The sequence below is a fragment of the Fibrobacter sp. UWB3 genome, assembly GCF_002210405.1.
GTDB lineage: Bacteria > Fibrobacterota > Fibrobacteria > Fibrobacterales > Fibrobacteraceae > Fibrobacter.
Window position 1 is genome coordinate 115,344 of record NZ_MWQJ01000002.1, and the last position, 57,671, is coordinate 173,014.

Genomic DNA, 57,671 nt, shown 5'->3' on the forward strand with positions numbered 1-57,671 from the left:
TGTCGCGGCTCGCACCAATCTTCTCAGAAATCGCCATGATTTCATCGACCGTATTGGCGGTCCAATAATCGTTCGTATGGAAACCGAGACGCTTGAGCTGCTTCAAGTTCTCTTCGTGAGTCTTGTTGTTGCTCTGCGGAATGTGGTATGCAAAAAAGCGCATCGGGCGCGTCTTGCATTCGGCAACGCTCTTGAGCTTGAGCGAGCCCGAAACCGTATTGCGGCAGTTCTGGAAAGTCTTCTTGTTTTCCAAGATGAACTGCTCGTTCAAGCGTTCAAAAGCCTCGCGTTCCATGTAGACTTCACCACGGACTTCGAACGTCCCCTGCGGAATCTCGCTCGGGTCAATCTTCAATTTCTTCGCGTCAAAATATTCAGGAATATCTGTAATCGTGAGCGCATTCAATGTCACGTCATCGCCCTGAGCGCCGTCGCCACGCGTCGCCGCCTGCTTCAGACGACCATTCTCGTAAACCACCGAAAGGCTAACCCCGTCGATCTTCCTCTCGCAAATCCACGTCGCTTTCTTGTCATTCCCGGCGCCTGTCCTCGCTTGACGGGGATGACCGGGAATCTCCCTTTCATCCTGAGCGCTGCCTTTCTCGTCATCCTGAGCGCGAATGCGCGAAGGATCCAGTGAAGTCTCGAGACTCGCGATTCCTTCTTCCGCAGCCTTCACAAACTCGCGCATTTCTTCTTCGCTGTACACGTTTGCGATGCTGAGCATCGGCACCGCATGTGCCACCTTCGCAAAATCATTCGTGAGGTCGCTACCGACCTTCTGCGTGAGCGAACCCTTCCCGCGTAGTTCCGGATACTTCGCTTCGAGAGCTTCCATCTCCTTGAGCCCAAAGTCAAAATCCTGGTCGCTCATGGGGGAGACCCCGTCCTTGTAATAAAGACGGCTAGCTTCTTCCAGTTGTTTCTTTAACTCAAAATAGCGGGTACGGTCGATTTCTTTCTGCTCACTCATGGAATGCAATATAGAAAGAGTTTGTGGTGGTCGCACCGAAGGCGCTACACAAACATCTTCACGCCAATGGCAATCAAGATAATCCCGGCGATAAATTCCGGAATCTTGGTCTGGAAACGCTTTGCCGTATGGCGTCCAATCTCAAAACCGATGACGCCCATAGCAAAGCTTGCAAAAGCAATGGCCGAGGTTGCTAAATACATGTTCACATTTACGAATGCAAAAGAAATTCCGACCGCAAAGGCATCGATGCTTGTCGCAATCGACAATAGCAGAATATTGGTTATGGATAAGTTCTTTGCTGCGATTTGCTCACCTTCTTCTTCGCCGGCGTCTCCTCGAACTGCACCCCAAATCATGCGGATTCCCAAAATGCTAAGAATCGCACAGGCAATCGGAGTGCCCACCGCATTGAACCAACGCTCGGCAAAACTGCCCAAGAAATACCCGAGAAGCGTCATGCCTCCCTGAAAAACGCCAAAACTTAGGGCTTGTAAAAATGCCCTGCTGTAACGGATGCTTGACTTGGCTAGTCCCGTAGAAACGGAAACCGCAAAACAGTCCATGGCTTCTACAATGGCGATGACAATGATTTCGATGAGAGTCATTTGTTAAAATGATTGAAATGTTATTTACTGAATTTGTAGCGACCTAAAAGATCAAAATATGTGGCCTTCGGCGAAATCTTTGGTGCTGGGCGCTGCTTGCGAATAGCGGTGGTGTATTCTTCCGGGACAATCATAAAGTATTCTTTGTAGTTGGGGCTCGTAACTTGCACCATATTGTACATTATGGAATAGCCTTTATCGTTTTTTGTGAATTCTAGCTGTGCTCGAATTTCTCCCTCGTCGTCATATTCGGTGCATTTGGAGTCATCTTGCGGGTCTATGACTGTGATGGATTTATATGTGTTTGTCTCGCCCGATTTGTATGTCGATGTGGTTTGGACAACGAGGGTGTCGTTGCTGAAGAATGTTTTTTCTACGGATACTTTGCCTGTACTTGGTTTAATGAAAGTTCTTTCTGCATAATTATCAAGAATCTTTATGATTTCTTGATTTGTCTCTGTTTGTGTAATTATTAGAGTGTCGTTGACCGTTTCTCTTGATATTTTTGCTGATGCACCGTTGTGTAAAAGAGTTAAAGTTCCTTTTTCCCAGTTAAAGGCATAAATGTATCCTGGTGTAGTCGCTTTTTGATGATACTTGAAAATTGTGTCGATGACTCCGTTCTTATAGATGTATTTTTCATCGATTTCGTAAGTCAATTCATTTTGATGTGTGGAATCCAGATAGGGCCTGTTGTTTGAGGCGAAGTAATTGTAAGCATTAATCTCGAACCAAGCCTTGGTGCAAGAATTTGCTGATGCATGAATGGCCAAAAAAGCTAGACAGAGTAGGATTTTTTTCATTTGATTCTCCTGATGTAAAAAATAAAAAAATATATTGTATGTGGAGAGACGCGAACGTTGAACAACAAAGTCGTTACTATAGTTTTTATTGGGTTGTGCTTGTTGCTCCTGCTTTCGGTAGGGGGCTCGTTTTGGGATGGTTCTATCGACCTTCTTTTGCACAATGGCGGTAACTGGAAATTCCCTAAGGCTTTGTTCATATTCTGGATCGGCATGTCGCAGGCTGGGGTCTTGCTCTCGGCTTTTTTGCTTGTCATGAAGGTGAAAATTCACCGGCGCACATCGCTTTTGTTAGAACTTGGTTCTCTTTGCAGCCTGGCCGTTGCGGTCGTTCTACCGCTGCTTTATTCTCGTTCAATCCAAATGAATAGTGATATTCATAGTGACGTTTACAGCATTGGCATTGTCGGCTTTATTTCGCTTTTGTTCTTTGTGACGCATCTTGTGGCTGCCGATTCTGCTGAAGACATGACGCTCTGCAAGGAACTGGCTAAAATCCGCCGCCCGCTGGCATGGATTATCCTCCCGACGGTGTTTTGGGTCGTCTCGGAATTTGCGTTGGATTTCGCTTGTCACGAAAATTCTGTTTGGCAGGGAGCGTTCTTCCCGCTGTACGTGGTTGCAATTGTCTTTTATATGGGGCTAGCAAGTTCAATTGCTCTCCTTTCGTTTGAAAACTATTACAACCGGTTAATTGAACGGTTCCTCCTGCTGTGCAGCTGGTTCATGTCGCTGCTTTTCCTTTGGCTTCTCCTTGTCAAAGGCGAGGGGAGCGTTTTGGCTTTTGTATTTGCCTGCGCTGTTCCGCAGTTGCTGTTCATTGCTGCGGTGCGCGAAAGCTTGTGGGGACGTGTGCTGGTGGTGGCTAGCATCTTTTTTGGCGTGATGCTCAAGTGCGACTTTGTTGTAAATCTCGACGATTTTCATTTCTTCTTGAATGCCACATTTGCAAATGTCAGTCTTATGTTTGCGTGCGGAACTTTGTTCGTGGCTCTTTTCTTTGGGGTGCGTCTATTCCTTTCAAGATTCTTTGAAAATGACGAAATCCTGATCGGCGAAGAGAGCGATAGCTCGGATGGCGAAGTTCCTGAAGCTGTTGAACGTAATTATTACTCGCCATTTTCGGCTCCGGAATTCAAGGTGGTGCGCTTGCCTGTGCTGTGTGGCGTACTCGCGGCTGTCGCTTATGGCTATTTCACTGCAGACTGGGTCAATCTTGCGGGGCCGTTTGGCGCGTACGTAAGTTGCCTCTTGGTCTGCTTGCAACCTTTTGTGCATCTAGGGTTTTCCAGAAAGCGTAGGGGAGGCGGTAAATGAGCGTCTTTGCAAATGCCGTGGCTTGCCTCTTGTGCCTGATCTTTGTGGCGTTTCTCTGGAAAATGAAGGGAATGCTCCGCATTACGCTTGTCATGTTTTTGATTGTCATGACGAGTTGCCTTTACACGGCTTTTGCGGGGAACCTGGCCATACCGACTTTGGAAAATTATCCTTTCCGCATGGTGGCTCTGACGTTCTGTGTATTTACGACGGGACTTCGCGAAAACCGCAGGCGCTTTATGGTGCTTGCTCAGACGTTCTGGCTCTGGGTAGAACTTGTCGGGAATGTTTCGCTTTACCAAGTGGGCGAAGAAGCGCCGTGGATCCGCTTGGCCGCTATTGCCGAGATAGCTCTTGGGTGTAGCTTTATGGCTCGAATTTCAAAGGAAATCGAGTTCGGGCTCATCGTTTTATGGATGGCTGTCTGGATGTTCTTTTAGTGAGTGTCTTCTAGAGGTTGATTCTGATAAGCGGCTTTGTTTGAAAGCCTCTTTTCAAAGTCTTCTCTAGTCAGGGGCTTATCGAAAATGAATCCCTGGATGATGGAGCATTTGGCGTTCTGCAAAAAGTCCAATTGCTTGGTATTTTCGACGCCTTCGGCAACGACTTCAAGATTGAGTTCGTTGATCATGTTGACCATGTTCTTGATGACAACTTCGTCGTGGTGCGTTTCGTCGCCGATATGGTCAAGGAGCGACTTGTCAAGCTTGATGACATTGACGTTCAAGTCCTTGATGGCGGCAAATGTGGAGTAGCCTGTACCAAAGTCGTCAATAGAAACAGAAATGCCGTGCTGGCGCAGCCCGTTCACGAACTTCTGCATGGCAACTTTGTCTTCAAAGTTCGATGTTTCGGTAAGCTCAATTTCAATGAACTTGCTGTCTATCCTGAACTCCTTCATGATGTTGAGGATATCTTCCGTCAGGTGCGGGTTGCTCAAATGGTGTCTAGAGAAATTGGACGAAACGCGGACCGGTTCAATGCCTGCATTTAACCAGGAACGGATGTCTTCGCAAACCTTGCGGAAAACGTAGAAGTCGAGCTTGCAGATCGAAGTTTCTTTTTCGAGAATGGGCAAAAATTCGCCAGGAGGAATAATCTCGCCATTGCGGTTCCAGCGCACAAGAGCTTCACAGCCGCAAAGCTTTTGGTCTTTGACGGATACTTTGGGCTGGTAATAGACAATGAACTCTTTGCGGTTCAGCGCTTCGCGGAAAAGCGAAGAAATCTCTTTTTCGTGGTAGGCATCCTCGAGCATCTTTTGGGTGAAGTAAACGACATCGTTTCCGGGGTGGCGTCTAGCTTCGTTCAGCGCGACAGAACTGCAGTGCATGATTTCGTTCATGGAGTCCTGGGGCTGGATATCGTAAACACCGATGCGGCTCTGGATGGTCAGCGGAATGGACGGCCCTTGTGGAACGGGAACATTTACGTTCATTGAAGACAATGCCTTGACGAACATGTCCCTGTTTTCTTTTTTCACAAGTACAAAGAAGTTGTCGCCACCGAGTCTTGCGATCATTTCGTCATCGCGGCACATCGCCATGACTACATGTGTAAAGGTGGTAATGCCCATGTCGCCCACAGCAGGGGACTTGGACTGGTTGATGTACTTGTAGTTTTTAAGGTTGATGAATAGACCGGCGAAATTGTGTAGCTTGTTCTTAGCCTTGAGTTCGATACTGTGGTGGACGAGCTTAGCTGTATTCGGGGTACCCGTCATCGTATCAGTTTGGCTTGCATAGTGGACGGCGCTCATGAGGCGTGAACGGCCAAGAATGATGAACATGTCATCGCAAATGAGCTTTACGGCCTGGAGTTCGGGATTTGTAAACTTACGGCCCTTCTTGGCTCGTATTTCGATAGTGGCCATGCCGTTTTCACCCGTTCTGTAGGTCTGGATGAGGGGCATGGATTCGTACCCGCTTTGGTCTTCGTAAATAATTCTTTCTTCGTTTAAACCGTTTCGTGCAATGATGGAGCTTGGGGCAATGAGTTTAAGTTTGATAAAGCCTATGTTTAAAATATTACATATAGGAGGAATGGCCGCGCTGATTCGTTTGCTCATCGCTGCCATATCAGGAATATTATCTAAAATCGCATCCCTAAAATCTTTATAAACACTACTGAAAATGACGTAGTCCATTTTCGCCCCTTAAAGTCCACACATTATACACCAATTAAGTGTTCTAAATGTAAATAAAAATTTTTAGAAAGGTTAAAAAATATTTAATATATCACAATATTTTTATTCCATTTTAGAACTACACTTGCCTTGCTCCCAGCCTAGTGAATCGGTGGGAAGAATATGTAGGCGATGATGATGGCGGCGATGACTCCGACTGCATCTGCAATGAGGGCGCAGGTGACGGCGTGGCGTGTCTTTTTAACGCCAACGGAACCGAAATACACGGCGATGATGTAGAATGTCGTGTCGGCTGCTCCCTGGAACATGCAACTGAGGCGACCTGCAAAACTGTCCGGGCCAAGGTTCTTCATGGCGTCGATCATCATGCCGCGAGCACCGCTACCGCTAAGGGGCTTCATGAGGGCGGTGGGGAGGGCGGGGACAACGTCGTTACCGACACCGATAAGACCGAGCAATGCCGAGATGCCGTTCATCACGAGGTCCATTGCACCGCTTGCGCGGAACACGGCGACACCCACGAGAATCGCGACAAGATTCGGGATGATCATCACGGCGGTGTTGAACCCTTCCTTGGCGCCTTCGACGAATGCTTCGTATGCCTGGACTTTCTTGTAGCAGGCGAGGCCGAGAAATGCAACGATGACTCCGAATAGCACAAGACCGCTAATGAAAAGGCTCGTAGTGCCGAGAGCTTCGGCGGTGAGATGGCTAAAGTAGAACATCACGGCGATAACGCAGGCGCTAATGCCGCCAAGCCACATCACGGTTACTGGGTCTTTGAGCTTGATTTTCTGGAAAAAGCTGAGTGCGAAAATGCCTGCGATAGTGCTGAAGAATGTCGAGAGCAGGAGCGGGAGGAACACGTCACTCGGGTTTGCGGCGCCGAGCTGTGCACGGTAAGTCATTATGCTGACAGGAATTAGCGTAAGTCCGCTCGCGTTCAAGACGAGGAACATGATTTGCGAATCGCTCGCGACGGTCTTGTCGTCGTTCGGGTTTAAGTCCTGTAGCTGTTTCATGGCCTTGAGGCCCATCGGGGTTGCCGCATTGTCGAGACCGAGCATGTTCGCGCTGATGTTCATGAGCATGGTGCCCACGACCGGATGGCCCTTTGGAATTTCAGGGAAGAGTCTCGAGAAGAGCGGCTGTACAATTTTCGCCAAAATCTGGACGGCGCCTGCTTTTTCCCCAATTTTAAGGATGCCGAGCCACAAGCTCAAAATGCCCGTGAGGCCAAGAGCGATTTCGAATGCCGTTTTGGACATGTCGAAAGCGCCGAGAATAGCCTTGTTAAAAATGCCGGTATCGCCGAAAGCAAGCCACTGGACGATGCATGCGATAAATGCACCGAAGAAAAACACGAGCCAAATTACATTTAAAACCATGGCTCAAATGTAAGAAAAAAATAGCAGGTTGATTGTCATGCCCGCCTCCGAGCGGGCATCCCCTTTGTCACCCCGGACTAGTTCTCTTTGACCACTTAGAGCTTTAGCTCTTACGTGGTCATGATCCGCGTATGGGGACGGGGTCGCCATCTTGTATAGCTATATGCTCACTGCCTTAATTTCCTTGCCATCTTCCAGCGTGTGGATGCTGAACTTGGCGTGGGCTGGCTCGCCATCTTTGGCGGGCGTACTTTCGTACAGCCCGAATGTCGGCGGGTTCCCGCCTTTCGGGAGGCTCGTCGAGCCGGGATTCACGAGAAGCACATTGCGGAAGTTCTTTTCGAGCTTCCAGATGTGCGTGTGGCCGTACAGATACACATCAATTTGCGGCTTTTGCGGAGCATCGGCTTGAGACTGCGCCGTGGATTGCGCCGCTCCCGTAGATTCGATGGCGTTTAGCGCATCTCTCGGGAAACATTCCGGCATAAAGATGTGCCCATGGCTCATGAACAAGTGGAAACCGCAATCTTCAACGACCTTGTATTCGTTTTCGATAGGGAAGTCGAGCATCATCAAATCGACATCGGCATCGCAGTTGCCGCGAACGGCGACAATTCTGTCTTTGTACGGCGCAAGCGCTTCGACGACTTGCATGGGACCATGCCCTGCCGGGAGCGGGTTTCGCGGACCGTGATAGAGCGTATCGCCCAACAAGAAAATCTTGTCGCAGTTGAACTTTTCAAAGAACGAGAGTGCCTGCCTTGCTGCCAAGGCTGAACCATGAATATCGGAAAGAATTAATGCGCGCATTGTTATTCCTATTTCACCGTAATCATCGGGCTCGTTTCGCTCAAGAGGTAGTTCCATTCTTCGCGAATCTTGTCGTATTCGCTTGGATCGGCGTAGAGAGCAAACGTGGTCCACTTGATGCCGCTAGAAGTCTTGGACTTCGGCTGCTTTTCGAAGCTCACGTAATCCGGGGCGCGGTTAAGCGGCTTTGCTTCGGTGAGCGATACCGAGTGCCCACTAGCCGTCTTGATGTTGAGCTTGAAGCTGAACTGCGTTTCGTGCGGCATGCGGATGGGGTGGTGGCGCTTTGCAACCTTCGGGAGCTTGAAGAGGCTACGTTCCCAGACGTTCGGGAAACGTCCCTTGAGTTCGGAACCGCCCTGACCAAAGTAACCCTTGGAAAGATACGTGTTCACGATGATGAGTGGCTTGTTGAACTGGTCGAGATTCTGGATGCGGATGTTGCCGATGCTCACGTCCGGCACGCCTGCGGCGAGGAACTGTTCCAAGAGCTTTTCCTGATCCTTGACGTCGCGGCCAAAGAACTTGTTACGGATGGCACTGGCGAACTTGCCCTGAAGCTGCACGGAATCGCGGAATTCGCATTCGCCGTTAGCGCCGATGAACAAGTCGTGCTGAATAGCAATCTGGTGTTCCTGATTGTCTTCGAGAATCGGCGTTGTCACCACGTGGCTCTGGTCGCCGTCAATTACGAGGGCAACTTTGCCTTCCATGTCGAGCGGAACCGGGCGATCGTTGCCCGTCTTGTCGGTCGCATCAACCCAGCGTTCGCTAATCTTCCCTTGCTTCGGGATGTAGAGGATCATGTGGTTGAACTGCTGGATGGTCGGCAAGTGCGAGAAACCTTCTTCTGTGAGGTGGATGGCCGTGAGGTAGCTCTTCACGCCAATCGCTTCGAGCATGTCCTTGAGCAAAAGTGCCATGTCCTTGCAGTCGCCGCGGTGTTCCTTGAGAGTCACTTCTGCGGTCTGCGGAATCAGGCTGTGGCCGCCGAATCGCACATCGCGGTAGCGGATGTCTTGACGGACAAAGTTGATAATGGCCTTGACGGCTTCATCGCCAATCTTGTTGCCGCGTACTTCAAAAGCTTGTTCGCGAACCTTAACGGCCTTCTTGAACTGGTGGCTGATGAGGTTCTGGTAATCGTCACCAACGTCGCGCCATTCCTGCTTACCTGTGAGCATGAGGCCTGCGCCGAAGTCGCGGTACACCGGCATATAAAGTTCCTTGCGGACAATGACCGGGTTTTCAATCTTCCATTCAATGCCGCCCTTGATGGCGGTCTTTTCGAGCGGACCGTATTCTTCGGTGACGAAGCGAGTCGTGTCAGCGTAAATGCGGAACACGGATTCTCCGACCGGCACATCGCGGCTGCTTTCGTAGTTCGTGTACGGAATCATGCCCTTGTTTTCAAGATTCGTGCGGCTGAACTGCATGTAGATAAAGTCACCTGGAGCAAGTTCCGAAAGCGGGAAGTGGGCGGTCTGGCTTTCGTTACCACCGCCAATTTCAGTCGCGTATGTAATATAGGCTCCGTTGAGTGTTGCCTTCTGCTTGAGTTTCCAGTTGCTGTCGTAAACTTCGAGCGCGTTCAAGAAAATGCGGTCGTAGCCCGGCAAGAAGTCGAACGTGAATTCGCGATAAATGGCGGCACCGCGCTGGTCCAGAACTTCGAGGAGCATTTCTTCGCTACGGACCCAGTTGGCGTTCTTTTCTGCCTTGAGAGATTCCTTCTGGTAATGGATTACGGCAGGGAAGTCACCTTCCGTGGCTGTCTTCTTGGCTTGCGGGCGGAGGAGAGTCTTCAAGTCTGCGACACGTTCTTCAACGGGCGTAATTGGCTTTTGGAGCGTGCGGTTGTCTGCCTTGCCGAGGTAAGCCTTCGTGGCGGAGAGGAAACTCTTGGCATCTTCGTTATCCGGCTTGAGGGCGAGGGCCTTGGTAAGTGCCTTTTCGGCATCGCGGTAATTGCGGCTGTAGAACAAAATCTTGCCGTGCATCGTCCATACTTTATAATCATTCTTGGCCTTGGCGAGCGTTTCGTCGCTGATAGCGCGGGCTTCTTCGTAGCGTCCGAGGAACATGAGGGCATCCATGAGCGTTTCGCCAAGTTCCTTGCTCATGCCAAAGCGACCGCGAATGCCGTACAAGATATCGACGGCTTCGGCGTACTGGTCAAGTCCCATGTATGTCTTTGCGAGGTAAACGCCAAGGCGGGAACTCGGCTGCGTATCGAAAAGTCTCTGCACCACAATGAGGGACTGGTGGCGCTGTCCCAAGCCCCAGAGGGCATCGCTCAAGTTGATGACGTATTCCGGATTGTTTGGGGTGTAGCGGAGGGCCGCTTCGGCGCATTCGCGGGCGTGACCGTAGTCGAACAAAGCTTCGTACATTTCGCCGAGAATGGAGAGCAATTTGCCGTTCTTGCGAACAAGATCCATCTGGCTTGTGAAATAGCTGATGCCTGGACCGTAAAGTTCCTTCATCTGGTACACAAAACCACAGTTAATTAAATATAGTGGTTCTTCCGGGTCCATCTTGTTGGCGCGTTCAAAGTAGCTGAGGGCGACAAACGGCTGGTCTTCGAGCAAACGGAGGATGCCGACCTGGCTCATGACAGCTGCGTTGAACTTGTTCTGCTTCTTTTGGGCTTCTGCATCGCTTGCCATTTTGGGCTTTTCGCCGACCTTGAGGCCGCTAATCGCGTTCTTCATGACGGATGCGTATTTCTTCTTGTTGATGCCCTGCGTCCAGGTGGCGATCAAGATGCCGCGTCCATTGTCGTAGAAATATCTACCTGTATAATAGAAGTCAAATTTATTGACGACGTGGGTGAGCGTGAATTCCTGGGCGTAGCGGTCGCCGACCTTGACTCGCTGGACTTCAAAGCTAGCCTCGTTCATGGAAAGTCCAAGACGGCTTAAGAGCACCTTGAACATATCTTGTTGCCCGACTTCGTCGCCCGGGACAATTGCTCCGTACACAAAAAGCGAAATGTCTTCTTTCTTGTTGCTGAGCACCAAGTCCGGGTCTTCGTTCTGGCGGGCGACACCCGTCCAGTTGTGCCAAAGCGTATCGCTTGTGCTCCAGGAATAGCCGAGGTCTGCGCTGGCGTGCTGCATGATGCGTTCGGCAGAAAGTTCCGAGACTTCTTCTTTCACGACGTCTTTCAGCTTGAACGTTGCAAAGAAGTCTTTCCATTCTTGCTTGAGGGCGCCTGCGGGGAGCTGCGTGTCCGTTGCGGCAAGCGTGAGCGTGAAGGTGCGGTTTCCGGCGCCAATCACGAGACCGACGGCTTCGTAGGGCGTGTCGTAGCGTTTGCCGGCCACATCAAAGAATGCACCGGTGGTGCCAAAAGCTTCTTCCGGGTAAGTTTCGGCGAGTGTTGCCTTCTTGCCGCTCGATTCGAACGACTGCATTTCGATTTGAGCGCGGTCCATGAGGCGGAGCGGTTCACCTTCGGGGAGGGTGACTTCCACGAGGACGGCGCGGCGTCCAGTCTTCGGATTATAAAATTCGTAGGGGGCGTTGTCTTCGCCACCGATGATTGTCCATCCGTTGTCTGGCGCGGTAAACGTATAACCGCTCGTTTCGATGGTGCCGCCGGTGGCCCTGGGCGTAACCGTTTCTTCGGAAGAGTAATCGATGTCGGAGGATTCCTCGTTGTACGAATTATCTTCTGCGGAACCCGAAACTTCCGTTGCGGGGGAGGTGTTTACATCGGGGGTGTTACCCGCGCAAGAAATCAGGAAAAAAAGCCCGAATGCCACTGTCAGGCGGGCAAGCAAATTCTCTTTTTTTACAAACGAATAACGCATAATAATCTCGGGATAAATTGTTTAACACCCTAATTTTAGAAAAATAGGATACGCCTAAAGTAGTGTCTTGCGATACAAACAAGAATAATCTGATTATCCTTTCCTAATGTTTACAAAAGCGATGCGTGGATGAAAAAAAATATTTTCAAAGAGTTGCTTAAATTGGGTTCAAAGATTTTTTCTATTTTGAATACAAATGAAAAATGTATTTTGGATTCTCACTTCTCTTGTCTTGTTCGTCGCTTGTGGCGATGATCGTTCGTCTTCACCTAAAATTTCCGAGCTGCCTAGCGAAGTGGCCGATATGGACGAACTTAAAAAGTTCGAATGCGGCGATGACTTCATCGGCGAAAAGGTCTATGTGAAAGACCTCAAAGCGGACTACGAATGCGATGGCGACCATTGGTTTGAAACCATCAATACGGGCAAGTCAAGTAGTTCATCCAAGAAAAACGGCGATGCCGGAACGGAGTCTGGCATGACATCTAGCAGCGCGAAGTCCAGCAGTTCCGCGAAGTCCTCGTCCAGCGTCACATCATCATCGTCATCCTGTAGCGAAGCTGTAAAATTTAGCAGTTCTGCCGATGCTTCCAGCTCATCTGACGCTCAGTCAAGTTTCGGCAAAAATTTGCAAGTGCCTGCTTGCAGATCTAGCGACGAAGACGACAACTGTGAATACGGTTTGCTTACCGACGACCGTGACGGCAAAACATACAAAACCGTAAAAATCGGTGAACAGGAATGGATGGCCGAGAACCTCAAATACGAGGCTGAAGATAGTTTCTGTTACGAAGACAAAAAGGATAGATGCAAATCTGGTGGGGTGCTCTACACTTGGAAATCCGCATCGATTGCCTGCCCCTCCGGTTGGCATCTCCCGACAATGGCTGAGTTCGAAACGCTGATTGCGTCCGTAGACGGCGGGTCCAAAGAATCGAACCGCGCTAGCAAAAATCTCTTGGACGGCGAAACTGACGACTATGGATTTTCGGCTACGGGCAGCGGATTTAGGTGGGTCGATGGAACATACGGCTTATTTAGCGGTTCTGCGTTTTTTTGGACTTCTACGGAAAATGACGAAAATAATTCTTTCTGCCTAAAATTGGACGAGCCAAACAGCATAAATGGTAAGGCGTATCTTTTTATAACCGATAAGGGGATGGGACGTTATGTTCGCTGCCTCAAGGGAAAATCGACCAAGTTGGACGCGGCAACCGAGTCTGCTTATTCTGGTTCTTATGGCTCCCTTACCGACGAGCGTGATGGTCAGACTTACAAAACCGTGAAAATCGGAAGCCAAACCTGGATGGCTGAAAACCTCAATCTGGAAACAAAAAATAGCATTTGCTACGGTGGTTCCTCCGAAAACTGCGAAAAATACGGACGCTTATACGATTGGAGCATCGCAATGGACATCGATGGCATTTGGGGCGAAAACATCAGGTCTTGTATTGATTTAAGTATTGAATTAAGCGACTGCTCACCGATATACCCGGTGCGCGGAGTATGCCCTGAAGGCTGGCATCTACCTTCCTATGCAGAGTTCGAAACTCTTATCGAGGTTACCGGTTCAAGAACAACCGCAGGTCGAAAGCTAAAATCTACAACTGACTGGTTTGGCAATGGTAACGGCACGGATGCATACGGCTTCAGAGCCCTTCCGGCGGGCTACGGCGGATCCTCCGCCGATTCCCTCAACAACCAAGGCTTCAGCGCTAATTTTTGGAGTTCTACATTAAAGAAATATTTTAAATACGCTCATCATTTATACATCACATTTTCCGATGACGATGTTGGGTTGAACACTATCGAAATGAACAGAAAGCTCTCCGTCCGCTGTATAAAGAATGACGAATAGCGGTTTAGCCGGGGCGTTACGGGGCGGCGAGCCCCGTAGTAGGGGTGGTGGAAGACCCATCGAAAGCCTGCTTGCAAAGCGAACAATTCCGCAGCCGAAGGCGAGGACCTGTTCGCGTGCAATGCAGGCTGAGGTGGGACTGCAAACAGGGGAAGGCTTCCCCCTCCAAACCTCATATGGCGGTCTTAGCCCGTTTGGACGGATTCTGCCCCCTAAAACAGCCCCCAAATCTCTTTTTTTTCGATTATTACTACACAAAAACTTTGATTTTTTGTATCTTTCCAGCCAGCAAAGCTCCACCGTGTAGGTGGGTAGCAATTTCAACAATAAAAAAAGGATCCAATAATGGCTCTCAAACTCGGTATTAATGGTTTCGGTCGTATCGGCCGTATGGTGTTCCGCGCTGCTGTGGAAAACTTCGCAAATGACATCCAGGTTGTCGGTATCAACGACCTCCTCGACGCTGACTACCTCGCATACATGCTGAAGTACGACTCCGTCCACGGTGCTTTCAACCACGACATCAAGGTCGAAGGCAACTTCCTCATCGTCGACGGCAACAAGATCCAGATCTTCGCTGAAAAGGATCCGACCAACATCACTTGGGGCGCTCTTGACGTAGACGTCGTTGTTGAATCCACTGGCTTCTTCCTCACCGAAGAACTCGCTTCTGCTCACCTCAAGGCTGGTGCCAAGAAGGTCATCATGTCTGCTCCGTCCAAGGATGCAACTCCGATGTTCGTCTATGGTGTTAACCACAAGACCTACGCTGGTCAGAAGATCATCTCCAACGCTTCCTGCACCACCAACTGCCTCGCTCCGATCTCCAAGGTTCTCGACGAAAAGTTCGGCATCGTCCGTGGCCTCATGACCACCGTTCACGCTGCAACTGCTACTCAGAAGACCGTTGACGGCCCGTCCAAGAAGGACTGGCGCGGTGGCCGTGGCATCCTCGAAAACATCATCCCGTCTTCTACGGGTGCTGCAAAGGCTGTTGGTAAGGTTCTCCCGCAGCTCAATGGCAAGCTCACTGGTATGTCTATGCGCGTTCCGACTTCTGACGTGTCCGTTGTTGACCTCACTGTCGAACTCAAGAAGGCTTGCACTTACGAAGAAATCTGCGCTGCTATGAAGGAAGCTTCTGAAGGCGAACTCAAGGGCATCCTCGGTTACACCGACGAAGCTGTTGTTTCTACCGACTTCCGTAACTGCCCGAAGACCTCCATCTTCGACGCTAAGGCCGGTATCCAGCTTGACCCGACCTTCGTTAAGGTTGTTTCCTGGTACGATAACGAATGGGGCTACAGCAACAAGGTTTGCGAAATGGCCCGCGTGATCGCCAAGTAAGATTTCTGAATAGTGTTAGTGGTGTGGGCGTAACGCTCAAAGCAAATTGATTCCCACACCTCCGCTAGAAACCTTTCAAAGACCCTGCCACTCGGCGGGGTTCTTTTTTTTTGTATGTAATGATGGCTTTTGATGCTGATTTTTGAAATTTGGTGTGTTTTTACGTGAAAAAATGAAAAAAGAATATATTTATCACGTAAATTAGGACTTTTTTGAAATTTCGGGATTTTTCTGCTTATTTTGCAGTCACTTCTTTCAGAAAGTCCGCTTTGAGCTTGGAGAGGAGTGTTGCTGCTTTGCGCTTTTCTTTGCGCTGTTTGCGGTTGCGGAGTAGCGTCAGAATGACGCTTGGATGGTGGAGTGCAAATGGCACGGATGCTTCTGCACCAAATGCTTTAGACAAGACGATTGCTGTTGACTTGAGGTCGCGCACTCCCATAAGACCGCGAGCCTTTTCAGAGCTTGCGTTACTCACAACTGTCTCGGCTTCTTCGTTTGTTGCTTGTGCAACCAAATACGGCACGGAGAACATCTTGCCGCCGGCGTGCATCATGCGGAGCGTAAAGTCTGCAAGCCTTGCGTATTCCGGAAGCGTTGTGTCAAAGCCTCCGGTGCGCTGGATGATGCGCCGAGAAAATACGGCGAGGAACGGGTGCGGGGCCGCCACATAGCGCAGTGGAGCGTTCTCGTCGATTTCTACAAAGCCGGAACCTTTAGCGGCAGGCTTTAATAAATAACCGCCTAAAAATTTTCCTTTGTCTGTACGGATTCTTGGAGCGAAAGCATCGACCATCGGGAAAGAGTCTGTAACCTCGGCAACGTTGTTCAGAAAGTTGCGGTTAATCTTGATGCTTGGGTGCGCAAAAATAACCCATTCCCCTTCAATCTCGTCGAGATGCTTGTTCCAGTTGCTTGTGAAAAACCAGCCGAGTTCTGGATCTGTGAATGGCGGTTGGGGGAGCTTGCCTTGTGCTTCGTCGTAGTTTTCGTCAAAAACAAAAACATCGAACTGCCGCATGGTGTATCTCTTTTTAGAATTCTACGCGAAGACCAATTCTGTGTTCGTAGCCCAAGCTTTCGGGCAGAACGGAGAATGCGTAGTCAAAGGCGAATAAACTAGAATTGTAGCCAAGGCCGAGGCTGAACAGGCGGGCCTCGTTTGTTTCGTCAGGTCTGCTAGACGATGATGCCAATTCCTTGAAGTCTCGGGAGAGATCGAGCCATGTACGTGTAAAACCAGCACGAATGCGGAAGTATTCGCCAAGTGCGTATTCGGCACCGAGGTTCAAATCCGGTTCGGCGTAACGAGGAAAGTCTGCTTCTCCAAACAAGGTCAAGCGCGGTACGCTGCGGGGCTTAAAGAAGCCGCCAAAGGCGAACGTCTGCGATAGCGGATAGTCATCAGAGCCGTTCTTGACGTAACTGCGGAGCATGGCGCCAAAGTCTCTTGCGACAAATGAAAAACCGTAGTTCTTGGTGTCGGACATCCATGTCAAGCCCCAGTCAAAAGCTGCAGCCATGGCGGTCTGGTCGCCTGTATCGCCAGTCAGTTTGTCCGAAACAAATTTAAGGGTCGCACCAAAGCGGATGTGCTTCATCGGGAATGCGACTGTTGCGGTTACAAGCTGGCTAAACGGTTTGTATTCGCTGCCATTTTCTTCGCCGTATTCATCGTAGCCTGTAATTGAGCCGTACGAAATCCAGTTGTATGAAAACTGCAGGATAAACTTTTTGTACTGCGTTGTGTACGAGAGTGTTCCCTGGTTGTCTGCGAATTCACCTGTTTGCCAGTGGGCTTCGGCAACGCGCTTTTTGCCATCGGCAATGAGTACTGCAGCTGGGTTCAACTGTACAATGGACGGGTCCGTGGTCGGAAGTGCTGCTGCCGATTTTTCAAGGGCTGCATTGCGCGGACTGTCAAAAGTCGATAGGAATGAAAAAACTTCTTGCCCTGCATCGTGCTTAGAAAAGTAGCCAAGTTCCGCTGCCGGACATGCGATGGCGAGAGCCGCTATTGCTGATAGTTTTTTCAGTAAATCCATGGTGTAAATTTATAAAAAATCGAGAGAAAGTTTTAAGATTAGGGCGCTGTATATGCGAAATTTTTTATTTATTGAGCATTCCTATACCTTTACAATACAAAAATGTTTTTATATATTTGCTCCTGCTCGGGCTACTAGCTCAGTTGGTAGAGCAACGCCCTTTTAAGGCGTGGGTCGAAGGTTCGAGCCCTTCGTAGCTCAGTAATCGGTTCCGTTTAACGGAGCCGATTTTTTTTATATTGAATAAAAACGTTTTTGAAACATGGAATGTCCTATGGCCTGGATTGAAATTGATGCTTGTAAATATGCAGAACACTTTGCGAACCCCCTTGCTTGCTATTTGCGCTCTGATTTCAATTTGTTGAATGCCTCCAAGGTCGATGCGGTCCGTTTTTTTGCTTTTGACCATGACGGTTTTCGATTGGGGTTTGCCGTGGGTGAACGCGGATCGCTGTGGCTTTCTCCTTATTCGGCGCCTTTTGGAGGCTTTGCCTGTGCCAAGGGCGTGACGATTGATGAAATTGACGAAGCCATTGGGGCCTTGCCTGCATTTGTCTCGTCCGCTCAGAAAAAGTTGCACATCACGTTTGCTCCTGTATTCTATAGCCAGACGTACCTCACGAAATGCGTTTCGGCGATGTTGCGTTTTGGATTCAAGCTCTTGTATGCCGATTTGAATTACGCTTTTGATTTTACGGACTCGAAGCCGTATGAAAAACGTCTTTGGAATATGGCGAAGCGTAATTTGAAGCAGGCCGCCAAGTTGCCTTATGAACTTCGCGAAGAGACAACTCGTGAAGGTGTTGCGACTTGCTATGACGTTATCCGGCAGAATCGTGAGTATAAGGGCTATCCGCTCAAGATGTCGCTTGAAGCGTTTGCGGCGACTGCTGCTGTTGTGACAATCCAGTATTTTGTCCTTTATTTGGAGAGTAAGCCCGTGGCTGCGGCGATCGTCTACCGAGTCTCTCCGCAAATTTGCCAGTTGATCTATTGGGGCGATGCGCCTGGTTTTGAATCTTCGCGACCGATGAACATGCTTGCGCTAAAGATGTTTGAACTGTTCAAGGCGATGGGCGTAGACTATCTCGACATTGGGCCTTCGAGCGAGGATGGAATTCCCAATGCGGGGCTTTGTGCGTTTAAGGAAAGTGTCGGCTGCACGGGTGACCTAAAGTACACGTTTGAATTCGACGGAACCGTTGAAAATCGCTAGGGGGTATTATGGCTAAAGTTCCTTTTCTCGACCTTAAAAGTCTTAATGCTCCGTACATGGATGTCTTGAAAAATGCGGCGTGTTCCGTTGTTGAATCGGGCTGGTATATTCGTGGGCATTTTTGTGAACGCTTTGAACAGGCGTTTGCTGAATATTGCGGTGTGAAGTACGCCGTAGGCGTGGGGAACGGTCTTGATGCCTTGACTCTTATTTTGCGGGCTTCCATGGAATTGGGGCGCCTGCATGAAGGCGATGAAATTTTAGTGCCTTCGAATACGTTTATTGCGACGGTTCTTGCTGTTAGTGCTGTTGGGCTTAAGCCTGTGCTTGTGGAGCCTTCTGTAAATACGTACGATATGGATCCGAAGCAGCTTGAAAAAGCATGCGGTGCACGAACCCGCGCCATTCTTGCTGTGCATTTGTACGGGCGCCTTTGTGATATGGATGATATTTGTGAGTTTGCCAATACGCATGATTTGCTCCTGTTCGAAGACAGCGCCCAGGCTCATGGTGCTCGTATGAGCGATGGTCGCTGTGCGGGCTCGTTTGGTTCGGCGGCTGGTTTCAGTTTTTATCCGACAAAGAATCTGGGGGCGCTTGGCGATGCGGGCATGGTCCTCACGAATGATGCCGATATTGCAAACATGGTGCGCGCTCTCGGAAATTACGGTTCCGAACGTAAGTATGTGAATAAATTCAAGGGCGTGAATTCCCGCTTGGACGAGATGCAGGCATCGTTGTTGCTTGCAAAGCTTCCGCACCTGGACGAATCGAATGAACGCCGCCGTGAAATTGCGGTCCGTTATTGTTCAGAGATCAAGAACTCGAAAGTCATTTTGCCCGAGATTCCTGCAACGCCTTCGGAACATGTTTATCATGTGTTCGTGATCCGCCTCAAGAGCGAAGAATCCCGCAATGAACTCCAGAATTTCTTGAGTGCATGTGGCATCGAGACGCTTATTCATTATCCGATTCCTCCGCATGAACAAGAGGCGTATGCGCACGAGTTTAACGGCGAGTATCCGATTGCCGAAACCTTGGCAAAGACGGTCCTCAGCATTCCCATGAGTCCTGTGATGACCGATGAAGAAGTCTCCGAAGTGATTGGGGCGATTAATGAGTTCTAATTCTGTGAATTTCTGGAAAGCGTTTATGGGTTCGGGAATGGTGACGATCCTGAATGCATTGCGTGTTTTTGTCGTGAACAAGCTTTTGGCCGTGTTCCTTCCGCCAGCGGCTTTTGCATGCGTCGGGCAGTTCATGAATTTCATGACGATAGGGCAGGCGACTTCTTCTCTGGCGCTCCAGAATGGCTGGGTAAGCCTCTCGGCGCAGAATAAAAGCAATTTGGAACAGTTGCGCGGTGTGTGGCGTGGCGGTTTTCGCCTGACAACTTTTGCGAGTATTGCGACATTTGCCATTGCTCTTGTCCTTTGCTTTATGCTCCCGCTTGAAAAATTTTTCCCGGGCATTCATCCGCGTCTTGTGCAGGCGGCTGTTATCTTTGCTTTGCCGGGCGTTTTTGCGACAAATATCATTACGATTACAGCTTCGGTGATGAACGGGCTTGGGCATTACCACCGTTGGGCGCTCATCAACATGGTGTCTTCGCTGTGGCAAATGTTCTGGGTCGCTTTCTTTCTTTATTCAGAACGTTTGAGTGTCCTTTCGATTGTTGCAACGCAGTCCGTTGTTGCTGGCATTTTTGCAGCGCAAATTGCATCCCGAGCTGGGTTTAGCTTAAGTGAAATCCGCAAGTCTGCGCTTGATATCCGTGCTCCGTGGGTTTCTTATGCGTTGATGGGTATTGTCCCGATGGTGCTTTCGCCTGTGGTGTTGACGTTCATGCGAATGACCATTGGCGAGAATTTGGGATGGGATGCGGCTGGCATTTGGCAGGGCATCTGGAAAATTTCGGATTTTTTGACGGCGTTTTTCTCGGCGATTCTTGGCGTGATTATCTTGCCGAAGGTCTCTGCGAAAATGGTTAAATCGGAGTTCTGGAACATGTTCCGCCCGATTCTTTTGAAGTCGATGGCGCTTGCGCTTGTGGCGGTTTTGATTCTCTATTTTGGCCGTTCGCTTTTTGTCGCGCTGATGCTTTCTTCGGCGTACGCAGGCGCTGCCGACTATATGCCTATGCAGTTGCTGGGTGATTTTTTCCGTGTGGGCGGATGGGCTCTTGGGCTTGTGCTGATTGCCCGCCGTGAAACAAAAAAATTCCTGATTCTGGAAATTTGTTCTGAACTAGTCCTAGCGAGTGCCACCGTTGCTTTTGTTAAGCTCTATGAATTTAACGGCCCGATGATGGCGTATGCACTCGAAAACTTTTTGACGCTTGTCGCCTCGTTTATTCTTGTCGGTTGTTTGGATTGGGCTAAAACGGAAGGGTCCAAAAAATGACTCCAAAAGTTTCTGTAATCTTGCCGAGCTATAATCACGAGCCGTATGTCGAATCGGCTGTCCGTTCTGTGATGGAACAGACGGGTATTGATTTTGAGTTAATCGTCATTGATGATGGCAGCAAGGATCGTTCTCCCGAAATTTTAAAACGACTTTCTGAAGAACTCGGGTTTATGTTTATCCATCGCCCGAATAAAGGTGTTGTCGCCACACTGAATGAGGCGCTTTTGCTTGCTCGTGGGTTGTATGTCTGTTCGTTCTCGTCAGATGATATTATGCCGCCGGACAGGCTTAAGAACCAGAGTGATTTCTTGGATGCTCATCCAGAAGCGGTCGCTTGTTTTGGGCAAGTCATGCCATTATTCGAAGATGGCAAATTGGGTGAAATGGATGTGCGCTATTTGCGAAGTGTACCGCAAGTGACTTTCAAGGAATCGTTCCTTGGGCAAAAGGCTTTGCATGGTTGCGCAGAAATGTTTGTGCGCGAGAAGATTTTAGCCATTGGCGGTTACGACAATCGTTATTATTTTGAAGATTATCCGCTTTACCTTAAAATTCTAGACCATTACGGTCCGCAGCCTGTTTCAAAAGATTTTGTATGCTGCTATTACCGCGAACATGGCGATAATTTGCATGTCAATCATGACCGTATTTATGGAGAAATCCTACGTTTGCTTGCCGAAAACTACAGTTCGCATCCGTTGTATAAAAAGGCTGTGCGAGCCTGGAAATCAAATTGGTTCTCGGCTGTTGCTGCGCAGAGTAAATTGAAGGCGCTTCGCTTGATTCCGAGAGTGATTTCGCTTTCCCCACGTTTTTGGTTCAGGCTTCCAAAACTTTTTATTCCGCGAAAATTATTGAAGTACTAGAAATTTTTTGCCGTAGATTCTATGCTTTAATATCTTCTACAATCTCGTACGGCACATGCCCAAGCAGTGCTGCGTATTTCGGGAAATTCGACGGATACGTCTTGTATTTGCGATTGCGGTAGAGCTTTGCTTTCGTAGCTTTTGAAATGAGGAAAAATTCCGTGAATGCTTTCAGGTAATCTGTGGCGTTCTTGGAACTGTTGAAATCGATGTGGATGCTCTTGCCCTTGACCGTCACGACATTCGGCATGTTTTCAACAGCCGCAAGGAACGTCGGACTATCCGCTGTTACAAGTATTTTACTTGTTTCATTGACGAGAGGGGGATGCCCGCTCACCGGCGGGCATGACAATGTTGCATCCGATCTGTCATGCCCCACTTGATGGGGCATCTCCTTCCTTAATACATTAATCGCTGCGCTCATCAGCTTGCGCTTGCCGTTCTCAGGCAATTCCTTGAACGTGAATTCCTTGAAATCCCCAAGCTTGTTCTGGAAGCGGAACGAAATCGCGGTATAGCTTTCACCTAGCAATTCGCTGTAATGCGAAAGCTCTTGTTCTAAAATTGGCGAGGGCTTGAATAGTTCGTTAAAGTATTTTGAAAAATCTTCGCCGACTGTATCCACGCACGAATAGAGATGGAACTGCTTGTGTTTTGAATCAATCTGGCGTTCTAGCGCGGAATCATTGTTGAAATCTTCGCGGTATAGCAGCACGGGCTTGGCAACTTCACAATTGCGGCTAATTTCTTTTTCTCCAATAACCCAATTTACGTTGTTCGGTTGCAATATTTCTTGAAGTTCAAACGGCGATGTGTGATAAATCTTGAAATCGAGATTGTGCTCTTTCGCGAATTTATATGCACTTGTCATTCCGCGCAAGCGATCCGTGAGTCCGCCGTGCATCCATTTGCCGTCGGCCATGAATATGAGCGTCTGGCGGCTGTCGCCATCGTCGCAATTCTCGCTATAATTTTCGTAGCCGTCGCGTAAATGCCTTAACTTGATTCCTCGCTCAATCAAATGGTCGTGAACGCGATCCTCTCCGAGAATGCGCTTTGCCATGCGGATTGCAATTTCTTTAGGTGTTAAAGGAATCACGAAAGACCTTTCTTCAAAAGCTTGAGAAACAAAAAGCGGGGGAGGTACGAAATCAAAATGGCCATGCGGTTGCGCATGCGGATGCTCATGTCAAAGAATGTGCCAAAGCGGTATTTGCGAATTTGCTTGAGCGCTCTTTGACGGCATTCGGCGAATTCTTCGGTGTCCTGCGTGCGCATCAGAATGCTGAAACTCGCGCTCACGAGCATGCTACGGGCGGCCTTGTAAAGCGCCTTCGACTTTGGCTTCATCGCTTCAAAAACGTTTTCGGCAATGTCGAGCAAAAGGACGATCTTTTTACGGTCTATCTGCGTGGCAAGTTCGCTTCCGGCGCGCTTGCGGTATAAGTACAATTTTGATTTTGTAATGGCGACCTTATTGGCGGCTAACAAAATTTCAGGAATGACGGCGAAATCTTCGTAGATCGTTCCGGCTGGGAAAAACTTGTTTTTCCAGAGACTTGATTTGTACAGCTTGTTCCATGCGGAATAGTCAGGAACTCTGTCTTGGTATAGCGCAATTCTTGCGGCTTCTTCTGCGGTGAGCAATTTGGAAACGGCTATGTTTGGCGTGTTTCCGTCGGCGACATAATTCTCGTCGATGTTTTGGCTCTTACAGCATGCAATGTCTGCCTGGTGCAATTGTGCGATGAAAAAGAGCGTCTCAAGATAGTTTGGGGTAACGCAGTCATCGCTATCGATAAACGTGACGTATTCGCCACGCATAATCTTGAGCCCGGTATTGCGGGCTTCGGATGGTCCCTTGTTCGGTTGTCCGATGAGCCTAAAGCGTGTGTCCGAAGAGGCGTAACTGGCAGCGATTCTTGCTCCGCCGTCGGTAGATCCGTCATCGATGATGATCGCTTCAAAATCCGTAAAAGTCTGCGCAACGAGACTGTCGAGGCAATCCTTGATGTATGCCTCGGTGTTGTACATGGGGATGATGACGCTTATGGCTGGCATTATTTGCCTTCGCCCTCTTTTGTGATGCCTTGAATCACTTCGACCCAGCCGGCACGAACAAATGCTCCTGCCTGCACAAGATCGTTTTGCGCCTTCTCGTAAGCCTTGAGAATGTTGTTGTATTCAGATACGTCGCGGACCATCTTTACGTCGTGGTGGAGCTTCTTTTCGAGCATGTCCTGCTTCCACTGGGCGACATCGGCAAGGCACTTGCAAGAGGTGTCAAAGTTGTCTAAATAAGCTGGCACGGTGTCGAGAAACGTCTTTTCGTACGGCTTAGCTTTCTTCTTGGCTTCTTTGACGAGAGCTTTTTGCGAAACCACGTTCTTGCGCAACTCGTCCATGAGCCTTACGATACGGACAAAATCCACCTGCGGCCAAATAAGGCTGAACGGCCACATCTTTTTCCAGTGGAATTTGAAAATGGATTCGTGCGCGGTATTCTTGGCGCGCATCATTTCCTTGAGGTTGTTGTAGATAATCTGGGACGGTAATTTGGAAAAATCTTCGCTCATACGAGAAGAATATAAAAAATAGGCGCGGAAGTGCTCTATTTTTACTTTAAATTTGCTTGTTTTTTTTAAATTAAAGTTTAGATTGTTTCTGAAACGTCTTTTTTTAAAGGAATACTATGGATAAAAAGAAAATGAAGATCCTCGTCGTGGCTGACGTTGTCATCCTCGTCGCTCTCATCATTATCCTGATGACGCTCAAGGGCGGCTATGAGGAACAGGCTAAGCGTACCGCAAATGAACAGGAATCCGCTTATTTGGAAAAGAACACGCAGGTTCTCGTGGAACAGTGGCGTTCTGTGGACCAGTACAGCATGGCTTGGAAGCTTGTTTACACGGTGCTCTCCGGCGCAAAGACCGAAGCTGCTTTCAATTCTAGCCTCGCTGCCATTCAGGCCGATAAGGATGCCCGTTTCAAGCAGATTTCTCACCTTTATTCTAGCGTTGGCATCAATGATGCTGTGCAGAACGGCATTTACGAAAAGGCTGGCCTTGCCGAAGGTTCCATCCTCGTCAAGAACGAAAAGGGCTCTAAGGAAGTCGCTTGCGGTAAGAATTGCGTTGTGAAGTTCAGCTTCGCAAAGGGCAAGCTCAAGAACGTCGACTATAGCGCTCTTGTCCAGTATAACCTTGCAAACAGCCTCATGATTGAAAAGCCGGCTGAATACCATTTCGAATAAGGGAGAACGTCATGAATTTAAAGAATATTTCCATTGCTCTTACCGTTCTCGTCTTTGGCGTTATCGCCATGCTCTTCATGCAGAAGGGCAACTATGTCAACCAGGCTAGAGAACATTACGAAGCTACGACGAACAAGTCCTTCAAGGGCAACACCATGGTTTTTGACCTTGTCAATAGCGCTATTGAAACGAACAAGGGTACTTGGGCAATCGCTTGCGGCGCTCTCCAGACTGTCAAGAATACCCAGGACATGGCTAAGCTCGAGGCTAAGTTCTTCCCGGCCACCAAGGGCTCTATGAGCATCACGAACAAGACTCGCCGCTTTGAAGCGAACTCTGCAAATGTCATCGTTTCGAACTTCGCTAAGGTCGAAGAAAACAAGACGACGGGCGTGAAGAGCCTCGCAGGTCTCGTTTCTGTTGATGTGAGTGTCTTGCTCGGTAAGATCGCTCCGGCTGAACCGGATGAAGGTGCCGACGAAGAAGGCGCCGAAGAATAATGCGATATCATGCCCACCTCTGTGCGGGCATCTTTCATCTTGGCCTCAGTGCCTGTCTTGTCATGCCCGCCTCCGAGCGGGCATTGCCTTTATACAGTCGCCTTGTTTTTATGTTGATTTGTCATGCCCGCCGGAGCCTGTGCTGAGCGCAGTCGAAGTAAGCGGGCATCTCCTGTTTAATAGAGCATTCTCCTATAATATGGAATAATCATTTCTTACTTTTTTGATACGATAGTGCGCTGGACGAGTATATATTTACTTTGAGCAATGATAAAAACTATCCAAAAAAGGAGGGTTCTTCATGTTTAAACCAGTCAATGGAAAATTTGAAATGCCAGTGCTTCCGTACGGGATGGCTGATTTGGCTCCTGCATTAAGCCAGGAGGCGATGCTCTTTCATTTTGGCAAGCACTTGCAGACTTACGTGAACAATTTGAACGCTGCACTTCCTAGGAGCGCTTTTGAAGGCAAATCGCTCGAAGAAATCGTAAAGACAGCCGATGGGGGCGTGTTCAACAACGCTGGGCAGATTTTGAACCATGCGATGTATTTTTTGCAGTTCAAGGCACCGACGATGAATAATGTCCCGACGGGTGAAATTGCAAAGCTGATTGCTCGCGATTTCGGAACTTTCGAAAAATTCCAGGAAGATTTCCAGACGAAGGGCGCTGGGCTCTTTGGCTCAGGCTGGGTTTGGCTTTCGGCTTTGGATACGGGCAAGCTTGTGATTACGCAAGAGGGCAACGCCCAGAATCCGATTACTAAGGGACTCAAACCTTTGCTCACGTTCGATGTGTGGGAACACGCCTACTACATTGACTACCGTAACCGCCGTCCGGATTACTTGAAGTCGCTGTGGAGCCTCGTCAACTGGGATGTTGTGAACGAACGCCTCGGCTAAGATTGTCATCTTGCATTCTTTGTCACCCCGGATTTATTTTCTTTGACCACTTAGAGCTTTGACGCTTTGCGTCAGCATCTTCGGCTCAATCATGACAGTCTGCAAGCAGCCTGTCGCGACACTCGCCTTGAATGCAACTAGCTCTTATGTGGTCATGATCCGCGTATGGGGACGGGGTCGCCTTATAAAAGAATCGCACGGGTCATCCCGTGCGTTTTTGTCGTTCCCGCCCCCGAGCGGGAATCTCCATTTCTAATCTTTATTGTCTCGGCGGCATTTTCGGCAGCACGAGTTTCATGATAATCGGCACGAATACCATAATCAGCACTTGTGCTACGGCAAGGCAGACCACCTGCGAAAAGACGAACATCGCAAGGAACGGCGGCTTGTGGCCCTCGGGCATCATTGTGAAGTACACGAAGCAGACCATGGCTGTCGTGATAAGCGGCGTGTAAATCAAGTTCGAAGCAAGTGATTCCACGAAATGCGCCTTTGGCGTACGCGGTTGCAAATGAAACTTGCGGGCGAGGGCGGCATTCACCTTGGGAATCGGCACGAAAAAGCCAATCGCAAAGCTAATCACAAAACTCAAGGCAAAACATTTTAAGAATCCGATGACGATAGCGATTGTCGGCATCTCGGGCGGGTGTTCCGCCATTAGCTGGCCAGTGAGCGAAAGCCCGAAGCTCATTAAAAGCGCCATGATAAACGCAATTTTCAGCCCCACCTTTCTCATTTGCTTTTGTACTTCTGCCGAATGGATGTTCTGTTCTTCCATTTTAATCTCCATACCCTAAAATTTGTTTTTCTCCGTTCTCCTTAAAGAGAGTACTTATAATATATCATCTTTCTTGCAAAACTGTAAACAAAAACAAACGTAATTTATCAAAATACCAATAAATATTGTAATTTATTATTGTCCGTCATCCCGGAGTGTTTTTATGGACAATGAACTTAAGCTTTTAATTGGCAAAGACGAAAAAATCATTTATGCGGGGAAACCCAACAAAAAGTGCTTTATCTTCGAAAGCATTTTTAATCCGTTGCTCCCGTTTGCATTGATTTGGGGCATTATTGATTTTGGTTTTATTGGCGCTTCGTTCTCGTCCAAAGATGAACACATTGGCTTTTTCTTGGTCCCGTTCATGTTGCTCCATCTGATGCCTGTTTGGATTTACTTGGCTGGCGCACTGTTGTCGTTTAGGCGTTACCAGAATACAAGTTATGTTGTTACGGATAAGGCAATTTATGCCTCGGGAGGCGTGTTTAGCCGCACATACAAGTCGAAACCGTTTGCAGAGCTTTCGCACGTTGATTTGCACCGTGGCATTTTTGACCAGTGGTTTGGCGTGGGGGATGTTATCACGACATCTGCTCAGGCAAATCCTGTAACGCGGAACGGAAGGATGACTTCAACGAATTCTGGAATTTCTATCGATAGCATTTCCAATTACATCGAAGTCTACAACATCGTGAAAAAGCTCCAGCAAGACGTGTATGCCGATGTGATGTACCCGAATGACTTGCGCCCTCGCGAAAATCACGGGTACAATACAAAGTATCGCGGATAGCTAGAGCGTTTTTTCCATGCGGGTGCAATCAAAGACGCCCCAGCGGTGCGGCTGATCTCCGATGAGTTTGTACCCAAGCTTCTCGTAAAAGCCCGTGGCTTCCAAACGGCTGTCGATGACTATCTTTTTGTAACCGCATTCTGCAATCCATTTTTCAGCTTCGCGGACGGCCATGGCGCCAAGCTTTTGACCGCGATATTCCGGCATCACGACTACGCGCCCGATTGTTGCTGTTTCTGCGTCAATCTCGTAGAATCTGCACGTTGCTACAGGATATTCATCGTCAAGTAAAACGATGAACTTCGTGCCGTCGCAATCGTGCTCGTCGAATTCATCACGGAGCGAAATATGGTATGCTCGGTTCATAGCCTGGATGCGTACGCTGTACGCGCCTGCGCGTTGCCATTCTTCTGTTGCGCGGAGAACTTTGATGTCCATTTGGTTGCCTTTTAATCTAGTTTGTCGAAGAATATATCGCCGTTTTGCTGGACAATGGTGATGGTGTGTGTGCCTTTGTTGCCCATATCGTTGTAATGGACGAGGTATTTGCCGTCGCCAAGAGATTCAATCTTTTCGATTTCATGAATGTCTTCGCCATCTTGGGCGCCACTGCGGAATTTCCAAACGGCGTAGCCGCCACCATCGCTGAACTCGTCGTTGTACGCTTTTGAAAGCTCTTGTGCGAGTTCCTTTGTGCAATACTTCGCGATGACAGAATCGCTTGCGAACTCGTCTCCGAAAATGTAATTGGTGTAGAACGTTAGGATTTTTTCGAAAACTTTTGCATCAAGAGCGTTACTGATGCTTGAGGATGACTCCACTGCACTTGAAGAAGATTCTTCTGCTGATGACGACATTGTAGTTGTGGTACTGCTTGACTGTTGCTGTTGTTCTTGCTTGTCGCTACAGGAAAAAGCTGTTGCGGCCATTAATAAAATTAAAGATTTTTTAATGGAGTTCATGTTTTTGCTAAGGTAGAATTGTTATAGGTGTTCCGTCTTTGACGGCGTTGTATATTTCTTCGATTTCGTCGTTCGTGACCGCGATGCAACCCGCGGTCCAGTCTTTCCACTTGTGCCAGAATTTAAAGAGAAACGCTGGAATCTTGTTTGGGTAGCCGTGGATCATGATGTCTCCGCCGGGCTCGTAGTTGCCTTCTTTCGCGGCCTTGATTTGTTCTGCATTCGGGTACGAAATTCTCAGCGATAAATGAAAAATGCTTTTGGGATTGTGTCTCTCGATGGTGTAGTTGCCCTCGGGCGTCTTGTTGTCGCCGGATTTGACTTTTGCTCCGACTGGATTCTTACCCAATGAAATTCTGTATGACTTGACAACGACATCGCCGTTGCGCAAGTGCATTTGGCGCTTCGCCTTTTCTACGAGAATGTTATCGATGGGTGTGGTGAGCATGATTTTGGGTGATTCCTTTTCCGGTGAGCAAGAGAACAAAAGAAATGCTAGCAAAAGTAGAAGTGTGTTTCTTTTGATTTTCATCAGTTTTTTTTGAAATGTTGTATGTTAAACATTTTGTAATATACAAAATGTTTAATAGGTTGTAAGCAGCGAATATGGCAAGCTTTAGGCGAATTTGATTACCAATTTTTTTCCGAGTGCCGCTGCAATTTTGTAGAGAGTTTCTACGGTAGGTGTGCCTTTGGGGGTCTCAAAACGCTGGTACGCTTGCGGTGTGAATCCGGCTGCTTTTGCAACTTCTGCTTTTGTTTTGCCACGGCGGGCTTCAAAAATTTTGTACGCCACTTCAATTCTTGGGGATAGTTGAATGGCGACAAGGTTTTTGTCTGCATCAGGCATCGTCTTTGGATAAACGAACGAATAACCCATATCAAGGTCGCATTCCATTGCTCCATCAAGTGCGTCCTTTGCCTGCTTAATAGCTTCTTCGCGAGTTTCGCCAAATGCGTTTACGTTCGGTAGGTCCGGGAACGAAACCACGTATCCCATGTCTTTATCTTTTTCAATTTTTGCAGCGTAATCCATGATGTCCTCCCGATTAATCAAATTGCTTTAGAATGCGCTTCAAGTATGCTCCCTCGATTTCGTGCTTGTTTCTTTGTATCGGCACTGATTGTCTTCCGGGCTTGGTGTAGATGTAGTGATCGCCAGAAACTCTAGCTTTAACCCATCCATGATCTTCGGCGTATTTGCATATTTCTCTAAATTATCATAATAAAAATACAACCTTTTTGTTGATTTGTCAATATATTTGTTTATCTTTCGTGGCTAAAAAGGTGACAATATTTGCTTTTTTTGAATGTAAATAAAAAGAATGTCGTATTTTGACATTCTGGAAGCTTTTTGAAAAATGCTGGAAGTGTGTACGAAGGAGGAGGGCTTGTTGTTGAATTGAAAATAACTTATATCTTAAAGACTATGAAAAATAAATTTGAAGCTAATATAGCCCAATCCAAAATGCAATCTGAGAAAATGCTGAAAACTATGCAGCAACTCTCTGCGGATGCGGTTTATGCTGGCGCCTTCGAAATGTCTTTGGATGAAATTAACGCTGAAATTGAAGCTGTGAGGAATGGTCTATAATGCTGTCTTTTAAAAAGCATGCGAAAAAGTTCAATCTAGACGAAGAGGAACAAGAAATCCTTGCCGATTTCGAGGCAAATCATGCTGGAAAAACTCAGATTACCGAGGAACGCAGAAAAGAACTTGCATCGTTGGCTAACGGTTTTTACAGGCATGAATCCTAAATCCCCTTACATCCCGCATGCCTTTTTCAGATTGTCTTTATCATCTGGGCAAGATTCCATGATTTTGCAGGCTTCTTCTTTCTTGTTATCGCGGTAAAGCTGGTAGGCGTAAATGCAGGCTGCTTTTTCGTTGCCCGCTTCGATTTCGCTCATGAACAGGTTGTCTGCATTGGCGAGCTTTTCGCTGTTGTTTTCGGCCTTGGCTTGTTCGCGGAGAACGATGGCATATTCGGGGTTCAGAATTTTAGTGTCGCCTCCGTGGTTGAGGGCCTTTTCATAATAATGCTTGGATGTTTCGAAGTTGTTCAGGCGTCCTTCGGCGGCGGCAAAGCCCCAGTAAGACTCGTAGCGGGTAGAGTCTATAAGTCACGCCTGGTTGAAGCGCTTGATGGCGGTCCCGATATCGCCTCGTTTGAAAAAGGACCATCCGACAGCCATCATATGGTCAAAGGATTCTTTTTCCTTGCCTTTTGTCAGGGCTAGAAATTCCTGGTCTGCTTGCAACATTTCTGCACTCTTGGGCTGGTTGCCGTATTCCGGAATTTCGTTGATGCTGCGTTGACGAGGAGCGCTCGCGCAGCCGACAAGTGCGATGATACTCAATACAGAAATGATAGTCGAAAATTTCATATAAAACCTCCTTAAACGAAGGTAGTTTTTTTAACAAACGTAAATGTACAAAATAAAAAAAACGCCCAGGCTTTTAACCTGGACGTTTTTGAAAGGAAGGTGCCCGCTCGGAGGCGGGCATGACATTTTTACAGTCTACTTCCTACCGTCTACTTCCTACTTCAAGAAGTTCATGTACGGGAGCTTCTTGGCGAGTTCCTGCACCTTGTCGGCGTTGGCCATGAGGGCGGAGCGTGCGTGCCAGGAGCCGTCGAGGAACTGACCGCGGGGGCCGTCGGCAAGCGTGAGCTCGATGGTTTCGTCACCCATCTTGAGCGTGCGGCTTTCGGTGCTCGTGACGAGTTCTTCGCTCGGGTGTGCTTCGATCCAGGCGAGGATCTTGTCGGCCACTTCGTGGCTTACCTTGTAGCAGGGCACGCCAATGGCGACGCAGTTACCGAAGAAGATTTCGGAGTAGCTTTCGGCGATGATGGCGCGGATGCCCCAGCGCTTCAGGGCCTGCGGAGCGTGTTCACGGCTGGAACCGCAACCGAAGTTTTGGTTCGAGACGAGGATGGAGCCGTTCTTGTAGGCCGGATCGCGGAACGGGTGGACCTTGCCCTGAGCGGCGAGGCCTGCGATATCGTCGGCAAAGGCGTTTGCGCCGAGGCCTTCGAAAGTCACGCACTTGAGGAAGCGTGCCGGGATGATACGGTCAGTGTCGATGTCGTTACCGCGTACAGGAACGCCGGAACCTTTAACAATGTCGATAGAATTCATTTTTTAAATCTCCTTGCGTTACTTGATGTACTTGCGGACGTCGGTGATCTTGCCTTCGATGGCGGCAGCAGCCACCATGGCGGGGCTCATGAGGATGGTGCGGCCCGTCGGGCTGCCCTGGCGGCCCTTGAAGTTACGGTTGCTGGAGCTTGCGCTGACCTGGCGACCCTTGAGCTTATCCGGGTTCATGGCGAGGCAGAGCGAGCAGCCTGCTTCGCGCCATTCGGCACCGGCTTCCTTAAAGATCTTGTCGAGACCGAGCTGTTCGGCTTCCACCTTGATCTTCATGGAACCCGGAACGACCCACATCTTGACGGTCGGAGCGACCTTGTGGCCCTTGATGATTTCGGCGGCGGCCTGCAAGTCGGAGAGGCGGCCGTTGGTGCAGCTACCCACGAAGGCGATGTCGATCGGGCGGCCAATCATCTTGGAACCTTCTTCCCAGCCCATGTATTCATAAGCTTCGGAGATGACCTTCTTTTCGCTGCCTTCGAATTCGTCGATCTTCGGCATGTTGCCGTTGAGCGGGATGGCCTGAGCCGGAGTGATACCCCAGGTGACCATCGGTTCGAGGTTGTCGCAGTTGATTTCGACTTCGTCGTCAAACTGTGCGTCGGCGTCGGTAGCGACGGACTTCCAGTAAGCAACGGCTTCGTCCCACTTGTCGGCCTTCGGGGCGTACGGACGGCCCTTGAGGTATTCAAAAGTCTTTTCGTCGGGGTTGCAGTAACCGACGCGGGCGCCGCCTTCGATAGCCATGTTGCAGACCGTCATACGGCCTTCCATGCCCATTTCTTCGATGACCGGACCGGCAAATTCGTAAGCGTAGCCAACGCCACCGTTCACTCCGAGCTTAGCGATGTAAGCAAGGGCGACGTCCTTGGCGGTTACACCCGGCTTGAGCTTGCCGGTGAACTTGATGCGGCGAGTCTTGAGCGGGCTCATGGCGAGCGTCTGGGTGGCCAAAACGTCTGCCACCTGGCTTGTGCCGATACCGAATGCGATAGCACCGAATGCACCGTGCGTTGCCGTGTGGGAGTCACCGCAGGCAACGGTCATACCCGGCTGCGTAACGCCTTCTTCCGGGCCTACGATGTGGATCACGCCCTGTTCAGCGGTTGCGGGGCCAAAGAACTTGATGCCGTTATTCTTGGTGTTGTTTTCGATATGGGAGAACATCTCTTCGGAAATGCCGTCCTGAAGCGGGCGGTTGCGTTCCGGGAATGTGGTCGGGATAATGTGGTCGACCGTTGCAAAAGTGCGTTCCGGGAACAGCACCTTCTGACCTTCTTCGCGGAGCTGGGCGAAGGCCTGCGGACTCGTCACTTCGTGGCAGAGGTGAAGCCCGATAAAGAGCTGGCACTGGCCGCTCGGGAGCTTAGCTACCGTGTGGCTTTCGAAAATTTTCTGATAGAGTGATTTTCCCATAGATTTGTCTCTTTTAGGTTTGTTTTATTGCGGGCGTAAATATAGAATTTTTTGAAAATACTTAAAAGGTAGGTATTGAATTTAGATTGCTATTAGAATTGTGTCTGGTGATCCCGGAACGGAGTCCGGGATGACATGAAAAAAACACGGCAGAGTAGCCGTGTTCAATGTAGTCTTAACAAGAAAAACTTGAATTAGAACTGTTCAATCTGGGTGTTGAACTTGTACTTGTCCTTGTAGTAGGCAAGCATTTCGTTGCTGTTGGAGAATGCGCGGCGCAGCGGATCGCGGAGGGCCGGTTCTCTCTTGACCTTCTTGTTGATTTCCGGAACGACGTCCTTGAAGAAGAGTTCGTTGCTAGCAGCAGCGACGTGGTTCTGGTTGAAGTCCATGTGGTAGCGGCGTTCGACCATCTGGAACAAGTCAGACTGGCAGGAATTTTCGGGCGGCATGTGGCTTGCAACAGGCATATAGCACTGCTTGATGTAGTCTTGTTTCATGCTGACGATAAGGCTGTCAATAGCAGGAATATCGTGTACCGAATCGGTATGGGTGGCGAGTTCGGCCTTTGGGGTCACGACTCCAGAGCATGCAGAGAAGAATGCTGCGACGAGTGCGAGGGATGCCCAAATGATGGAATTTTTCATGTCCTAATCCTTTTGTTTGACATTGTTTTTTTACTACATCAATCCCGTGTTCCAAAGTTACTTAATTGTGGATAGATTTGCGATAGTAAGGGTGTAAATTTACAGTTACGAAAGGCCGTTTTTCACATATTTTTACGTTACGTGTGACGTAAAACACCAAAAAATGTTATTTGTTGGTCGGCTTGAACTTGTAAAACCACTTGATAGGGTCAATTACGTCGTATTTGACATTGCCAATACGCTTTTTGCCCTTCTTGCTCACGAGCCCTGTAACAATGTGGGCGTGTGGCCCTGTGGTGTGCCCGGTGGTTCCGACGGTTGCAATCGGGTCGCCCGGCATGACTTCCTGGCCGTTCAGATAAAGGAGCTTGTCGCAGTGCATGAACAAGATAACGTCTTCCTTGCGGACAAGTGCAATGATGACGCCGCCTCGTTCATCGCGGCTCGTCCAGGCCTTTGCGCCGAATGGTGCTAAAATACGGGCCCCCTGGCGGCTTGCGACGTCGATACCGTTATGCTTTCGTTGCGTGGCTGTCGCTGTTTCGTGATAAAATTCAGTAATGTAGGCGATGCTATCCGAAATGACGGATGTCCAGTATTTCCAGGCGGCGCCGATTGTATCTGCCGAGGCGGGGCGCTTGATTTCGTCCGGTCTCGAGAAGCGTATGGTCGTCCCTTTAGGCGGAATGTTCAAGTTTCCTCTTTCCCATTCGACGACTTTATATCCGTTGTCCTCAAGCGTTTTCGCCACGTAGTTCTTGATCATCTTGTCGTTGGTGATGATGGCGTCAAAGCGTCCGATGGCGTAACGGGCGATGCGCTGCATACTTTCGTTTCCATCGAAGGTGTATTCAAACGAAGGGGCTACGGAGAGCTGGTTTCGTTCCTGGATGCGGTCGCGGAGGTTCGAATCGCTCCTGTCGATGTCTGTTACGAACAGGAACGGGGCGATAATGACCGCAATGAGCAAAAGCGGGAATAGGTTGCGGATAATTCTCGGGAATCCGTCCAGCGGATTCTTGACGAGAATGGATACTTTATGGAGTTTCCTTACAACCTGGGCTAGTTTTTCTGGATTTTTCTTGAAATCGATGGAAAAGGCTTCTTTGGTGGCGCAGGCGTTTCGGCTAATGGCTTTGCGGGCCTTGGGGTAACTGCGTCTGGCTGGGCGTTCCTTGGAAAGCCACAAAATCTCGATTTTTTGAGCCTCTTTGACGTCTTCGATGAATGCGGCTGCCGATTTCATTGAAAGGGGCGTCACATGCATAATCAGGAGGCGCGCCATAGAGACGAGGTGTCCGACGTTCTCGACTTGCTCTGTCGAAATGATGCCTATGACGTGCGGGGCTATCTTTTCGAGGCTTTTGATGTTGTGGTAGAGCTTGCGGAATGCGTCGTCCGAAGTGGGGAGTGCTTTGGTCCCCGTGAATGAAATACTTCCGTCGTCAGCAAATGAGGCGGAAATTTTTTCGATTTCTTCGGATGAGAGGATCTTTTTTGAAAGGTCTGCGGCTTGAATGGGGGCGTTCCCTTCGAGAGGGCGCTTCCCAGTGAAGTCAATTACAACAAAACGCGCACCGGCGTTAAGTGCCAGTGCGAATTTATGCAAGGCTTCTATGGGTAACGCTTCTTCGTCAGAAATGGCGAAAAGTGTAAGCCCGCCTTGGTTGTAAAGGCTTTCTAGGACCTTTCTTTGCATGCCTTACTTGGCGGCTCCGCGCGGATAGGAGTAGCCAGAAGGAGGAGCGGCGACGAACTTGTCGACCTGGAGATAAAGTTCTTCAGCGGATGCGGCCGGGTTGAAGAATATTTCCTGGTTTCTGTTCTGGCTGCGGCCCTTGATGGGTTCGTTGCGGCGGCCACGGCTGACGATGCCGAGCGGGAGCACTTCAAGGAGCGGGAGGAGGCCGAAGTAGCGGAAAAGGCTGAAGTTCTTCTGCCAAGTGGTGCGTTCTGCCAAGATAGCGAATGTCCCTTCGATGATGGACTTGCTCTGGAGAAGGTCTTCAGAGGTCATCGTCACGAGTTCGTGATTGGTCGGGAAGTTGTTCTGGAAGTTGACCATGTCGCCTTTGAGGTAGTTGGCGTCGCAGAGAAATACGAATTTCATTGTGTTTCCTGGTTAGATTTAATCGGTTTATCTCTAAAACTAGCTTTTTTAGCTCAATTTGTCATATTTTGGAACCTTCTTGCGAGGGGCTGATGCCTTAAAAAATCCAATTTTTACAAAAAGTTTACAATTGCGGGCGGTTGGAGGGCGCTTTTTTCGGAAAAATGGCGTTTTCTTGAAAAATGGCGCCTGTTTTACTTTTTGGGGGGATTTTTCTGTAAGTCGTTGATAGTCAAAAAGTTACGTGAAATAATTGGAACGGCTGGACAAAAAAGCCTTTTTTTGTTATGGAAAAACATTTTTGAAATATGAAAAGATTTCGCAGAAAAGCATTATATTTAGAGACGTTTTTAAGGACGTGTGAAAAATTTCACAGTGAAATTTTGATTGCGTATATGGAATCGGAGATCTAAAATGAATAAACTGAAGCGGTCCATGGCGACCTTGATAGCTTCTGCTAGTGTTATTGCAACATCGTCGTTTGCGCAAAATCCAGCACCGGCTCCACAGGCTGAGCCTGCAGCTCCTGTGAACGAACCTGCCCCGGCGCCAGAACCGGCTCCGGCAAACGAGCCTCCTCAGATTGGTGGTATTCCTGGTGAATCTATTCAGGAAGGTGGAACTTTCTCGAAGTTTAAGCTTGATAACTTTGTCACCGACGATGTGGACCAGCCCTCCCAGATTCGCTGGAAAGTCAGTGGCAACAAGGCCCTCAAGGTGAATATTGCTCCGGACCATACGGTTGAAATTACCACGCCGGATGCTCTTTGGAATGGCTCTGAAGACTTGACTTTTACGGCTACGGACTCCAAGGGCGCCTCGGCTTCGGAAACCGTAAACTTCTCCGTCGAATCTGTGAACAATCCACCGGTGGTGGCTCAAATTCCAAGCCAGGTGATTACGGAAGGCAAGCAGTTTGCAAAGATCCGCCTGGATGACTTTGTGAATGACCCAGACCATAAGAAGAACCAGATTACGTGGGATACCGAAGTCGTTCCGGCTGGTGGCCCGCAGGCTGATGGCGATTTGTCTGTGACGATTGACGCTAACCGCGTTGCGACGATTGTCGTGCCGGATGCTCACTGGTATGGTGCTGCAAGAATCAAGTTTATTGCCAATGACCCGGATTACGGTAGCGATAACAAGACCGCTGCATTTACGGTTCAGCCCGTGAACGATCCTCCGACGTTTACGAAGAAGATTCCGGACCAGGTCATCGACGAAAAGAACCAGTTCGACATGATTTCCCTTGCGGACTATGTCACCGACCCGGATGACGATCCGATGAAGCTCAAGTGGACAGTGACGGGCAACAAGGACTTGAAGATCGAAATCGATAATTACGGTTCTGCCATCATTACCACTCCGAATGAATTCTGGAACGGCCAGGAACGCGTGACGTTTACCGTGACCGACGCTGCTGGTGCTTCTGCAAAGCAGGATGTTTTGCTCAAGGTAAAGTCTATTAACGACCCTCCTGAGTTTGTTCAGAACATCCCGGACCAGACAATTGACGAAAAGCAGGAATTTACTCCGATTCAGCTTGGCCAGTACGTGAAGGATCCGGACCACCGCATCGAAATGCTCAAGTGGGCTGTTGCCGGTGCCAAGGACCTGAAGGTCTCTGTTTCTGGTGGTGTTGCCACTATTCGCATTCCGAACAAACTTTGGAATGGCTCTGAATCCATCAAGTTCAAGGCTACGGACCCGGAAGGCGCTTCTGCTGAATGCGAAGCCGTGTTTACGGTCAATTCCGTGAACGACTTGCCGAAGATCATTCGTCCGATTCCGAACCAGAACATCAGCGAAAAACAGCAGTTCACGAAGATCAAGCTTGATGATTTTGTCAAGGATGAAGACCACAAGAATTCTGAACTCTCCTGGGATGTCGAAGTCAAGCACCAGGGCCCGATGCCGGAACTCGGCACGCTCAACGTAAATATTGACGACCAGCATGTGGCTACGGTTGAAATTCCGGACCCGAGCTGGAACGGTAACACGATTGCTACGTTCACGGTCACCGACCCGGAAGGCGGTTCTGCAAAGCAGGATGTCGCACTCAATGTGAAGTCTGTGAACGACCCGCCGGTATTCAAGAAAATCCCGGACCAGGCTGTTGAAGAAAAGAATGAATTCACGTCGTTCATTTTGGATGACTACTTGAGCGATGCCGACCATGACTTCTCCAAGCTCAAGGTCGAAGTGACGGGCAATAAGGACCTCAAGGTCAATATCGATAACAGGTCCCATGAAGTCTCTGTGAAGATTCCGCACGACCAGTGGAATGGTACGGAAAACTTGACCTTTACGGCCACGGACCCGGAAGGCGCTCGTGCAACAACTTCTGCTAAGTTCACTGTAAAGGCTATCAACGACCCGCCGGTCATGAAGGATATTCGTGAACAGACGATCAAGGAAAAGGGTGAATTCCAGACGATTGAACTTGATAACTTTGTTGAAGACCTTGACCATGCCAAGAACCGCCTCAAGTGGACGATTACGGGCAACAAGGAACTCAAGGTGGCTGTGGATGCCGCTCGTAACGTGCGCATTACTCCGCCGTCTCCGCAGTGGCATGGTGCCGAAGCCTTGACGTTCAAGGTTTGCGACCCGGATAACGCTTGCGACGAACGTACCGCAACCTTTACTGTGGAATCCGTGAACGACGTTCCGATGTTCGTGAAGCAGGTGATGCCGCAGACGATTCGCGAAAAGGGTCAGTTCCAGCCGATCAAGCTTGCTGACATGGTGAAGGACTTGGATAACAAGCTCTCTGAACTCACGTTCTCTGTCTCTAGCAAGCCGGCGGCAGGTTCCAAGAAGAAAGATTCTGAACTCAAGGTTGAAATTGACGACCAGAAGGTTGCAAAGATTATCATTCCGAACAAGTTCTGGAATGGCGCCGAAGAAATTACGTTTACGGTGACGGACCCGGAAGGTGCTAAGGCTTCCTCTTCTGCACTCTTCACCGTGGAATCCGTGAACGACCTCCCGGAAATTAAGCAGGTGGCCGACCAGACCATCCAGGAAAAGGGCGAATTTACTCCGTTCAACGTGTCTGAACTCGTGTCTGACCCGGATGACCGCTTTGAAAGCTTGAAGATCGACTTTACCGGCAATAAGGACCTCAAGGTCGATATGTCCAAGGCCGGCATTGTTACGGTCAAGACTCCGAACAAGATGTGGAACGGCTCTGAAAAGGTGACGTTCACGGTGACGGACCCGTCTGGTGCCAAGGCTCGTACAACTGCAACATTTACGGTTGTTTCTGTGAATGACCCGCCGGTCATGAAGGAAATTGCAAGCCAGACTGTCAAGGAAAAGGAATCGTTCAAGCCGATTGAACTTGACAATTACGTTGAAGACCTTGACCATGCCAAGAATCGCCTCAAGTGGAAGATCGAAGGCCAGAAGGAACTTCGCGTGACGATGGATGCAACGCATAAGGTGACTGTGACTCCGCCGAACGCAAGCTGGAACGGTTCTGAAAAGATCCGCTTCACGGTGACGGACCCGGATGGCGCCTCGGATAGCAAGGAAGTGACATTCACGGTGCTTTCTGTGAACGATGCTCCGGAATTCGTTCGTGATATTCGCGATCAGTCGATTGATGAAAAGAAGCAGTTCCAGCCGATTAAGCTCGCTGACTTCGTGAAGGATCCGGACCACAAGATTAGCGATCTCAAGTGGACGTTCAAGGTAAGCCCGATTGGCCAGGGTTCTTCCAAGAAGAAGGGCAAGAAGGATGACGAAGAACCGGCTGGTGAAAAGCTCAGCGTGAACGTTGATGCAAACCAGGTCGCCAACATTGTTATCCCGAACAAGTATTGGCACGGTGCTGCAAACATCACGTTTACCGCAACTGACCCGGAAGGTGCTTCTGCAAGCAAGACAGCTCGCTTCGAAGTGCGTTCTGTGAACGACGCCCCGATTATTTCGAAGGACGCTCCGATGGGTGAAACGATTCTCGAAGGCGGCCGCTTCAAGACGATCGACCTCTCGACTCTCGCCGAAGACCCGGACCATCCGGCATCTTCCTTGAAGTGGGAAGTTTCTGGCAATCGTGACCTCAAGGTGGATATCCGCAAGGACAACACTGTGATTATTTCTGTTCCGGACAAGCAGTGGAGCGGTAAGGAAAACCTCACGTTCTCCGTGACGGACCCGGAAGGCGCTTATGCTCGCCACAAGATGCTCTTTGAAGTGACTCGTGTGAACGATCCTCCGACGTTCGTGAAGAGAATCCCGGACCAGAAGATTAAGGAAAAGGAAACCTTCAAGCAGATCAAGCTTGACGAATTTGTGAAGGACCCGGATAACAAGCCGAATGAACTCCGCTGGAGAATCACTGGTGCAAAGCAGCTCAAGGCTGAAATTTCTCCGAGCCGTGTGCTTACGGTGATGGCTCCGAACAAGGATTTCTGGTGCGCTCCTGAAATGATGATTCTCGAAGTGAGCGACCCGGATGGCGCTAAGACTTCTCAGTCCATTACGTTTGAAATTGTTTCTGTGAACGATCCTCCGGTTTTGAGAGATATCCCGCCGCAGAGAATTCGTGAAAAGGGCCAGTTCAAGGATATTGACTTGAGCAAGTTCGTTCGTGACCCGGATAATACCATGGAACAGCTTTCTTGGGCAGTGAAGGTGCTGAAGCCTGAAACAAAGCCGGTCAAGAAGAGCAAGAAGGATAAGAAGAAGGGTAAGAAGGATGATGACGAAGAAGACGAGGAAGCCGTAAAGGATCCGTTCAGTGTCGTAATTTACAAGGGTGGCCTTGCCCACATCAATATTGCCGACCCGCACTGGCATGGTGAACGCAATGTCGTGTTCACTGTGAAGGATCCGGATGGTGCTACGGATTCCAAGACAGTCAATTTCGTTGTGGAATCTGTGAACGACGCTCCAGTTATCAGACCGATTCTTGCTCAGACAATCAAGGAAAAGGAACACTTTGAACCGATTGACTTGACCAAGTTCATCTCTGACCCGGATCATCCGACGAGTTCTCTCAAGATCGAAGTTGCCCAGACCCGCGCTCTCAAGGCAACGATCAATGCCAAGAAGCAGTTGGTTGTGACGACTCCGGACAAGTACTGGAACGGTTCTGAAAAGATCCGCCTCGATGTGACGGACCCGGAAGGTGCAAGAGCTTCTCAGCAGATTGATTTTGAAGTGACTCCGGTGAATGACCCGCCGACAATTGTCAAGCAGATTGGCGATCAGAAGATCAAGGAAAAGGAAAAGTTCACGATGGTGGACCTTACCAAGGTTGTGCATGATCCGGATAACAAGCCGAATGAACTCAAGTGGTCTGTTGCTGGTAACAACGAACTCGTTGTGGATATCAAGAATGGACGTGCAACGGTGACGACTCCGAACCCGAACTGGTTTGGTAAGGAAACGCTCGTGTTCACGGTGATGGACCCGGCTGGCGACAAGCAGTCTGCCAAGGCTACATTCGAAGTGACTCCGGTGAACGATCCTCCGAAGTTTAAGACGATTCCGCCGCAGGTCATTGACGAAAAGAAGACCTTCCCGGCAATCGACTTGACCAAGTATGTGACGGATCCGGATAACAAGGTCGATGAACTCAAGTGGTCTATCGATGGCGAAAATCCGTTTGCTTCTGCCGCACCTGCAAAGTCCAAGAAGAAGGACAAGAAAAAGGATAAGAAGAAAAAGAAGCATGTTGAAGAAGAACCGGCTCCGACCTTTGGCAAGCATGAACTGAAGTACAATATCAGTGAAAAGGGTATTCTCACTGTTGAAATCCCGAACAAGTACTGGAACGGTAGCGAAACGGTGACGATCAACGTGTTTGACCCGAGCAAGGAAAAGGCTTCTATTGAAGTGCGCTTTACGGTGAAGTCCGTGAACGACGCTCCGGTGGTGAAGGAAATCCCGGGACAGACGACTCTCGAAGGCAAGGCTTTCAAGTCTATCAATCTCGATGACTTTGTCTCGGATCCGGACCACAAGAAGAATGAAATCCGCTGGAAGGTCTCTGGTGCCAAGAACCTCGACGTGAGAATCAACGCCAACCGCGTTGCTGAAATCAAGCCGAGAAGAGACAACTGGTTCGGTGACGAAACCATCATCTTTACCGCAACTGACCCGGCTGGTGGCACGGACAAGTCTGTTGTGAAGTTCATCGTGAAGCATGTGAATGCAGCTCCGGTGATGCGCGACATTCCTGACTACACTATTAGGGAAAATCAGAACGAAGGCGTTATTGCTACGATTAAGCTGGACCAGTACGCTCGCGATAAGGACCACAACTTCGACGATCTCAAGTGGAAGTTCACTGGCAATAAGCAGCTGCAGGTGACTTATGACAAGGCCAAGAAGACTGTAATCGTGGCTCAGCCGTATTCTCACTGGAAGGGCAAGCCGGAACGCATCACGTTCACGGTCACCGACCCGGAAGGCGCTACGGCTCACAAGACAGCAACGTTTACGGTGATTGCTGTGAATAACGCTCCGGAAACGAAGCCGCTCTCTTACCAGACTCGCGAAGGTGAAGTGCTCAAGGTCCCGGCTGCAACAGGCCTTATGTCTGCTGCGAAGGACCCGGACGGCGACAAGCTCGAATCTGTGAAGACCGTGATGAAGCCGCGCAATGGTCGAATCGTCTTGAACGAAAAGAATGGTTCCTTCGAATATACCCCGAACAAGGGCTTCTCTGGAATCGATGAATTTACGTACAAGGTGTTTGACCCGTCTGGACTCGGTTCCAAGGTGACGAATGTGGAAATTAGCGTTCAGTTCAAGCCGAAGGATGTCCGCGGAAATAACGCTAACAAGAAAAAGAAATAAGGATTTCCTTGTAAAATAAAGAGCGCCTCGTGGTTAAAGCCGCGGGGCGTTTTTTGTTGCGTTTGAATTGTGCAAATGTCATGCCGAGGTGCAGTCCGTGCATACGTCATGCCGAGATGCTGTCTGTGCATACGTCATACTGAGAGGCGAATAGCCTCGAAGTATCCAGTGACATTTGTGTGATTGTCACCCCGGCCAATGTGCCGGGGGCGCCTATTACGATTGTGTTACGTCATGTTGAACGAAGTGAAACATCCAGTGATTCTTGGCTAGAATTAACTGGATCCTTCAGCCTACGGCCTCAGGATGACAACACGTGTTGATGTGTCACCCCCGACTTGTTGTGCGTTTGTCATGCCGGACGGTGTTCCGGCATCTCCTTTCTCGTATTAAGCGGAAAGAATTGCCTTATACGCTTCTACGAGTTTCTCGAATTTGACGGCGCAGTTGGCGGGGGAGGTAGAGGGGAGTTTTACCGCCTTGATTCCGGTTGCAGCTTCGCAGTATTTTTCGTAGAGCTTGTGGGCGGTGGTGCCTGTGCAAAAGATGCGCTTGATTTTCGTTTTGGCGAGGAGTGTGGCGATGTCGTTGGGTACGATGTCTTCGATGCTCGTGTCGCTAGCCCCGATGATGGTGCAACTGTCGAGAACGTCCCAAAGGGCGATGTGGTGCTTTAAAAGCATCGCTTTTTTCGCGTCGATGGTCGCAGGGAGAGGCTCGTTTAAGACGCTTGCGAGAACTTTCCAGAAACGGTTTTGCGGGTGTCCGTAGTAAAATCCCTGTTCGCGCGATTTGGGCGAGGGGATGGAACCGAGCAAAAGAACTTCCGAATTATCATCGAAAAGTGCGGGAAACTCATGCGTTACCCGAGTCCTCGTATTCTTTGCGGTTCTAGATTGCGTCTTCTTAGTTGCCATATCCTTAAAAATAAAAAGATATTTCGAGGCTCTCGCTCAGGATGACCCCATCATTGAACTTAACCCCTAAAGTTACTATATTTGGCGCCATGAATCCAGAAATTGAAAAACGCCGCACTTTCGCTATTGTCAGCCACCCTGACGCCGGTAAAACCACCATCACCGAAAAGTTCCTGTGGTACGGGAATGTGATTCGCGAGGCTGGTCACGTGCGCGCGAAGGCCAACAAGAGCTACACTGTTAGTGACTGGATGAAGATTGAACAACAGCGTGGTATTTCTGTTTCGAGTTCCGTGCTGAACTTCCCGTTTGAAGGTTGCATGTTCAACCTCGTCGATACCCCGGGGCATCAGGACTTCTGCGAAGACACGTACCGTGCGCTTACTGCCGTGGACGCTGCTTTGGTGCTTATCGATAGCGTGAACGGTGTTGAAAAGCAGACGATTCGCTTGATGAATGTCTGCCGTATGCGCCACACGCCGATTATCACGTTCATCAACAAGATGGACTTGGACGGTCGTCACGTGCTCGACTTGCTCGATCAGATTGAAAGCGTTTTGCAGATTAAGACCGCTCCGTTTACGCTCCCGATTGGCGTCGGTAAGCTTTTCAAGGGCGTCTATTCCATTGCCGAAAACACGTTCCACACGTTCAATCCGGACGATGGCAAGCAAGAAATTATCCAGATGGAAGGTCCGGACGATCCGCGCTTGGTTGAACTCTGCGGTGAAAACTGGGTTGCGCAATTCCGCGAAGAGTATGAAATGGTCACAGGCGGTATGGATCCGTTCGACCACGAAAAGTTCCTCAAGGGCGAAATGTGCCCGGTGTTCTTCGGTTCTGCTGTGAACAACTTCGGTGTGCGCCAGCTCTTGAACGCTTTTGCAAAACTCGCTCCGCCGCCGATGATCCGCGACACCGACAAGCGCCCGGTCAAGCCGGACGAAGACGCTTTCAGCGCATTCGTCTTCAAGATTCAGGCCAACATGGACCCGAAACACCGCGACCGCACGGCATTCCTCCGCATTTGCTCGGGTAGCTTTACCCGTGGCGAAAAGGTTTTCCACGTGCGTACTGGTCGTGACATCCGCTTGGCTGCTCCGACCGCCTTCCTCGCTAAGGATAAGGAAGTCATTGACCATGCCTGGGCGGGCGACATCGTGGGTATCAACGACCCGGGACTTTTCCGCATTGGCGATACGCTTACGGATGGCGAAAAGATGAACTTCACGGGTATCCCGGACTTTGCGCCGGAACACTTTGCCCGCGTGACACTTTTGAATCCGCTCAAGTCTAAGCAGATGGCGAAGGGCCTTGCAGAACTTTCGGAAGAAGGTGCAACGCAGCTCTATGAACCGCTCAAGTCCGCTGTGCCTGTCGTGGGCGTTGTGGGAGAGCTCCAGTTCGACGTGCTCAAGTTCCGCTTGCAGAGCGAATACGGCGCCGATGTACAGCTCGACCGCGTGCCTGCTCATTGCATCCGTTGGGTTAAAGGCCCCGAAGCTGACGTGGGCAAGTTCGCCGAAGAATATGCCGGCGACTGCATGATGGACAAGGAACGCAATCTTGTGTGCCTCTTCCCGAATGAGTACCGCCTGAACCTCGCGCTCAAAAATTACGAACGCCTGAGCTTCGCCGAAACCTCGCAAGGGTAGTTTATTCTTGTCATTCTGGAGGCCCGACGGGCCGATAGAATCCAATGATTTTTTTAAACGGCAACTTTTGACGAAGTTGTCGTTTTTTTATATTGAAAAGCATGAAATCATTACTTTTCTTTCTTCTCCTTTGCGTTGCCTGCGTGCAGGCTCGTGGTTTAAACTGCATTGAAATGCTCAATGTGGATATTGCTTTTGATAAATTTAATGTCCCTGAAAAGTTTATGTTCACGTTTGGGAATAACGTAGCTTCGAGCGAAAGTTTGACATTGTTCCCTGTAAAGAAAGCTGTTGATTATGATGGTGTTGTTCAGTTCAAGTCAAAGGATGCTATTCTGACATATCATATTTCTTATGAAAATTCCGAAAATGGCAATATGGTTGACTCGGCTGATGTAGTACAGATAAAGTCTTTAGCTGGAAAAACGGATTCTGTCGCTCTTGCCGATTTGTGGGGCGCGGGGGACTTGTTTTCAAAGGGCTCCCTTAATACGGAAAAGGTGATGACCGTACGGTTCCTTATTCCTATGCTTGAAAAACGGAATAAGGACTATGCTTTGCAGAATTATGCCTGTACCAATTGGCATGACTTGCGCGATGTAAAAAATAGAAAGAGAAAAAGCTCAAAAGAAGAAATCATCAGATAAAAATGGCTTAAGTCCCAATTTTTGGGATGATGTGCAAAATAATATTGATTTGTCGGATTGCTATTGAAGATGAACGTTAAAAAGATAATCAAAATCGCATTTGCTTTTATCGCTAGCTTTTTGCTAGTGTGTTTGGTGTTTATTTTTTATGTGATGCACGATGAATCACCGATGAAAAAATCGTTTACAATGAACACGTCTTTTGTCGAGATTGAAACGGACTGCTTTGATTATTGCTTTACAGAAAAAGACCGTTATTTCTTGAAAAATGAATTGAAAGTTCTTGATAAGGATACCATTCGTTTAATGGCCGAATTTCATGGCATCAAGAGCGTAATCGGAGTCGTGAAGTATGAAGAGAGTAAATATGTTGATTTTTTGAATGGCTATGATAGGACGGGCTATTACATTGTTTTGGGAAAACATTTCTTTGGGCCTTTTCGGGAAGTAAATGCTGTTTATTAGTGAGCCTAGATTATGAAAAGAATACTTTCTTTTTTTGTTGTTATTTTGGTTGCTTTGTTTCCATTGGAATTGGCTTTGCTTAATAAGGATTGCATCGATTCTGAAATAAAAATCGAATGTAAAGGAACTGTATGCGCTATTCAGCCCACAAGTTCAAATGAACCGGTTGAGTTTGAAGCTTTGGTATTTGATCCAAAATCTTTAAACGATGAACCGATTGAAAATTCTTTTGAGTCATCAGTTGTTAGAATTTATTATAAAGACGAAAAAAGGGAAAAAATAAATTTTGTTACGATTAAGAACGGAAACGTGATGACTTCTTTGAACTTTGATGATTCTGTGGGATTGGCTCAAGTTGTTACTTCAAAGTTGTTGGAATATGAACCTTTTTTCTATTTGACAAAGACTAATTCTGATAAATATTGGCTAGAAGAATCTCGTAAAAAAACTGAAAAATTTTCGGATAGTTTAAAAAAATGACAGGAAAATTTTGCGGCAGCCAAATCCGAAAAGTCCTTATGGGCAGATGAGTGATAAATTCCAAGATCCGACCTTCCAAAAAGAGATTGATAGTGTCCTTCGAAAGTTGAATATGTTGAAGTGGTAATGAAAGACTTAGATGATGATGAAATTGTTGGCTTAGGCTGTTGTGTGGGAATAATTATTATCCCTATTATATTGTTGTTGCTATTTCGTTTTCTTAAAGCGAATCTTGGGGTTCCTTTGTAAATGCGAAATTTCTCTTCGTGGCTGCTGTTGTTCCCGTCAAAAAAGTATATTACCTCAAATCGCCAAAGTCAATACATACGGCGGATTTAAGGCGACCGACTTTTATTTTCGCGGAAAAACATCAAATAAGATGTCCCGAGCGCATCGGCTAACTTCTTTGACATGAGCATAGAAATGGGCCTGGCTCCTCGTTCAAGCGAATTATAATTTTGTTTTGCGAGACCAACTTTTTGTGCCAACTGCGCTTGCGTAAGTCCTGCGTTTATGCGCATTATTTTCAGCGTCTTGGCTGGATTTATATTTTTTTTCGCCTTCTTGTACCAATCCATTTCTTCCACTGGCTCGAGAACGTCATCGTCGTCTTCGATACGGACGGAATCGGGGAACAGCGCGTCCAAAAAGGCAATGACAGGTTTCGGAATATTCTTGCCCGAAACCTTGAACGACACCGGTTCATCAGTGTTCTGCATAGGGGGCGCTTCCACGACTGCCTGCATAAGTAACCTCCACAGTTATTCCTTTTTTCGTTTCAACCCAACACGCCACCCATTTGTGGGAAAGGTGGCAATGATGAGTAGACGTTCCTGCCAATATTCCGTAATTTGGCCAATTTGTTCTGACGGGACCATTCATTCGTATGTCATCAACAAGCAACGCAAGTTTTTCTTGTTGCTTTTGGGGCATTGCTGAAACAGCCCGAGAGACCCTTCTCGACATTAAAATATTGTACATAATAAATATATATTACTTTTTATTACTCGTCAACCTCCGTATTAAAAAAGGAACCAGTCGCAATTTGCGACCAGGTTCCATCAGCAAGTTTATGTGACACTTTTCACTTCCTTCATCATCAACTCCTTTGCGTTACAAGCCAAAAAAAACGCAAGATTACTACGCCACCAAATATACATTCCCATTTTGTCACAAAGTGTCAAAATGAGCTTGTTACGCATGGGCGCCCCTCCTGATACTGAGAGAGTGTGTGGGGGGGGGGAATGCGTCATGAAACTACGATTTTTACGCTTAGAGGGCTGATTGCGGGATACCGGCGGACTTCTATACTCTACGCTTCAGTCTTCCGATTTGTTGTGAAAATTGGCTTTTTAAAAGGTTAATTTCATGCCCATTAAAAAAATTAATCCGCATAACTTAAATTGACAAATATATGATAAAATTCTAATTCGTTTTCATGAGTATTTTTCAAAACTTTAATTGAAGCATTTCCAAATTCATTAGAGATATCTTTACAAGACAAACATTTAAAATTGTGTGGATACACGACATCTGAATTATTGGATGTTTTTTGAGTAATTATTTCCCAATGATTCAAGAAATCAGAATTGTTTCCTTCATAATACAACAAGTTAACGAAAATTCTCTTTGACGAATCATAATGGAATATTTTTAAAATATGTTTTCTTACATTTTGATTAAACGAATCACATCTTACGGCTTCAAAAACAACGGAATATGTATCAAAATCTAATACAAAATCCAACTCACCGGCTTGTTTCTTCGATGACGAAAGACCTCGATGCGGTTGATCTTTATCGTTTTCGTAATTTAAAGTCTTTAGATATGCTTCAAGTGTTATCTGAATTAAATCAGTTTTATTATCTTCTGGCAAAAGTTTTAGTGTTTTAATCTTCCGAAGAATTTTTTCCAAGCAAAAATATATTGAATGAATAACAAAACTGCCAACGTTTTCTCGATGTTTACACACAACATCCGGCAAAACTTTGAATCGATCTTCTTTGCTTAAACATATGATTTCCCTATAAGAACTAGCTAAGCGAGAAATTTCATCTTCTGCTGGAATGCTTTTCTTTAGTTTTTCATATTCTGTTTTTTCCTTTTCAGATGGTCGAATAGCATTACAAACTTTAAAAGCTTCTATATTCCGTCCTTTATTGAGCAGACAAGTCGCAACCGGTTTGGCGAAATCCAATTTGGTATGATAATTATTTTCTACAGAATTATAGAATTGATAGAGCTTATCACAATCCCCAATCTTTTCTAAAAGACTCGCTTTAGCGTAGTACAAATATTGAAGTCCTTCATACGATATTTTTTTATTTTCTCCCATTTTATTTTTTGTCACTCTAATTAGCGAGTCACATTGTTTTAACAATTCTGCATAATTGCAGCTGTTTTTCGAGTAAAAAACGGATATATAAAGTGCAAAAGACTTGTACTTCAAAGCAAAATAATCAGAATCTTGACATCTAATCTTTTTTACATTTTTCTGAGCTTCCTCATTCTTTCCATTTTTCATATACATTCGAGTCAGCAAAAAGTACCGCTCATTTTCCAAACTAATCAAGCCATCTTTATACCGTCCATCTGGATCCTTATAAGGACACTTGTATTCAAGTAAACCCATTTGATTGTTATGCCAAAATAGACTATATAATTTCAAAATTTGCGCATTCAATACAAAGGGCGCGATTATCAGTCCCTTTGCTCTATTTTTGATGGAACTATCCAATTTTTCAAATAGCTTATCTGCGAACTCATTGTTAATATGTGAATTATATAAATCTTGCAAAAAAGAAATGTAATCGTCAAAAAATGAGATTGATTTCTCGACATCTGTTGAAAAGTCCATCAACCCCTTTAAAAAGCGTTGATCTTCTTCATCATCCATTAAATTATACGTCTTTGTCATCAGTCTTAAGTCATCGCCTTTTGACATTGCCAGCAGAACCTTCTTTCTGTTCGGCTCAGAAAAAGACTTCAATACGTCAATCACCTGCGGAAACAGTTCCGTACTAAAATCAAAACCCAAGTTTGATTCGTATAGTAGGTCAAAAATGGCTATCTTTTTCGATTCAATTTTATTTACAAAGCAATTTTGAAGAATTATAACAATACATTCTTCCAGCCTTTCCGCTTTCTCATTGCTTTCATACTTACGCCATTCAGAATAGACCGTGCACAATAATTTTAGATGCAAACGAAGTTTTTTTGGACCAGAATACTTTTTATCAAAATCACTTTCGCTCTCATCAAAATTGAGATAATTGAAAATATCTAAGCAAAAAACTTTTAATTCATCTAGTTCATAGAGTTGATTAAAAAAAACTCCCCATTCAAACGAATCAATTTCATTCCATTCTCTCCAATAATTGAACTTTTCGTTTTTTAGAACAGAATTTTCGTACAATGTCTTTATCAAATCAAAACATTGTTTTTTCTCAAACGATTCAGCCTTTATATAAAAAAAGAATAAATATTTAAATTCACTTATTTTTATTTGCCAAATACGCTGAGTCCATATATCTTTGGCATTTTTTTCAAAGCAGTCCAAAGCCGCCGCAACACAAGATTTTGTTGGTTTTTTAAATATGGGTGATGAGCAAACCTTTTCATAAACATTTCTGTATAAAAATGGCCATTTGCTGTTGTACATTCCTTCAATCAAAAACACTAAAAGCAAAGAAGCATCATGATAATTCTCTTTGCAGATCAAATTCTTTTCACAAAATAAAATCGTGTATTTATCAACTAGTTTAAAAGGAATATGTTCATCAGCAAACTTTTTTTTGAACGAATCCTCACATAATATGATAAATGAACAAAAGAAAAATAATCCATATCTTTTATCATCAATAAATGCCAATAAATGAGTAGGATTAAATCGAATTAGGTAAAAGATTGTTTGATATAGTAAATATGACTTATTTTCAAATAAGTCTAAAACATTAATGACTCGTGGATTCTTTATTGCGTAAATCAGCAGTGATTGCAGGAGCTTTACACAATCCTCACGAATCGAAAAATCTAAGAGATCTACCCCTCTCTCTCGATTTGAAAAGAATTTTAACCACTGAACAAAAGGTTCTTTAGATTCTATAGTGTAATCAGACAATCCATTTCTCAATATAATGTCTTTTGCTGAATAAAAAGAGCAAAAACTCAAATCTTCGTTCAATAAAAATTTTTCATTCTCACGACCATCTTCCAAATCATATTCATTTTTCAACAATTCCAGGGCTGTTTTTATAAAACGTTCTTTATGCCATTCAGAAAGGGATTCAAATGCTTCTGGACAAAAAATAAACTTTGTGGCAATCAACCATTCTTTTAGTGATTTTGCATCCTGTGAGGAATCTCTAATTTGGAACAATGAGTATAAAATGTACGACGATAAAAAGCCTTTATCGACTTTTAGTTCTAGCCTCCACAATACAAAGACATATTTATCCTCTTCTTTTGTTATTGAATATTCCTGCAAAAGAGTATCTAATTCGGACATTTGGGGGTAAAAATTCTTGAATCCTATGTATATTGAGTCAAATACTTCCGAGGAAATCTCGCAGGTTCTTGAATCTTCGTATTTGTATTTTTTTACTAAGAACTCCATAAAAAGGAAGTTTTCTACTAATTCATCGTCTTTAATCTCTTTTGGTATTTCTACAATTTTATCATCCAAGAACAATCGTAATACTGCTCCTGAGATTTTTATTTGCCCCAAAACATTTCTTAACCAGAATCGGTTTAACAAATAATCTAGCGAAACATTCGTTCCTTTTGCTTGGTTATATTCAACAATTTCTGTATGTATGGCCGTTTCGGTTAACGCCGTATGATTTTGCGAAGCTAGAATGATTTTTGCAAAGAATAAGGTAGGATTCCAAGAGAAATCAATATACTTCTCTTTGGGAGGAAATTCATTTTTTTTCAAATATGAATTTATTATGTTCCGGTCTTTCTGTAAAATATAATCATCTATCATTATGTTTTCCTCTTTTCTGCTTCAAGCCTTGTTATTCATCACCCTTTAACTTTTTCTGAATTAGTTCTACAATCAATTTTAGAAATATCGTTTCTTTATTTTTTTGTTAAATTAATATAGATCTTTTTGACTGAAGAGCCTTTCGTCATTCAGTAAAAAACAGATGCTTTTATAAAATTCAGGGCTTTGCGTGCGGATAGACTCTCGCTTTAAATGCGGAAATCGTGGGTGAGTCTTTTATCCGCGGGTCAATGGAATGCTTATCTAAAATGACGAAGAATTCGGCGCGTTTGGGTGCAGTTTGCGGTTCCCTAAAATGGCGTAAAATCCAAAAATGTGCTACTAAAATGGACGAATCTCTTCTTTGGTAGCATGAATTTTATACAAACTATACGGATTTGTGCCGTGTCTGGTGTTTTTTCGCATTGAATATGCTACTAAAAGTGAAAAATGCCAGATTTTGTAGTATGTACGCTTAGTTTTCGGTCTGAAATTTGTTAGACAAAGTAAAAAATGTGCTACTAAAAACACAAAAATACTATTTTAATAGCATAAAACTGGCAAAATGGGGCTGTATGTTCTGTTTAAGGCCGCGAACTTCCTACTTACTACTTCCTACTGTCTACTAAAAAGCTATCTTTACCCCGTTCAAATTTAAGACGTGATTTATTCACGAGGTAAATAATATGGCAATGCAAGACATGAATGACCAGGTGATGGCTCGCTTGGCTAAGCTCGACAAGTTCAAGGAAATGGGTGTGGATGCTTATCCGCACAAGTTTAACAGGACCCATGATTCCAAGGTTTTGAAGGAAAACAAGGATGCCTTGATGGTGACCAAGGAACCGGTTGCATTTGCCGGCCGCGTTGTGCGTTTCAATCGCAAGGGCAAGATGTGCTTTATGCACCTCAAGGACCGCTATGGCCGCTTGCAGGTTGTGGTTGCCCGTGACGAAGTGGGCGAAGAAAACTACGAAATCGTGAAGATGACTGACCTCGGTGACTTCATCGGTGTGAACGGTACGATGTTCGAAACGCAGAGCGGTGAATACTCTGTGCGTGCCGAAAAGGTGACGATGCTTTCGAAGGCTGTGCGCCCGCTCCCGGTCGCCAAGGAAAAGATTGACGAAAATGGCAATAAGGTTGTGTTCAACGAATTTGCCGACGTGGACACCCGCTACCGCCAGCGCTATATCGACATGGCTTTGAACGACGATGTGAAGGAAGTCTTCATCAAGCGTTCCAAGATTATGCAGGCAATCCGCGAATACCTCATTGAAAAGGGATTCATCGAAGTCGAAACCCCGACCTTGCAGCCGATTTATGGTGGTGCAAACGCCCGTCCGTTTACGACGCACCACAATGCTTGCGACATGACGCTTTACTTGCGCGTAGCTCCGGAACTTTACCTCAAGCGCTGCATCATCGGCGGTATGGAAAAGGTTTTCGAGTTCTGCAAGAACTTCCGCAACGAAGGTATGGACCGTACGCATAGCCCGGAATTCACTGGCCTCGAATTCTACGAAGCCTACGCCGACTACAACGACATGATGGTGCACTTCGAAAACATTTACGAACGCGCTTGCATTGCCGCTAACGGTACGACCAAGATCAACTACCAGGGCAAGGAAATCGACTTCAAGGCTCCGTGGCCGCGCTACAGCATGATCGAAGCCATTGAAAAGTTCGGTGGTATCAAGGTCAACGACATGAGCGACGACGAAATCAAGGCCAAGATGGAAGAACTCGGTGGTCACCTCGATGGTGAATTTACTCGTGGCCGTGGCATCTTGGAACTCTTCGACCTCACGGTGGAAGGCAAGCTCATCCAGCCGACGATCATCAAGGACATGCCTACCGAAAGCACTCCGCTTTGCAAGAAGCACCGCACGACTGCAGGCCTCATTGAACAGTTCGAACCGTATGCCAACGGCTGGGAACTCGGTAACGCTTATACCGAACTTAACGACCCGATCCGCCAGCGCGAACTCTTGGAAGACCAGGTGCGTCGTGGACGCGGTGGTGAAGGTGAAACCCACCCGATGGACGAAAACTTCATGCACGCTGTGGAAAGCGGTCTTCCGCCGACGGGCGGCGTGGGCTTTGGCATCGACCGTATGGTCATGCTCCTCACGAACCAGCAGACCATCCGCGACGTGCAGCTCTTCCCGCTCATGAAGCCGGAAGTGTAGCATCTCGTTTATTTCTCGCCTAAGATGAACAAACTCGAACTCCTCATTGCTTGGCGTTACTTGGGGGCTCAACGCAAGAGCCTCTTTGTTTCGCTTATTGGTATTTTCAGTATGCTCGGCGTTTCCATTGGCGTGTTTGCGCTGGTGGTGGCGCTTGCGGCGGTCAACGGTTTCGAAGAAGAGGTCACAGCCCAGATGATTGGGAAGGACGCTCACTTTGAACTGATGGCGTATAATGGCAATCCGATTGGTCCGTACGATAGCCTCACGCAGGAAGTGCAAAAGCGTGTGCCTGACGTAGTCGCTTCGTCGCCGTTTATCGTTTACAAGGTGGGCATCAGCTCCAAGAAGGTGAACGATGGCATTGTCATTTACGGCATTGACCCGGCGACTGCTAAGGGCGTGACGGATATCCACAAGTACATCAAGTGGGGAGAATACTCTGTCGATAGTTTGCAGGACATGGGTGGCAAACTCCGTCCGGGAATTATTCTCGGGACTGGGCTTGCGGCGCGCTTGCGCGTTGTCGTTGGTGACAAACTCGTGTTGCAGACATTCCAGAGTCCAGACGAGGCGATGAGTGCTGGTGGCCCGAAGATGATGATGTGCGTGGTGAGCGGCATCTTTGAGACGGGTACTTACGAATACGATGGAAACCTTGCGTATGTCGGCATTTCGGATTTGCAGAAGTTGCTCGGCATGGGGAACACCGTGACCGGCATCCAGTTCCGCATCAAGGATCATTGGAAAGCGGGCGAGGCGGTCGATAGCATGGCGACTTGGCTCTCTTATCCGTACTACGGGATGGATTGGAAGTCCAAAAATATCACGCTCCTCAAGTGGATGAACTACGAAAAGTTCATTGTGGCGGCGGTGATTTGTTTGATTATCTTGGTCGCTGCATTCAACATCATTAGCTCGCTTATCATGGTGGTGATTGATAAGACAAAGGAAATCGGCATCTTGCGTAGCATGGGCTTTAGCAAGGCGGGCGTGATGCGCGTGTTCATGCTGATGGGTAGTTTCATTGGCGTGGGCGGTACCGTTGTGGGTGGCTCGATTGGGCTTATCTTGTGCAAACTGCAAGAGGCTTACCACTTCATTAAGTTGCCGGGCGATGTGTACGTGATTCCGTATTTCCCAATTTCGGTGCATGCGATTGACGTCATTTTGATTTTTTTGATTGGTATTGTGCTTTGCGTGTCTGCAACGCTTTTGCCGGCATGGAAAGCAAGCCGTTTGGATCCTGTGGGGGCGATTAGACATGAGTAGTTTATTGCAAACAGTCGACCTTCGCAGAGTTTTCTCCGAGACGGGTGAAAAACTTGAAATCCTCAAGGGCGTGAATTTTTCGATGGATGCGGGCGAACTTGTGGCGCTCACGGGTTCGTCGGGCTCCGGCAAATCGACGTTCTTGAATTTGGTCGGAATGCTTGATACGCCGACTTCGGGTGAGATTTTGTTCAAGGGCAAGCCGCTCAGTAAATTCAGTAGCGAAGAACGCGATATGTACCATCGGAAGCATGTTGGGTTCGTTTTCCAGTTCCATCATTTGTTGACGGAATTTACGGCACTCGAAAACGTCTGTGTGCCGGGCCGCATTCTCGGGACTCCCGAAAAGGAATGCCGTGAACGTGCTGAAATGCTTTTGGAAACGGTTGGACTCAAGGAACGCCTCAAGCATTTGCCGCGAGAACTTTCGGGCGGCGAACGCCAGCGAATTGCAATTGCGCGTGCGCTCATGAATAGCCCATCTCTCGTTTTTGCAGATGAACCGAGCGGTAACCTGGACGAAGCGAATTCGGCGAAATTGAACGAACTCTTTGGCGAACTTAATGAAAAATTCCATCAGGCGTTCTTGATAGTGACGCACGATGAAAAACTGGCTCAGTTTGCAAAACGCCGTGTGATTATGCATAATGGTGTTATTCAGAATGCGGAGTAGGTGGAAGGAAATTTATGGCAGATATTAACGGTATTTTTTCAGCTAAGGCAAAAGCAGCGCTGCAGGCGGCACGTATTGCGGCCCGCAATTTAGGGAGCGACTGCGTAACGGTAGAACACCTTTTGTTTGGTCTTGTTCGCGAGGATTCTGGTGTTGCCTCGGAAACGCTCAAGGCTTTGAAGGTCAACCTGACAGAACTCAGTGAAACCATCCAGCGTGCGCTGAGTACGAACGGTGGCCTCATGACGGTCGGTGGCGATGCCCACGGCGGCCTTTTGACTTTTACGGCGCAGTGCAAGGCTGTGCTTTACAATGCAGCAAAGATTGCCAAGGAAGAGGGCGTCCAGTTCATTGGCCCCGAACACTTGATGCTTGCCATTTTGCAGCAGACCGATTCTCCGGCGGCAGCAACGCTCTCGACGTACAACGTGACGTTTGAAAACTATCAGGAAATGCTGATGCAAATCAAGCGCCAGGCTGACGGACAGCCGATGGATGATGGTCAGCCCGAAGATGAACCGCGTGAACGTTATACGCAAACTCGTCAGGCGAATCCGCAGTCCCGTTCCAAGACGCCGATTCTTGAACATTTCGGTCGTGACCTCACGGCGATGGCTCGCGCAGGCAAGCTTGACCCGATTATCGGTCGTGAAGCAGAAATTGAACGTTTGATCCAGATCCTTTGCCGTCGCAAAAAGAACAACCCGGCGCTCATTGGTGAACCGGGCGTGGGCAAGACTGCGATTATTGAAGGCCTTGCTCTCAAGATTGTGCAGCGCAAGATTCCGGATTTGCTTGCGAACAAGCGCGTTGTGACGCTTGACGTTGCCGCCATGGTGGCAGGTACAAAGTATCGTGGCCAGTTTGAAGAACGCGTGAAGGGCCTCATCATGGAACTCCAGCGCGTTGGCAATTCCGTGATTCTCTTTATCGATGAACTCCACACGATTGTGGGGGCAGGCGGCTCTGAAGGCAGCCTCGATGCTTCGAACATCTTTAAGCCCGCTCTTGCACGTGGTGAACTCCAGTGCATTGGCGCAACGACTTTTGACGAATACCGCAAGTACATCGAGAAGGATCCGGCTCTTGAACGCCGCTTCCAGACGATTGTCGTGAATCCGCCTACGGTCGAAGATTCTATCCAAATTCTCGATGGCCTCCGCCCGAAGTATGAACAACATCACAATGTGCGTTATACGCCGGATGCTGTGCGTGCTGCCGTTGAACTTGGTGAACGCTACATCAGCGAACGCTTCTTGCCGGACAAGGCCATTGACGTGCTCGATGAAGCGGGCGCACGCGTGCGCTTGAATTCCATCAAGATTCCGCAGGATTTGCAGAACATGGAAGACGAACTTGGCGAATGCCTCCAGAAAAAGGAAGAGGCTGTCGCCAACCAGGATTACACTTCGGCAGCCCAGCTTCGCGCTCGCGAAGAAGAATTGCAGAA

At 47.7% G+C, this 57,671-nt stretch carries 51 protein-coding genes and 1 tRNA gene (2 of these 52 cut by a window edge); 24 read left to right on the forward strand and 28 right to left on the reverse strand.

The features are described from left to right. The 3 genes in view from ligA to B7991_RS03085 are tightly spaced (at most 44 nt apart) and all read right to left on the reverse strand, a layout consistent with a single transcriptional unit that may run on beyond the window. Window positions 1-973, reverse strand: partial view of an NAD-dependent DNA ligase LigA gene (ligA, locus tag B7991_RS03075; RefSeq protein ID WP_097019802.1) — the start only. It extends 1,250 nt beyond the left edge of the window; the window shows 973 of its 2,223 coding nt (coding positions 1-973); it begins with the start codon at window positions 971-973; its stop codon lies off the left edge, out of view. A gap of 44 nt (window positions 974-1,017) precedes the next feature. Beyond that, window positions 1,018-1,581: a manganese efflux pump MntP family protein gene (locus B7991_RS03080; RefSeq protein WP_088629544.1), complete on the reverse strand. Its 564-nt coding sequence runs from the start codon at window positions 1,579-1,581 to the stop codon at window positions 1,018-1,020. A gap of 20 nt (window positions 1,582-1,601) precedes the next feature. Next, the gene (locus tag B7991_RS03085) at window positions 1,602-2,657 is read right to left on the reverse strand and encodes a hypothetical protein (protein WP_141099832.1); all 1,056 of its coding nucleotides are present in this window, start codon (window positions 2,655-2,657) and stop codon (window positions 1,602-1,604) included. 90 nt (window positions 2,658-2,747) lie between these two features. Between B7991_RS03085 and B7991_RS03090 the strand changes: the two genes are divergently transcribed. Both B7991_RS03090 and B7991_RS03095 read left to right on the forward strand, forming a co-directional pair. Beyond that, entirely contained in the window at window positions 2,748-3,701 is a 954-nt protein-coding gene (locus B7991_RS03090) for a hypothetical protein (RefSeq protein ID WP_141099833.1), read from the forward strand. Then, the gene (locus tag B7991_RS03095; RefSeq protein ID WP_088629547.1) at window positions 3,698-4,141 is read left to right on the forward strand and encodes a hypothetical protein; all 444 of its coding nucleotides are present in this window, start codon (window positions 3,698-3,700) and stop codon (window positions 4,139-4,141) included. The genes B7991_RS03090 and B7991_RS03095 overlap by 4 nt, the downstream gene beginning before the upstream one ends. On the opposite strand, the gene B7991_RS03100 is transcribed toward B7991_RS03095, so the two are convergent. The 4 genes from B7991_RS03100 to B7991_RS03115 form a co-directional block, all read right to left on the reverse strand. Next, window positions 4,138-5,847 (reverse strand): bifunctional diguanylate cyclase/phosphodiesterase, encoded by a 1,710-nt coding sequence (locus tag B7991_RS03100; RefSeq protein WP_088629548.1) that lies wholly within the window; start codon window positions 5,845-5,847, stop codon window positions 4,138-4,140. The two genes, B7991_RS03095 and B7991_RS03100, sit on opposite strands and share 4 nt — an antisense overlap. Before the next feature lie 140 nt (window positions 5,848-5,987). Then, a complete protein-coding gene (locus B7991_RS03105; protein WP_073424398.1) occupies window positions 5,988-7,235 on the reverse strand; it encodes a nucleoside recognition domain-containing protein in 1,248 nt (415 codons plus the stop codon). 159 nt (window positions 7,236-7,394) lie between these two features. Then, window positions 7,395-8,045, reverse strand: a complete 651-nt coding sequence (gene yfcE / locus B7991_RS03110; protein WP_088629549.1) for a phosphodiesterase — start codon at window positions 8,043-8,045, stop codon at window positions 7,395-7,397. Window positions 8,046-8,053: 8 nt separating this feature from the next. Continuing rightward, window positions 8,054-11,863 carry a transglutaminase domain-containing protein gene (locus B7991_RS03115; RefSeq protein ID WP_088629550.1) on the reverse strand — a complete coding sequence of 1,270 codons (3,810 nt, stop codon included), beginning with the start codon at window positions 11,861-11,863 and terminating at the stop codon, window positions 8,054-8,056. Between the two features lie 196 nt (window positions 11,864-12,059). Here B7991_RS03115 and B7991_RS03120 point away from each other — a divergent pair, with 196 nt between their 5' ends. Both B7991_RS03120 and gap read left to right on the forward strand, forming a co-directional pair. Further along, window positions 12,060-13,721, forward strand: a complete 1,662-nt coding sequence (locus B7991_RS03120) for a fibrobacter succinogenes major paralogous domain-containing protein (protein WP_088629551.1) — start codon at window positions 12,060-12,062, stop codon at window positions 13,719-13,721. A 345-nt stretch (window positions 13,722-14,066) separates the two neighbouring features. Continuing rightward, on the forward strand, window positions 14,067-15,068 hold the full coding sequence (gene gap / locus B7991_RS03130) for a type I glyceraldehyde-3-phosphate dehydrogenase (protein WP_088629553.1): 1,002 nt from the start codon (window positions 14,067-14,069) through the stop codon (window positions 15,066-15,068). 235 nt (window positions 15,069-15,303) lie between these two features. Here the strand turns inward: gap and B7991_RS03135 are convergent, their stop codons facing one another. Beyond that, entirely contained in the window at window positions 15,304-16,086 is a 783-nt protein-coding gene (locus tag B7991_RS03135; protein WP_088629554.1) for a hypothetical protein, read from the reverse strand. Between the two features lie 13 nt (window positions 16,087-16,099). Continuing rightward, window positions 16,100-17,110, reverse strand: a complete 1,011-nt coding sequence (locus B7991_RS03140; protein ID WP_088629555.1) for a hypothetical protein — start codon at window positions 17,108-17,110, stop codon at window positions 16,100-16,102. A 128-nt stretch (window positions 17,111-17,238) separates the two neighbouring features. Between B7991_RS03140 and B7991_RS03145 the strand changes: the two genes are divergently transcribed. From B7991_RS03145 to B7991_RS03165, 5 genes are all read left to right on the forward strand, one after another. Beyond that, a tRNA-Lys gene (locus B7991_RS03145) sits at window positions 17,239-17,311 on the forward strand. Window positions 17,312-17,384: 73 nt separating this feature from the next. Continuing rightward, window positions 17,385-18,326, forward strand: coding sequence for a hypothetical protein (locus B7991_RS03150; RefSeq protein ID WP_088629556.1), 942 nt, complete (start codon window positions 17,385-17,387; stop codon window positions 18,324-18,326). Between the two features lie 8 nt (window positions 18,327-18,334). Continuing rightward, entirely contained in the window at window positions 18,335-19,453 is a 1,119-nt protein-coding gene (locus B7991_RS03155) for a DegT/DnrJ/EryC1/StrS aminotransferase family protein (protein ID WP_088629557.1), read from the forward strand. Continuing rightward, window positions 19,443-20,729 (forward strand): O-antigen translocase, encoded by a 1,287-nt coding sequence (locus B7991_RS03160; protein WP_235002796.1) that lies wholly within the window; start codon window positions 19,443-19,445, stop codon window positions 20,727-20,729. The genes B7991_RS03155 and B7991_RS03160 overlap by 11 nt, the downstream gene beginning before the upstream one ends. After that, the gene (locus tag B7991_RS03165) at window positions 20,726-21,598 is read left to right on the forward strand and encodes a glycosyltransferase family 2 protein (protein ID WP_088629558.1); all 873 of its coding nucleotides are present in this window, start codon (window positions 20,726-20,728) and stop codon (window positions 21,596-21,598) included. Before B7991_RS03160 ends, B7991_RS03165 begins: the two co-directional genes overlap by 4 nt. Window positions 21,599-21,617: 19 nt before the next feature. Here B7991_RS03165 and B7991_RS03170 read toward each other — a convergent pair whose 3' ends face one another. From B7991_RS03170 to B7991_RS03180, 3 genes are read right to left on the reverse strand one after another with little or no spacing between them, the layout of a single operon-like run. Beyond that, window positions 21,618-22,697: a hypothetical protein gene (locus B7991_RS03170; RefSeq protein WP_088629559.1), complete on the reverse strand. Its 1,080-nt coding sequence runs from the start codon at window positions 22,695-22,697 to the stop codon at window positions 21,618-21,620. Next, complete coding sequence (locus tag B7991_RS03175) at window positions 22,694-23,659, reverse strand: glycosyltransferase (protein ID WP_088629560.1); 966 nt, start codon at window positions 23,657-23,659, stop codon at window positions 22,694-22,696. Before B7991_RS03175 ends, B7991_RS03170 begins: the two co-directional genes overlap by 4 nt. Beyond that, complete coding sequence (locus tag B7991_RS03180; RefSeq protein ID WP_088629561.1) at window positions 23,659-24,174, reverse strand: hypothetical protein; 516 nt, start codon at window positions 24,172-24,174, stop codon at window positions 23,659-23,661. The genes B7991_RS03175 and B7991_RS03180 overlap by 1 nt, the downstream gene beginning before the upstream one ends. Window positions 24,175-24,290: 116 nt before the next feature. On the opposite strand from B7991_RS03180, the gene B7991_RS03185 reads away from it, so the two are divergent. From B7991_RS03185 to B7991_RS03195, 3 genes are all read left to right on the forward strand, one after another. Further along, on the forward strand, window positions 24,291-24,851 hold the full coding sequence (locus B7991_RS03185) for a hypothetical protein (protein ID WP_088629562.1): 561 nt from the start codon (window positions 24,291-24,293) through the stop codon (window positions 24,849-24,851). 11 nt (window positions 24,852-24,862) lie between these two features. Then, a complete protein-coding gene (locus tag B7991_RS03190; RefSeq protein ID WP_088629563.1) occupies window positions 24,863-25,351 on the forward strand; it encodes a hypothetical protein in 489 nt (162 codons plus the stop codon). A gap of 301 nt (window positions 25,352-25,652) precedes the next feature. Then, entirely contained in the window at window positions 25,653-26,252 is a 600-nt protein-coding gene (locus B7991_RS03195) for a superoxide dismutase (protein WP_088629564.1), read from the forward strand. A 259-nt stretch (window positions 26,253-26,511) separates the two neighbouring features. Here the strand turns inward: B7991_RS03195 and B7991_RS03200 are convergent, their stop codons facing one another. Beyond that, window positions 26,512-27,030, reverse strand: a complete 519-nt coding sequence (locus tag B7991_RS03200; protein WP_088629565.1) for a hypothetical protein — start codon at window positions 27,028-27,030, stop codon at window positions 26,512-26,514. 163 nt (window positions 27,031-27,193) lie between these two features. On the opposite strand from B7991_RS03200, the gene B7991_RS03205 reads away from it, so the two are divergent. After that, window positions 27,194-27,823, forward strand: coding sequence for a PH domain-containing protein (locus B7991_RS03205; RefSeq protein WP_088629566.1), 630 nt, complete (start codon window positions 27,194-27,196; stop codon window positions 27,821-27,823). On the opposite strand, the gene B7991_RS03210 is transcribed toward B7991_RS03205, so the two are convergent. The 5 genes from B7991_RS03210 to B7991_RS15225 all read right to left on the reverse strand — a co-directional run bounded on the left by B7991_RS03210 (window position 27,824) and on the right by B7991_RS15225 (window position 29,993). Beyond that, window positions 27,824-28,261 carry a GNAT family N-acetyltransferase gene (locus B7991_RS03210; protein WP_085490225.1) on the reverse strand — a complete coding sequence of 146 codons (438 nt, stop codon included), beginning with the start codon at window positions 28,259-28,261 and terminating at the stop codon, window positions 27,824-27,826. Between the two features lie 11 nt (window positions 28,262-28,272). Next, on the reverse strand, window positions 28,273-28,680 hold the full coding sequence (locus tag B7991_RS03215) for a hypothetical protein (protein ID WP_254917827.1): 408 nt from the start codon (window positions 28,678-28,680) through the stop codon (window positions 28,273-28,275). 112 nt (window positions 28,681-28,792) lie between these two features. Then, window positions 28,793-29,272 (reverse strand): murein L,D-transpeptidase family protein, encoded by a 480-nt coding sequence (locus B7991_RS03220; RefSeq protein ID WP_254917828.1) that lies wholly within the window; start codon window positions 29,270-29,272, stop codon window positions 28,793-28,795. 129 nt (window positions 29,273-29,401) lie between these two features. Then, on the reverse strand, window positions 29,402-29,821 hold the full coding sequence (locus B7991_RS03225) for a type II toxin-antitoxin system HicB family antitoxin (protein ID WP_088629569.1): 420 nt from the start codon (window positions 29,819-29,821) through the stop codon (window positions 29,402-29,404). A gap of 13 nt (window positions 29,822-29,834) precedes the next feature. Continuing rightward, complete coding sequence (locus B7991_RS15225) at window positions 29,835-29,993, reverse strand: type II toxin-antitoxin system HicA family toxin (protein WP_088629756.1); 159 nt, start codon at window positions 29,991-29,993, stop codon at window positions 29,835-29,837. A gap of 146 nt (window positions 29,994-30,139) precedes the next feature. On the opposite strand from B7991_RS15225, the gene B7991_RS03235 reads away from it, so the two are divergent. Both B7991_RS03235 and B7991_RS14775 read left to right on the forward strand, forming a co-directional pair. Continuing rightward, window positions 30,140-30,379, forward strand: a complete 240-nt coding sequence (locus B7991_RS03235) for a hypothetical protein (protein WP_088629570.1) — start codon at window positions 30,140-30,142, stop codon at window positions 30,377-30,379. Beyond that, window positions 30,379-30,543, forward strand: coding sequence for a hypothetical protein (locus B7991_RS14775; RefSeq protein ID WP_159462249.1), 165 nt, complete (start codon window positions 30,379-30,381; stop codon window positions 30,541-30,543). The genes B7991_RS03235 and B7991_RS14775 overlap by 1 nt, the downstream gene beginning before the upstream one ends. Before the next feature lie 6 nt (window positions 30,544-30,549). Here B7991_RS14775 and B7991_RS14780 read toward each other — a convergent pair whose 3' ends face one another. The 7 genes from B7991_RS14780 to B7991_RS03265 all read right to left on the reverse strand — a co-directional run bounded on the left by B7991_RS14780 (window position 30,550) and on the right by B7991_RS03265 (window position 36,117). Beyond that, window positions 30,550-30,696, reverse strand: a complete 147-nt coding sequence (locus B7991_RS14780) for a hypothetical protein (RefSeq protein ID WP_159462248.1) — start codon at window positions 30,694-30,696, stop codon at window positions 30,550-30,552. A gap of 213 nt (window positions 30,697-30,909) precedes the next feature. Continuing rightward, window positions 30,910-31,173 (reverse strand): hypothetical protein, encoded by a 264-nt coding sequence (locus tag B7991_RS03240; protein WP_088629571.1) that lies wholly within the window; start codon window positions 31,171-31,173, stop codon window positions 30,910-30,912. A 156-nt stretch (window positions 31,174-31,329) separates the two neighbouring features. Next, window positions 31,330-31,932: a 3-isopropylmalate dehydratase small subunit 2 gene (locus B7991_RS03245; protein ID WP_088629572.1), complete on the reverse strand. Its 603-nt coding sequence runs from the start codon at window positions 31,930-31,932 to the stop codon at window positions 31,330-31,332. A gap of 18 nt (window positions 31,933-31,950) precedes the next feature. After that, window positions 31,951-33,360 carry a 3-isopropylmalate dehydratase large subunit gene (gene leuC / locus B7991_RS03250; protein ID WP_072828149.1) on the reverse strand — a complete coding sequence of 470 codons (1,410 nt, stop codon included), beginning with the start codon at window positions 33,358-33,360 and terminating at the stop codon, window positions 31,951-31,953. Window positions 33,361-33,554: 194 nt separating this feature from the next. Beyond that, a complete protein-coding gene (locus B7991_RS03255) occupies window positions 33,555-34,007 on the reverse strand; it encodes a hypothetical protein (protein WP_088629573.1) in 453 nt (150 codons plus the stop codon). Window positions 34,008-34,173: 166 nt separating this feature from the next. Continuing rightward, a complete protein-coding gene (locus B7991_RS03260) occupies window positions 34,174-35,706 on the reverse strand; it encodes a M23 family metallopeptidase (protein WP_088629574.1) in 1,533 nt (510 codons plus the stop codon). 3 nt (window positions 35,707-35,709) lie between these two features. After that, window positions 35,710-36,117, reverse strand: a complete 408-nt coding sequence (locus B7991_RS03265; RefSeq protein WP_072828146.1) for a hypothetical protein — start codon at window positions 36,115-36,117, stop codon at window positions 35,710-35,712. Window positions 36,118-36,531: 414 nt separating this feature from the next. On the opposite strand from B7991_RS03265, the gene B7991_RS03270 reads away from it, so the two are divergent. Continuing rightward, the gene (locus B7991_RS03270; RefSeq protein WP_088629575.1) at window positions 36,532-42,933 is read left to right on the forward strand and encodes an Ig-like domain-containing protein; all 6,402 of its coding nucleotides are present in this window, start codon (window positions 36,532-36,534) and stop codon (window positions 42,931-42,933) included. A 389-nt stretch (window positions 42,934-43,322) separates the two neighbouring features. Here the strand turns inward: B7991_RS03270 and B7991_RS03275 are convergent, their stop codons facing one another. Beyond that, window positions 43,323-43,850 carry a DNA-deoxyinosine glycosylase gene (locus B7991_RS03275; RefSeq protein WP_088629576.1) on the reverse strand — a complete coding sequence of 176 codons (528 nt, stop codon included), beginning with the start codon at window positions 43,848-43,850 and terminating at the stop codon, window positions 43,323-43,325. A gap of 89 nt (window positions 43,851-43,939) precedes the next feature. Here B7991_RS03275 and B7991_RS03280 point away from each other — a divergent pair, with 89 nt between their 5' ends. From B7991_RS03280 to B7991_RS03295, 4 genes are all read left to right on the forward strand, one after another. After that, window positions 43,940-45,505, forward strand: a complete 1,566-nt coding sequence (locus B7991_RS03280) for a peptide chain release factor 3 (protein WP_088629577.1) — start codon at window positions 43,940-43,942, stop codon at window positions 45,503-45,505. A gap of 101 nt (window positions 45,506-45,606) precedes the next feature. Then, window positions 45,607-46,152 (forward strand): hypothetical protein, encoded by a 546-nt coding sequence (locus B7991_RS03285; RefSeq protein WP_088629578.1) that lies wholly within the window; start codon window positions 45,607-45,609, stop codon window positions 46,150-46,152. Between the two features lie 69 nt (window positions 46,153-46,221). Further along, a complete protein-coding gene (locus B7991_RS03290; protein ID WP_088629579.1) occupies window positions 46,222-46,617 on the forward strand; it encodes a hypothetical protein in 396 nt (131 codons plus the stop codon). A 12-nt stretch (window positions 46,618-46,629) separates the two neighbouring features. Then, entirely contained in the window at window positions 46,630-47,097 is a 468-nt protein-coding gene (locus B7991_RS03295; RefSeq protein WP_088629580.1) for a hypothetical protein, read from the forward strand. Window positions 47,098-47,432: 335 nt separating this feature from the next. On the opposite strand, the gene B7991_RS14630 is transcribed toward B7991_RS03295, so the two are convergent. Together B7991_RS14630 and B7991_RS03310 are read right to left on the reverse strand one after the other, a co-directional pair. Next, window positions 47,433-47,843: a helix-turn-helix transcriptional regulator gene (locus B7991_RS14630; RefSeq protein WP_097019790.1), complete on the reverse strand. Its 411-nt coding sequence runs from the start codon at window positions 47,841-47,843 to the stop codon at window positions 47,433-47,435. A 638-nt stretch (window positions 47,844-48,481) separates the two neighbouring features. Beyond that, on the reverse strand, window positions 48,482-52,084 hold the full coding sequence (locus B7991_RS03310; RefSeq protein ID WP_088629582.1) for a hypothetical protein: 3,603 nt from the start codon (window positions 52,082-52,084) through the stop codon (window positions 48,482-48,484). A 686-nt stretch (window positions 52,085-52,770) separates the two neighbouring features. On the opposite strand from B7991_RS03310, the gene lysS reads away from it, so the two are divergent. The 4 genes in view from lysS to B7991_RS03330 are tightly spaced (at most 24 nt apart) and all read left to right on the forward strand, a layout consistent with a single transcriptional unit that may run on beyond the window. Then, window positions 52,771-54,276 (forward strand): lysine--tRNA ligase, encoded by a 1,506-nt coding sequence (lysS, locus tag B7991_RS03315; protein ID WP_088629583.1) that lies wholly within the window; start codon window positions 52,771-52,773, stop codon window positions 54,274-54,276. A gap of 24 nt (window positions 54,277-54,300) precedes the next feature. Next, window positions 54,301-55,548, forward strand: coding sequence for an FtsX-like permease family protein (locus B7991_RS03320; RefSeq protein ID WP_088629584.1), 1,248 nt, complete (start codon window positions 54,301-54,303; stop codon window positions 55,546-55,548). Then, complete coding sequence (locus B7991_RS03325) at window positions 55,541-56,221, forward strand: ABC transporter ATP-binding protein (protein WP_088629585.1); 681 nt, start codon at window positions 55,541-55,543, stop codon at window positions 56,219-56,221. Before B7991_RS03320 ends, B7991_RS03325 begins: the two co-directional genes overlap by 8 nt. Window positions 56,222-56,235: 14 nt before the next feature. Further along, on the forward strand, window positions 56,236-57,671 hold the 5' portion of the coding sequence (locus B7991_RS03330) for an ATP-dependent Clp protease ATP-binding subunit (RefSeq protein WP_088629586.1). The gene runs 1,081 nt beyond the window's last position; the window shows 1,436 of its 2,517 coding nt (coding positions 1-1,436); it begins with the start codon at window positions 56,236-56,238; its stop codon lies off the right edge, out of view.

Coding starts and splice junctions, on each gene's coding strand:
- B7991_RS03080 (WP_088629544.1), bottom strand. CDS start 1,581: ATGACTCTCATCGAAATCATTGTCATCGCCATTGTAGAAGCCATGGAC.
- B7991_RS03090 (WP_141099833.1), top strand. CDS start 2,748: ATGAATAGTGATATTCATAGTGACGTTTACAGCATTGGCATTGTCGGC.
- B7991_RS03095 (WP_088629547.1), top strand. CDS start 3,698: ATGAGCGTCTTTGCAAATGCCGTGGCTTGCCTCTTGTGCCTGATCTTT.
- B7991_RS03100 (WP_088629548.1), bottom strand. CDS start 5,847: ATGGACTACGTCATTTTCAGTAGTGTTTATAAAGATTTTAGGGATGCG.
- B7991_RS03105 (WP_073424398.1), bottom strand. CDS start 7,235: ATGGTTTTAAATGTAATTTGGCTCGTGTTTTTCTTCGGTGCATTTATC.
- yfcE (WP_088629549.1), bottom strand. CDS start 8,045: ATGCGCGCATTAATTCTTTCCGATATTCATGGTTCAGCCTTGGCAGCA.
- B7991_RS03115 (WP_088629550.1), bottom strand. CDS start 11,863: ATGCGTTATTCGTTTGTAAAAAAAGAGAATTTGCTTGCCCGCCTGACA.
- B7991_RS03120 (WP_088629551.1), top strand. CDS start 12,060: ATGAAAAATGTATTTTGGATTCTCACTTCTCTTGTCTTGTTCGTCGCT.
- gap (WP_088629553.1), top strand. CDS start 14,067: ATGGCTCTCAAACTCGGTATTAATGGTTTCGGTCGTATCGGCCGTATG.
- B7991_RS03135 (WP_088629554.1), bottom strand. CDS start 16,086: ATGCGGCAGTTCGATGTTTTTGTTTTTGACGAAAACTACGACGAAGCA.
- B7991_RS03140 (WP_088629555.1), bottom strand. CDS start 17,110: ATGGATTTACTGAAAAAACTATCAGCAATAGCGGCTCTCGCCATCGCA.
- B7991_RS03150 (WP_088629556.1), top strand. CDS start 17,385: ATGGCCTGGATTGAAATTGATGCTTGTAAATATGCAGAACACTTTGCG.
- B7991_RS03155 (WP_088629557.1), top strand. CDS start 18,335: ATGGCTAAAGTTCCTTTTCTCGACCTTAAAAGTCTTAATGCTCCGTAC.
- B7991_RS03160 (WP_235002796.1), top strand. CDS start 19,443: ATGAGTTCTAATTCTGTGAATTTCTGGAAAGCGTTTATGGGTTCGGGA.
- B7991_RS03165 (WP_088629558.1), top strand. CDS start 20,726: ATGACTCCAAAAGTTTCTGTAATCTTGCCGAGCTATAATCACGAGCCG.
- B7991_RS03175 (WP_088629560.1), bottom strand. CDS start 23,659: ATGCCAGCCATAAGCGTCATCATCCCCATGTACAACACCGAGGCATAC.
- B7991_RS03180 (WP_088629561.1), bottom strand. CDS start 24,174: ATGAGCGAAGATTTTTCCAAATTACCGTCCCAGATTATCTACAACAAC.
- B7991_RS03185 (WP_088629562.1), top strand. CDS start 24,291: ATGGATAAAAAGAAAATGAAGATCCTCGTCGTGGCTGACGTTGTCATC.
- B7991_RS03190 (WP_088629563.1), top strand. CDS start 24,863: ATGAATTTAAAGAATATTTCCATTGCTCTTACCGTTCTCGTCTTTGGC.
- B7991_RS03195 (WP_088629564.1), top strand. CDS start 25,653: ATGTTTAAACCAGTCAATGGAAAATTTGAAATGCCAGTGCTTCCGTAC.
- B7991_RS03200 (WP_088629565.1), bottom strand. CDS start 27,030: ATGGAAGAACAGAACATCCATTCGGCAGAAGTACAAAAGCAAATGAGA.
- B7991_RS03205 (WP_088629566.1), top strand. CDS start 27,194: ATGGACAATGAACTTAAGCTTTTAATTGGCAAAGACGAAAAAATCATT.
- B7991_RS03210 (WP_085490225.1), bottom strand. CDS start 28,261: ATGGACATCAAAGTTCTCCGCGCAACAGAAGAATGGCAACGCGCAGGC.
- B7991_RS03215 (WP_254917827.1), bottom strand. CDS start 28,680: ATGTCGTCATCAGCAGAAGAATCTTCTTCAAGTGCAGTGGAGTCATCC.
- B7991_RS03225 (WP_088629569.1), bottom strand. CDS start 29,821: ATGGATTACGCTGCAAAAATTGAAAAAGATAAAGACATGGGATACGTG.
- B7991_RS14775 (WP_159462249.1), top strand. CDS start 30,379: ATGCTGTCTTTTAAAAAGCATGCGAAAAAGTTCAATCTAGACGAAGAG.
- B7991_RS14780 (WP_159462248.1), bottom strand. CDS start 30,696: ATGAGCGAAATCGAAGCGGGCAACGAAAAAGCAGCCTGCATTTACGCC.
- B7991_RS03240 (WP_088629571.1), bottom strand. CDS start 31,173: ATGAAATTTTCGACTATCATTTCTGTATTGAGTATCATCGCACTTGTC.
- B7991_RS03245 (WP_088629572.1), bottom strand. CDS start 31,932: ATGAATTCTATCGACATTGTTAAAGGTTCCGGCGTTCCTGTACGCGGT.
- leuC (WP_072828149.1), bottom strand. CDS start 33,360: ATGGGAAAATCACTCTATCAGAAAATTTTCGAAAGCCACACGGTAGCT.
- B7991_RS03255 (WP_088629573.1), bottom strand. CDS start 34,007: ATGAAAAATTCCATCATTTGGGCATCCCTCGCACTCGTCGCAGCATTC.
- B7991_RS03260 (WP_088629574.1), bottom strand. CDS start 35,706: ATGCAAAGAAAGGTCCTAGAAAGCCTTTACAACCAAGGCGGGCTTACA.
- B7991_RS03265 (WP_072828146.1), bottom strand. CDS start 36,117: ATGAAATTCGTATTTCTCTGCGACGCCAACTACCTCAAAGGCGACATG.
- B7991_RS03270 (WP_088629575.1), top strand. CDS start 36,532: ATGAATAAACTGAAGCGGTCCATGGCGACCTTGATAGCTTCTGCTAGT.
- B7991_RS03275 (WP_088629576.1), bottom strand. CDS start 43,850: ATGGCAACTAAGAAGACGCAATCTAGAACCGCAAAGAATACGAGGACT.
- B7991_RS03280 (WP_088629577.1), top strand. CDS start 43,940: ATGAATCCAGAAATTGAAAAACGCCGCACTTTCGCTATTGTCAGCCAC.
- B7991_RS03285 (WP_088629578.1), top strand. CDS start 45,607: ATGAAATCATTACTTTTCTTTCTTCTCCTTTGCGTTGCCTGCGTGCAG.
- B7991_RS03290 (WP_088629579.1), top strand. CDS start 46,222: ATGAACGTTAAAAAGATAATCAAAATCGCATTTGCTTTTATCGCTAGC.
- B7991_RS03295 (WP_088629580.1), top strand. CDS start 46,630: ATGAAAAGAATACTTTCTTTTTTTGTTGTTATTTTGGTTGCTTTGTTT.
- B7991_RS14630 (WP_097019790.1), bottom strand. CDS start 47,843: ATGCAGGCAGTCGTGGAAGCGCCCCCTATGCAGAACACTGATGAACCG.
- B7991_RS03310 (WP_088629582.1), bottom strand. CDS start 52,084: ATGATAGATGATTATATTTTACAGAAAGACCGGAACATAATAAATTCA.
- lysS (WP_088629583.1), top strand. CDS start 52,771: ATGGCAATGCAAGACATGAATGACCAGGTGATGGCTCGCTTGGCTAAG.
- B7991_RS03320 (WP_088629584.1), top strand. CDS start 54,301: ATGAACAAACTCGAACTCCTCATTGCTTGGCGTTACTTGGGGGCTCAA.
- B7991_RS03325 (WP_088629585.1), top strand. CDS start 55,541: ATGAGTAGTTTATTGCAAACAGTCGACCTTCGCAGAGTTTTCTCCGAG.